The sequence below is a fragment of the Kosakonia sp. S42 genome (genome assembly GCF_016624785.1).
GTDB classification, from domain to species: domain Bacteria; phylum Pseudomonadota; class Gammaproteobacteria; order Enterobacterales; family Enterobacteriaceae; genus Kosakonia; species Kosakonia cowanii.
In genome coordinates this window covers 1-56,852 of record NZ_JACVTW010000024.1, presented here as the reverse complement: position 1 = coordinate 56,852, position 56,852 = coordinate 1, and the positions used below count along the sequence as shown (strand labels likewise).

The following is a 56,852-nucleotide window of genomic DNA, read 5'->3' as shown; positions in this document are numbered from 1 at the left end:
GAGGGGTAATGCTAACACAGCATCGGCTGAGAATGCACTTCATCCCTCAGGCGTGAGGGATGAAGGTACGCGGGATCAATGCCCCGGGAACGAGACCAGGCTGTAGCTAGTAACACCCTGTTTTTTCAGGCGCTCTTCGCCGCCCAGGTCGAACAGATTGATAATGAACGCCGCGTCGGTAACCTCGCCACCCAGACGGCGGATCAGTTTCACCGTCGCTTCGATGGTACCGCCGGTTGCCAGCAGATCGTCGACCACCAGCACGGTGTCGCCAGCCTGGATCGCATCAACATGGATCTCTAACTGATCGGTGCCATACTCCAGCTCATAACTCTCGCTGATAGTTTCACGCGGCAATTTACGCGGTTTACGTACCGGCACAAAGCCAACGCCGAGGCCTAACGCCACCGGCGCGCCGAACAGGAAGCCACGCGCTTCGGTACCAACAACTTTAGTGATCCCGGCGTTTTTGTAACGCTCAACCAGCAGTTCAATGCTGAGGGCGTACGCCTTCGGGTCTTCCAGCAAACTGGTGACATCACGGAACAGGATGCCCGGCTTCGGGTAATCCTGAATGCTTTTGATGCTGTTTTTGAGAAATTCAAGCTGCTGCGCAGTCGCTGTCATGGATATTTGCCTGATAGAAACGGTATTACTCACGGGACGTATGATAAAGGCTCAATTGGCCTCTGGTTAAGCTTTAACCAGTCGACCCCGTGCTCGAAAACGCTCGAATTTACTGGCAGTGAGCGAGAATTGCAACTGCCATCGCAGCGCATTAGGTTTTTTGTTGCTTTGCATCAACCACCGGTATCCGCCAGAGAAAAATCAGCAGACACGCGAGGATGATCAGCAGCAAAACGCGCACCCACATCATCTTCACAAAATAGAGCGAGACCGCGAAGGTCAGAAGCGTAATAACAATCGCGCGCGGCTTTGCGCCGGGCGGCATGGCGCGATACTGCTGCCAGTGCCGCAGATAGCCGCCAAACCAGGAGCGGTAGAGCAGCCAGTGATGAAAACGCGGCGACGAGCGGGCAAAACACCAGGCGGCCAGCAGGATAAAAGGTGTGGTCGGTAAAACGGGCAGAACGACACCCAGGGTGCCGAGCACTACCGCCAGCCAGCCAATGATGATTAAAATAGTGCGTTGCATAGTGCTAATCGTTGCCGGAATAAGCGGCTAATGTACCATAATCGCCGTGAAAAAGAGGGAATGAGAGATGAAAAGCGACGCGCTTTTAGAGAGGCTGGAGCAGCAACTTGCCCGGTTACGCCAGCAGGCCGCGCCGCTGGCGGATCACTTCACCGTCAGCGCCCGTTTTGATCGCCATCTTTTTCAGACAAAAGATACGCGCATGCGTGCTTATCTTAATGAGACCGATAAAAACCTGGCGGCGCTGCGCGAGACCGTGGCACGCAACCATTTGCCGCAGGCGCTCTGGCTGGCGGAGCATTTAACCGCACAAATCGCCGCGCTGACGCGGGAGAGCGCCGTCTGGCCACTGCGCCAGTGGGATCACGCCTCGCCCGGCATTACGCGCTGGCAGCGGCGGCGCTTGCAGCATCAGGAGTATGAGCGCCGCCTGCAGGCGATGAAAAACGAGCGTAACGTACGTTTAGCGTCGGTTACTACACTTGCCGAGCAGCAGAAACTGCATAAAGAAGTGGAAGCATTAGATGTCCGGCTCGGCCGCTGTCGCAAAGCGCTGGAGAATATTGAGCGCGTGCTGGCGCGTTTAACCCGTTAACCAAGGAGAGAAGATGTCGCTGGAAAATGCCCCGGATGAGGTCAAGCTGGCGGTCGATCTGATTATGCTGCTTGAACAGCATGAGATCGCCCCCGATCTGGTGTTAAAAGCGCTGGAGATCGTCAAACGGGATTTTGAACAGAAGCAGTTACAGCCGGCAGCCCCCCTTCCCTGAGGAAGAGGGGCTAACCATTACGGCGCTTCAGGGGTCGGATCGTCGCCCTTTATCTCGCGCTTCACTTCCGTTAACTCATCACCCTTCTCATTGCGCAGGTGCACTTCGAGCTGGTTGAAGGCGATATTGATGTCGTTTTCCCGGCACATGCGATCGATGGTGCGGTTAAGCTCATCCACCGTATAGCTGCGATCGCGAAGTTCACGCACATAGAGACGCAGCTCGTGATCCAGCGTGCTCGGCCCGAAGGTGGTAAAGAAGACCGCCGGTTCCGGGTCGTGCATCACTTTCGGGTGATCCATCGCCGCCTTCAGCAGCACCTTCTTCACTTTCTCCAGATCGGAGCCATAGGCCACACCGATACGGATCACCACGCGGGTGATGGTATCGGAGAGCGACCAGTTGATCAGCCGCTCGGTCACAAAGGCCTTGTTCGGGATAATCACCTCTTTGCGATCGAAGTCGGTGATGGTTGTCGCACGAATACGGATCTTGCTGACCGTGCCGGAGAAGGTGCCGATGGTGACGGTATCGCCGATACGGACCGGGCGCTCAAACAGGATAATCAGGCCGGAGACAAAGTTACCGAAGATCTCCTGCAACCCGAAGCCGAGACCGACTGACAACGCCGCCGCCAGCCACTGCAACTTATCCCACGAGACACCGAGCGATCCGAAGACTGTTAACGCCCCGACCGCAATAATGACGTAGTTCAGAATAGTGGTGACGGCGTAGGAGGAGCCCTGGCGCATATTGAGACGCGACAGGACTAACACTTCAAGCAGACCCGGCAAGTTGCGGATCAGTGCCCAGGCCACCACAAAGGCGATAATCGCAAACAGCAGGCTGCCGAGAGTAACGCTCTTGGTCACCGCCGCCCCCGCTTCGGTGCCGTTGTAGTGCCACAGCGTAATGCTGTCGAGGTAGGCAAACACGGTGATCAAGTCTGACCAAATCGCCCAGAAGACCACGCCAAACAGCGCCACCATCACCAGCATGGTGATGCGCAGTGTCTGCTGGTTAACCTGCTCCAGCGCAATAGTTGGCTCTTCCGGCGGCTCGGCGCCTTCCGCGCCCTCTTTCACCATATTCTGGCGACGCGCCAGCGCACGGCGATAGGCAATACGCCGCGCCGCTACGCTCAAACCGCGCAGCACCGTCTGGTAGAGCAAGTTCCAGATAATCACCAGGTAGACGGTTTCAATCCAGCGCCCGGCAAGGCGCAGCGTGGTGTAGAAGTAACCGGTCGCGGTCAGCACCATTAAGGCAATCGGCACAATCGCCAGCACCGTAACGGTGACCAGGCGCAGCGCATGGGACTCTTTATCGTGCCAGCTTTCGCGGAACATCGGCCACACCAGCGCGGTGATCACCAACAGGTTCAGCAGAATGACAAACTGCCCGAGCACATCATCCATCAGATGCAGCGGCGACAGCTCAGAGACCACCGACCAGAAGTGGAGCGGCAGCAGCGCGAGGCTGATGCGCACAATCTGCCGCCGCCAGTGGCTGGTCAGCTGCGCTGGCATGCCAAAGTGGTTAACGGCAACGCCCTCTTTCTCCAGCACTTTCCAGCACAGGCCAAAGACCAGCCAGAAGAGCGCCAGCTTCTTACTGAATGCCCACAGCAGTTCGCTGATATTGAGCTGCATGGTAAGCAGAATCAGCCCCACCGCCAGAATAAGCAGGCAGACCGGCAAGGCGCGGATCAGATCGATGAGGATCGCTTTTGGCGTATGCAGCTGGCTGTCGCTGCGAAGCTGCCCAACCTGCTCCGCCAGCTTTGCCTGATACTTTTTCAGCCAGCGCAAACGCCAGCGGATAAGCCCGGCAATCAGCAGCAGCGGCAGCCCGGCGAGAAACGCGATCGCCACCGCCGGCAGCGCTTTTTCCCAGTTGACGGTAATGTGGGTGCCTTTGATCTCATCGCGCAGGGTCTGCGGGAAGGCTTTGATCCACTCCCAGTCCATCGGCTTGTTGCTGTTTACCCAGAAGATTTGCTGAGTCAGGATCTCCTGCAGGCTTTTTGACACGCTCATCAACTGCTGCTGATTGACCTGCAGGTTAATGGCCATCATCAGCTGGTTGCCGAGCTGCTTGTTCAGTTGATCGAGCAACTCACGGCGCATATCGACCACCTGCAACAGCGCGTCGTGTACTTCGTCGTTGACTTCGCTCTGGTGGCCCTCTTCCAGTTTGGCGACGAAGTTCTCGTTCTGGAACAGCGCGTCACGCTTCTGGTTGATGTCGAACTGCTCCAGACGCAGATCCGCAATGCGGTTGGTCATATCCTCAAGCTCATCGGCTGAGGGCAGCGTCTGCTGTTGCTGATAGAGGATGCGCGACAGCAGCAGGCTCCCCTTCAGCACCGAAATTTGTTCTTTAATATTGCGCTCGGATTGCAGGGCGCGGTCGAGCCAGTTCTTCACTTTGATATTCTGCTGCACCAGCGCGTTGCCGCTTTCGGTGGCTTCAATCAGCTTCTGGCTCAGCTGGTGGTTAATCTCCAGCTCCTGGCTCACCAGCGGGTTCGCCTGAATGCGCGCGGTATCATCCGGCGTCACCGCCTCCTGCGCCGTCTTCTCCGTCAGCGTCAGACGTTTGCTGTTGACTGCTTCCTGCAATAACTGAAGCTGGTGTTCGAGGCGGTTACTGTTTGCGGTGACATAATCCCGCTGCTTCTGCAGCGTATCCTGCAAAGTGGTATTGCCTTCGAGGCTTTTGCGCAGCTGTTCAATCTGCGCATTGAGCAGGGTTTGCTGAGCCTGTAACAGCGTTTGCTGCGTCGGGCGTAGGGCGCCTTCGCCGGCAACCGTGCCGTTCAGACGGTTGCGGATCTCCTGCAACTGCTGTGAGGCGCTGTACATCGCATTCTGTACGCGCTCCGGCTGCGTCTGCAGCGACACCAGCTGGCTGTTGTAGTTGGAGAGATCGTTCTGCGCGGTTTGCAGATCTTCAAGCAGTTGCGAAACGCGCGACTCCAGTTGACGAAGCGAGAGCGTGGCAAGGGTTTTGCGCGTCTCCTCATCGCTGTCTTTATCATTCAGCGCGTTGAGAGCATCGGTAGCCTGACGCAGCTGTTCCGGCGCCTGCGCCACTTTCTGCTTCAGCAGCGCGGTCTCCTGCTTGACGCGGTCGATTTTATCCAGCGTATCAAGAGTCTCATTGAGATCCTGAATAACCAGCTTCTCCTGCGCGGAGTGATCTTTTTGTTTATTGAGTGCGTCGAGCTGATTCTGCACTTCGCTGCGCGAAGGCAAATCACTTCCGCTCTGTGCGGACGCCGCCAGGCTTGAGAAGCTGATAAAAATAAGAAACAGTGCGGCGGCAAATGCTGCGAACGGGTTAGGTGTGCGATTGGTATGCAACATAATTTGAGCGATCGTTGTCTGTTCGGGAAAGCGGCCGGAGTGGCCACGCGCGAAGAATATCACGCGTGCAGACAACTACCTAGAAGAGTGAGCGGCCTCCAGGAGAAATCCTGGCGGCCTGCTTATGCCTTGAGAGCCGGCGTGTCGTCGCGCAGCGTCGGGCAGAACTGGCACATCTCCAGCAGGATGGCGACGTAAGCGCGCGCCTCTTTTTTCAGATCGAAAGATTGCGGCGCAAAGAGCCAGTTTTCCATAATTCCGGAGACATAGGCGCGCATCAGCACCGCGACACGGCGGGTTAAAAGATTAGCGGGCAATAATTTCGCCTGAATACATTCAGTGAGTGTATTTTCAATGCGATCGTAACTTTCCAGACATAAATCGCGCTGCGCCTCCTGCACTACCGCCATTTCGCCGACAAACTCGCATTTATGGAAGATAATTTCCATCATCAGCCGACGCCGCTCTTCGACAACGGTGGCTTCAAGGATATAAACCAATATTTCTCTTAATACTGAGAGTGGATCACCAGGGAATTTTGCCCGATACTCAGTTTCAAGATCTCCAATACTGGACTCCGACAGTTCCCAAATTTCACTAAACAAATCTGACTTGTTTTTGAAATGCCAGTAAATCGCGCCGCGAGTTACTCCTGCCGCCTGCGCAATTTCAGCCAGCGAAGTTGATGAAACGCCCTGCCGGGAAAACAGCCGCATGGCGACATCAAGAATGTGTTGTCGCGTCTCAAGCGCCTGTTGTTTGGTTTTTCGTGCCATATGTCGGTGAATTTACAGGAGTCAGATTTACATACATTTGTGAATGTTTGTACCATAGCACGACCATAATATAAACGCAGCAATGGGTTTTTGGGCCTTTGATCCATTGATCAATTTGAAATCGGACACTCGAGGTTTACTTATGAACATAAACAGAGGGCTAACGCCTCTGGCGGTCGTTCTGATGCTTTCGGGCAGCTTAGCGCTTACAGGATGTGACGATAAACCTGCGCAGCAGCAGCAGGGAGCCGGCCAGGCGCCGGAAGTCGGCGTGGTAACGGTGAAAGCGGCACCTCTGCAGATCACCACCGAGCTGCCGGGTCGCACCACTGCATATCGCATTGCTGAAGTCCGTCCGCAGGTTAGCGGCATTATTTTGAAGCGCAACTTTACCGAAGGCAGTGACGTCGAAGCGGGTGTCTCGCTCTATCAGATTGATCCAGCGACCTATCAGGCCGCCTACGACAGTGCAAAAGGCGATTTAGCCAAAGCGCAGGCAGCGGCGAATATCGCGCAGATGACCCTGAACCGTTATAAGAAACTGTTGGGCACCAAATACATCAGCCAACAGGATTATGATACGGCGCAGGCAGACGCGCAGCAGGCAAACGCCACGGTTATCGCCGCAAAAGCTGCGGTCGAGAACGCGCGCATCAACCTGGCTTACACCAAAGTCACCTCCCCAATTAGCGGCCGCACCGGTACCTCTACCGTTACCGAAGGTGCGCTGGTGCAGAGCGGGCAGACCACTGCGCTGACCACCGTGCAGCAGCTTGATCCGATCTACGTCGATGTCACCCAGTCCAGCAACGATTTCCTGCGCCTCAAGCAGGAGATGGCTAACGGTTCGCTGAAGCAGGATAACGGCAAAGCGAAAGTGGAGCTGGTGACCAACGACGGCATGAAATATGACCAGTCCGGTACCCTTGAGTTCTCTGGCGTAACCGTCGATCAGACCACCGGTTCAATCACCCTGCGCGCCGTGTTCCCTAACCCGGACCACACGCTGCTGCCGGGTATGTTCGTGCGCGCCAAGCTGGAAGAAGGGGTTAACCCGAACGCCCTGCTGGTTCCGCAACAGGGTGTGACCCGTACGCCGCGCGGTGACGCAACGGCGATGGTGGTAGGTGAAGGCGACAAAGTTGAAATCCGCAATATCACCGCGACCCAGGCCATTGGCGACAAGTGGCTGGTTACCGATGGCCTGAAAAGCGGCGATCGCGTGATCATCGAAGGGTTACAAAAAGTCAAACCTGGCGTGCAGGTCAAGGCCCAGGAAGTGACATCTGACAAGAAAGAGCAAGCCCAGGCCAACGGCCAGTCAGAGCAACCGAAGTCTTAACTTAAACAGGAGCCGTTAAGACATGGCTAAGTTTTTTATCGATCGCCCCATATTTGCGTGGGTTATCGCGATTATCATCATGCTGGCGGGGGCGCTATCGATCCTCAAATTGCCGGTGGCGCAGTATCCAACGATTGCGCCACCTGCGGTTCAGATCACCGCTTCTTACCCGGGTGCTGATGCGAAAACGGTGCAGGACACCGTAACGCAGGTTATCGAACAGAACATGAACGGTATCGATAACCTCCTTTATATGTCCTCCACCAGTGACTCCTCTGGTACGGTCCAGATCACCATCACCTTTGATTCCGGTACTGATGCGGATATCGCGCAGGTTCAGGTGCAGAACAAACTGCAGCTGGCGATGCCGCTTCTGCCGCAGGAAGTGCAGCAACAGGGCGTGAGCGTTGAGAAATCCTCCAGTAGCTTCCTGATGGTGCTCGGTATGATCAGTACCGACGGCTCAATGAAGCAGGAAGATATTGCCGACTATGTGGGCGCGACCATTAAAGATCCGGTCAGCCGTACCAAAGGCGTGGGTGACGTTCAGCTGTTCGGCGCGCAGTATGCGATGCGTATCTGGATGGACCCGAACAAGCTCAATAACTTCCAGCTGACGCCAGTCGACGTGATCACGGCTATTAAAGCGCAGAACGCCCAGGTCGCGGCCGGGCAGTTGGGCGGTACGCCGCCGGTGAAAGGGCAGCAGCTGAACGCCTCGATCATCGCGCAGACCCGTCTCACCTCGACCGACGAGTTTGGCAAAATTCTGCTGAAAGTGAACAGCGATGGTTCGCAGGTTCGCCTTCGCGACGTGGCGAAGATTGAACTGGGCGGCGAAAGCTACGACGTTGTCGCACGCTACAACGGCCAACCGGCGGCGGGTCTGGGTATCAAACTGGCGACCGGTGCTAACGCACTGGATACCGCAGAAGCGGTACGCGCGACCATTGCCGGTCTCGAACCTTTCTTCCCGCACGGCCTGAAAGTGGTTTACCCGTACGACACCACCCCGTTCGTTAAGATCTCCATTAACGAAGTGGTTAAAACGCTGGTTGAAGCGATCGTACTGGTCTTCCTGGTCATGTATCTGTTCCTGCAGAACTTCCGCGCGACGCTGATCCCGACCATTGCGGTGCCGGTGGTGCTGCTGGGTACCTTCGCCATTCTTAACGCCTTCGGCTACTCGATAAACACCCTCACCATGTTCGGTATGGTGCTGGCGATAGGCCTGTTGGTGGATGATGCCATCGTGGTGGTGGAGAACGTCGAACGTGTGATGATGGAAGAGGGTCTGCCGCCAAAAGAGGCAACCCGGCGTTCGATGGATCAGATTCAGGGCGCGCTGGTCGGTATTGCGCTGGTGCTGTCGGCGGTATTTATTCCGATGGCCTTCTTCGGCGGCTCTACCGGCGCAATCTATCGTCAGTTCTCCATTACCATTGTTTCCGCGATGGTGCTGTCGGTGATTGTAGCGCTGATCCTGACGCCGGCACTCTGTGCCACCATGCTGAAACCGGTCGCCAAAGGCGATCACGGCGAGCATAAAAAAGGCTTCTTCGGCTGGTTTAACCGCATGTTCGATAAGAGCACGCACCACTACACCGACAGCGTGGGCAATATCCTGCGTAGCACCGGTCGTTATCTGCTGCTCTATATTGTTATCGTTGCGGGCATGGCGGTGCTGTTTGTCCGTCTGCCGAGTTCGTTCCTGCCTGATGAAGACCAGGGCGTGTTTCTGACCATGGCCCAGCTGCCTGCCGGCGCGACGCAAGAGCGTACGCAGAAGGTGCTGGACGAAGTGACGAAATACTACCTGGAGAATGAGAAAGCCAACGTTAACTCGGTCTTTACCGTTAACGGCTTCGGCTTCTCGGGCCGCGGGCAGAACACCGGTCTGGCGTTCGTTTCGCTGAAAAACTGGGATGAGCGTGCGGGTGAGGAGAACAAAGTTCCGGCAATTGCAGGTCGTGCCAGCGCGCACTTCTCGCAGATTAAAGATGCGATGGTCTTCGCCTTTAACCTGCCGGCAATTGTTGAACTGGGTACCGCAACCGGCTTCGACTTCCAGCTGATTGACCAGGCTAACCTCGGTCACGATAAGTTAACGCAGGCGCGTAACCAGCTGTTTGGCGAAATTGCGCAGCATCCGGATCTGCTGGTGGGTGTGCGTCCGAACGGTCTGGAAGATACGCCGCAGTTCAAGATCGATATCGATCAGGAGAAAGCGCAGGCGCTGGGCGTGTCGATTAGCGACATCAACACCACGCTGGGCGCAGCCTGGGGCGGCAGCTACGTGAACGACTTTATCGACCGTGGTCGTGTGAAGAAGGTTTACGTTATGTCGCAGGCGAAATACCGCATGCTGCCAAACGATATTGGCAACTGGTATGTGCGCGCAACGGACGGTCAGATGGTGCCCTTCTCCGCGTTCTCCACTACGCACTGGGAGTATGGCTCACCGCGTCTGGAGCGTTACAACGGTCTGCCGTCAATGGAACTGTTGGGCCAGGCTGCACCGGGCCGCAGTACCGGTGAAGCGATGGATCTGATGGAGCAGCTGGCAAGTAAATTGCCAACCGGTATCGGTTTTGACTGGACAGGCATGTCCTATCAGGAACGCCTCTCCGGCAACCAGGCACCGGCGCTGTACGCCATTTCGCTTATCGTCGTCTTCCTCTGTCTGGCGGCGCTCTATGAGAGCTGGTCGATTCCGTTCTCGGTGATGCTGGTGGTTCCGCTTGGCGTTATCGGTGCCCTGCTCGCGGCGACGTTCCGCGGTCTTGGCAACGACGTTTACTTCCAGGTGGGCCTGCTGACAACCATTGGCTTGTCGGCGAAGAACGCGATACTTATCGTCGAATTCGCCAAAGATCTGATGGATAAAGAGGGCAAAGGGCTGATTGAAGCGACGCTTGAGGCAGTCCGTATGCGTCTGCGTCCGATTCTGATGACCTCGCTGGCGTTTATCCTTGGGGTACTGCCGCTGGTTATCAGTTCTGGTGCGGGCTCCGGCGCGCAGAACGCCGTCGGTACTGGCGTAATGGGCGGGATGATCACCGCGACCGTGCTGGCCATCTTCTTTGTTCCGGTATTCTTTGTGGTGGTTCGCCGCCGCTTCAGCCGCCGCAGTGAAGATGTTGAACACAGCCACAAGGTTGAACAGCACTGATCCTCTTTGCTGATATAAGAAAAGGCCGCTCATAGCGGCCTTTTTCTTTTTTACACTGTTGTGCCTTCCAACTCATCGGATCATTAAATACGTTATTGTTTAACTGATTAATTTATGCGTTGGCATTAAGGCATATAATCACTGTGTATTTGCGAATGTGCTATATTTTCCAGTAATAATCTTAATTTCTCTTAATATTACTTTAAGTCAGAAAAATCCTGGCAGAAAAATATTCTTATAAGCGGAATAATCGTACTCATGCTAACTTAATGAAATGTAAGGCAGTCCGCTGACTTACTTAGCCGTATGAGACGATTCGCATCGCTACTTTTCGCTGTGCCGCGCCGCTTTTCCCGCAGGAAGAGATATTATTTGTAATTTTTCGTGATAGCTCAATGAAATCCTATTCATAGTGGCTTATAGTTATATCAACGAACATAAATCAGCATATGTCTCTGGTCAGAGCAGAAGTTCCCATCCTGAATCAGCCTTTGGTTAGTAAAAAAATTACCACTCAGAAGGGGATGCGTTATGGACGAATACTCGCCGAAAAGGCATGATATTGCGCAGCTTAAATTTCTCTGCGAATCGTTGCACCAGGAGTGCCTCGCCAATCTGGAAGAGAGCCATCATGGATGGGTTAACGATCCCACATCAGCCATCAACCTGCAGTTAAATGAGCTGATTGAGCATATTGCAACCTTCGCGCTGAATTATAAAATTAAGCACGACAAAGATAATAAGCTGATTGAATTGATCGACGAATACCTTGATGACACGTTTATGTTGTTTAGCAGTTACGGTATTAATACACACGACTTACAGAAATGGCGTAAAACAGGCAGCAAGCTGTTTCGCAGTTTCGTCAATGTAAGCAAGGCTAATCCAGTAAGTCACTCTTGTTAATTTTTCAACACTAAGGTAAAGATATGTCCGAAAAACCATTAACAAAAATTGATTATTTGATGCGTTTAAGGCGCTGCCAATCAATTGATACGCTTGAACGCGTTATTGAAAAAAATAAATACGAACTGACCGATGATGAGCTTACGGTGTTTTATTCAGCGGCCGATCATCGTCTGGCTGAACTGACTATGAATAAGCTTTATGACAAAATCCCCTCGTCGGTGTGGAAATTTGTTCGCTAATTCTTCTCAATGTTAAGAGATGTTATTTCTGCCACAGTCAATCGTTCAACCTCCGTACCAGGTACACTCTAAAAAATGAATGATGAAAAACAGAAAATGATCGCCGGTCTTCCCTACCGGGCGGGCGACGACACTCTGCGCGCCGATCGGCTGCGCGCACGGCAGCTGCTGCACCGTTACAACCACTCCAGCCCGGATGAAAAAGCAGAACGTAAAGCGATTCTTGCCGATCTGCTCGGGCAGAGCGAAGGGGCGTATATCGAGCCCACTTTCCGCTGCGACTACGGTTACAATATTTTCCTTGGCGAAAGCTTTTACGCTAATTTCGATTGCGTAATGCTCGATGTCTGCCCGATTCATATTGGCGATAACTGTATGCTGGCTCCGGGCGTTCATATATATACGGCGACGCACCCGCTTGATCCTGTCGAGCGAAACAGCGGCGTGGAATATGGTAAGCCGGTCACGATTGGTCACAATGTGTGGATTGGCGGACGCGCGGTGATTAATCCAGGCGTTACCATCGGCGATAATGCAGTGATTGCCTCCGGCGCGGTGGTGGTGAAAGATGTGCCTGCCAATGTGGTCGTCGGCGGCAACCCGGCTCGTATTATCAAACATCTGACCGAAGCAACCGTTTAGTAACTGTTATCTTTTTTTGTGGCAAAACTGTTACTTTTTTCACACTGGACGGCAACTTAAAATAGCGTGTCCACCTGCAAATCAGTATCAATAAAGGCCCAAGATGACAGAAATACAGCGGCTGCTCACCGAAACGATTGAAGAGATCAACCAGCGCGAGAAACGGGACAACCGACCGCGCTTCAGCATCAGTTTTATTCGCAACCATCCGGGTCTGTTTATCGGCATGTATCTGGCATTCTTTGCGACCCTGGCGGTGATGCTGCTGTCCGACACCCTTATCGGCTCCGTCTGGCTGCTGGTGGTGCTTTTCATCGTCCTGAACGGTTTCTTCTTCTTTGATGTTTACCCGCGTTATCGCTTTGAGGATATCGACGTGCTCGACTTCCGCGTCTGCTACAACGGCGAGTGGTATAACACCCGCTTTGTGCCGCAAAGCCTGATCGACGCGATTATGCAGTCGCCGAAAGTCAGCGCTGAAGAGAAAGCACAGCTGGAAAAGATGATTACGCGTAAGGGCGATCTGTCGTTTTACGACGTTTATACCCTCACCCGCCCGGCCTCTGCGCAACCCACCGCGCCTGTGGCTCAGCGCTCTGCCGGTTAAGCCGGCATGCTGCCGCGCGTAACAGCGCGGCACGCTCCTCCCTCTTTTCAGGAATATCTCTCCTTTGCGATTTGTGGTCTGATAAAAACCGACCGCCACCCGCCTTCTCAAGGAGAAACGATGACTCAGCTGAATCAATATCAACAACCTGTCGGCGAGGCCCTGCCCGACTGGCAGCCCCGCCCCTTTCCGCAACGTCTCACTTTTGAAGGCCATTTCTGCCGACTCGAACCGCTCAGCATCGATCATGCTGCCGAACTGTTTCAGGCGCACCAGCAGGCGCCGGATAACCGAAGCTGGACCTGGCTCACCCGCGAGCCGGAACAAAACGAAGCGGAGTATCGTCACTGGGTTGAGAGCAACTGTGCGCTGCGCGATCCCATCCATTTTGCGGTGATCGATCTGCGCACCGGTAAACCGGTCGGCAGCCTGGCGCTGATGCGTATTGATAGCGAGAATGGGGTGATGGAGGTAGGGCACGTGCATTTTTCGCCGCTGCTCAGCCGCACGCCTGCGTCGACGGAAGCGCACTGGCTGTTAATGCGTTATGCCTTTAGCACGCTCGGCTATCGCCGCTATGAGTGGAAGTGCCACAGCCTGAATGAACCGTCGCGCCAGGCGGCACTGCGGTTAGGTTTTCAGTTTGAGGGGCGCTTTCGCCAGGCGATGGTGCGTAAAGGGCATAACCGCGATACGGACTGGTTTTCGATTATTGATGGCGAGTGGCCCGCCGTTGACCAGGCGCTGCAACGCTGGCTTGCCGCCGATAACTTTACCGCCGACGGCAAGCAGCGCGCTGCGCTGGCATCGCTTCGCGCTTAGCGTCTCTTCTTCTTACCCTGCACCGCTTTAAAGCGCGGGTTCGATTTGCAAATCACATAGATACGCCCCTTGCGCCGGACAATCTGGCAGTCAGGGTGGCGTTGCTTTGCGCTGCGCAATGAATTGAGTACCTGCATGGTTTACGCCTTCTTATCGTTAAAGAACCGGCCATAGCGCTGCTGGAACCGCGCCGCGCTGCCTTCACTGGAGATCACTTTCTGCTTACCGGTGTAGTAAGGGTGCGACGCAGACGAGACCTCAATGGTGATATAGGGATATTTCACCCCATCCAGTTCAATTTCCCGATCCGTTCGGATGGTCGAACCCACTTTGAAGTATTCGTTGGCGCTGGTGTCGTGAAACACCACGGTACGGTAATGGGGATGGATATCAGGTCGCATAATTCACTCATCTGTTTTGTTATAACATAACAAAAGTCTATCGGAGATGTGTCGCCATTTCAAGCAGCGCGCGTTATGCGTTTTTCGCAAAAGCACATGATCCTGCGCGGTCATAAATTAGAAAAGAAGGTTATTGGTTCAATTTTCTCGCCTGAGGCAAGCTGAGTTAAACCCGCTAACAGGAGAAGATCATGCGTTGTTGTTGCCGCCCAATCCCGAACCTGACACATCCCTCTTTATCGACTATTTGCGGAGAAAACAGTGAACGCAGCCACCTTACCGGTTCTCGATCTCGCCCGTTACACCAGCAGCGCTGAACGCGATGCCTTCCTCGCCGACCTGCGCCACGCCGCGCGCGACATCGGCTTTTTCTACCTGATTAACCACGGCGTCGACGACGCTTTACAGAATGCCGTGCAGCGGGAAGCGCGCCGCTTTTTCGCCCTCACCGAGGTGCAAAAAGAGCAGGTAGCGATGATCCACTCTCCCCACTTTCGCGGCTACAACCGCGCCGCATCGGAGATCACCCGCGGCCAACCGGACTGGCGTGAACAGTTCGATATCGGCGCCGAGCGCCCGGCGCTGTTACTGAGCGACAGCGATCCGCGCTGGCGACGGTTACAGGGGCCAAATTTATGGCCAGAGGCCCTACCGACGCTGAAGCCCGCCCTGCTCGACTGGCAGCGCGCCATGACATCGATGGCGCTGCGCCTGCTGCGCGCCTTTGCCGAAGCGCTGCAACTTCCCGCCGATGCGTTCGACGCGCTGTATGGCAGCAAGCCTAACGAGCACATCAAACTGATCCGCTATCCCGGCCAGCACGCCACGCAGAGCGCGCAGGGCGTCGGGGCGCATAAAGATTCTGGTTTCCTCAGCTTCCTGTTGCAGGATGAGCAAAAAGGATTACAGGTCGAGGTCGCACCCGATCGCTGGATCGACGCCGCGCCGCGGGCTGGCAGCTTCGTGGTCAATATCGGCGAACTGCTGGAGCTGGCGACCAACGGCTATCTGCGCGCCACGGTGCACCGGGTGGTTTCCCCGCCAGCGGATCGCGAGCGCCTCTCCATCGCCTTTTTCCTCGGCGCACAGCTGGAAGCCAATGTGCCGCTCTACACCCTTCCCCCTCATCTGGCAGAGGAGGCGCGCGGGCCGGAGAGCGATCCGCTCAACCCGCTTCTGCGTGATGTGGGCTGGAACTACCTGAAAGGCCGCCTGCGATCCCACCCGGACGTGGCGGAACGCTACTACCGCGATGTGCTGCGCAGCCGCACAGAACAGCTGATCGCCTGACGCTAACTACAAGGAAAAGACCATGAAATATGTCGCATTGACGCTGGCAGGTGCCGCGCTGTCTCTCTCGCTGGCGGGCTTCGCCGCCCAGGCCACGCCCTTACGTGTCGCCGCCGACCCGGTACCGCACGCCGAGATCCTTAACTACATCAAAACCCTCGATCCGAAACTCGATCTGCAAGTGGTGGAGCTGAGCAACGGCGCGAATGCCAACGAACTGCTGGCAAATGGCGACGTCGACGCCAACTACTTCCAGCACCTGCCCTACCTGAAAGATCAGGAGAAGGTACTTGGCAAGCCGTTTGCCGTGGCGGCAACGGTGCATATTGAGCCGCTGGGCATCTACTCGCGCAAATACAAAAACTTTACCTCGCTGCCGGATAACGCCACCGTTGCCGTGCCCAATAACCCCACCAACCTCAGCCGTGCGCTGTTTCTGCTGCAAAGCCAGGGGTTGATAAAACTCGACGCTAAATTTACCGATCCGGCCACCACCCAGGCGACGCCGAAAAACATCGCTGAAAACCCGAAACACCTGAAGATCCTTGAGATCGAATCCCCGCAGATCCCGCGCTCGCTGGATGATGTCGATTTGGCAGTGATCAACGGCAACTATGCACTGGAAGCGGGGCTAACACCGGCAAAAGATGCGCTGGGGCTGGAGAGCGCGGAGCATAACCCCTACGCCAATATTCTGGTCACCACGCCACAGCTTGCCAACGATCCGCGCATCAAAGCGCTGGCTAAAGATCTCACCTCACCGCAGGTGGCCGAGTTTATTCGCAAGCGTTATCACGGTTCGGTGATCCCGGTCGCGCCGCAGTCATGATTGCCATCGAAGGGCTGAGTAAAATCTATGCCGGAACAGGCCGACCGGCATTAAAGGATCTCTCGCTGCACGTACCGAAGGGGGCGATCTACGGCATTCTTGGGCGCAGCGGTGCGGGAAAAAGCACGCTGATCCGCTGCCTTAATCTGCTGGAGCGGCCCACGGCGGGCCGCATTATCGTCGACGGCTGCGACATCACCCGGCTTGATAACGCCGGGCTGCGCGCGCACCGCCTGCGTACCGGCATGATTTTCCAGCACTTCAATCTTCTTCATGCCCGCACGGTGGCGCAAAATATCGCCGTGCCGCTGGAGATTGCCGGCGTGCCGAAAGCGCAGCGCCAGTCACGCATTGAGGAACTGCTGTGGCTGGTGGGGTTGAGTGATAAAGCCCACGCTTTCCCCTCGCAGCTTTCCGGCGGGCAGAAGCAGCGCGTCGGCATCGCCCGCGCGCTGGCTACCCGGCCTCAGGTGCTGCTGTGCGATGAAGCGACCAGCGCCCTCGATCCGCAAACTACCGCCTCGGTGCTGTCGCTGCTGGCAGATATCAACCAGAAGCTGAACCTGACGATTGTGCTGATCACCCATGAGCTGGAGGTGGTGAAAACCCTCTGCGATCACGCGGCGCTGCTGGAGGATGGCGAGCTGATTGAGCATGGCAAAATCGCCGATCTGCTGATGACGCCGCGATCAAAACTGCGCCAGTCGCTGTTACACGATCCGCAAAGCGAGCAGGCGTTTCTCGCCCGCCATGGTTTTAACGGGAGGCCATTATGCGTGGTGGCATGAGCTGGGACGAACTCTGGCCGCTGCTGGTGAACGGCACGCTGGAGACGTTCTATATGGTCGGGCTGGCGGCGCTCTTTACCGTGCTGATTGGCCTGCCGCTTGGCGTGCTGTTATTTATCTCGCGCCGCAATGGCCTGGCACCGATGCCGACGCTGAATGCCGTACTCGGCAGCATCGTCAATGTCGGCCGCTCCCTGCCCTTTATTGTGCTGTTGATTGCGCTAATCCCCTTCACCCGCCTGTTGATCGGCACCACGCTGGGCAGCACGGCGGCGATTGTGCCGATCACCATCGGTGCCTTTCCCTTCTTTGCGCGCTTAACGGAAAACGCCCTTGATGAGGTTGAATATGGTCGTATTGAAGCGATCCTCTCGATGGGCGGCAACCTGTGGCATGTGATTGGCAAAGCGCTGCTGCCCGAAGCGCTCCCCTCGCTGCTGGCGAGCATTACGCTGACGGTGGTGATGCTGATTGGTTTCTCGTCGATGGCGGGAGTCATTGGCGGCGGCGGGCTGGGCGATCTTGCCATCCGCTATGGTTATCAACGCTTTAACGACCAGGTGATGGTCGGGACGGTGGTGATTCTGGTGGTGCTGGTGCAGGGCGTGCAGATGGCAGGAGAGAGGCTGGTGCGCCGCCTGGCGCACCGACGTTAAGCTACTGTTTCGCCTCTTTCGCCAGCAGCAGCGTGGTGAGTGCAAAGGAGAGCACCAGCGCAATCGCCACACCGGAGAGCGCAAAGATAAAGTAGGGGCCAATGTAGGCTGGCAGGCTGAAGATGCTCGACAAAATATAGCCGTAGAGCCGCACGCCGAAGAAGGCGATAAAGGCCGAGGCCAGCGAGCTGGCAACGGTCGCGGCAATAAAGGCTTTTTTGTAGCGCGTTAAGACACCAAACAGCGCCGGTTCGGTAATGCCGAGCAGCGCTGAAATGGCTGCCGACAAGCTGACGCTCTTCTCCTGGCGATCTTTACTCAAGCGCCAGATGGCAAAGGTTGAACCCGCAATCGCCATATTGGCCATAAACATCATCGGCATCAGCATGTCATACCCGCGATCGCTGAAGTTTTGCAGCGCAATCGGCGTCATGGCGTGGTGCATGCCGGTGAGGATCGCCACCGGGCGAATCGCCCCCACCACCAGCCCGGCGAAGCTTGCCGAAATACTGAACAGCCCTTCAATAAACAGCGCCAGCCCTTTGCCGAGCCAGATGCCGATGGGGCCAATCACCACCAGCGCTGCCAGCGCACCGAGGAACAGCGTCAATGTTGGCGTAAAGACGGTCTTCAGCACCTCCGGCATAATGCTGTCCACCCAGCGATGGATATAGCTGAGCGCCAGCACCGAGAAGATCACCGGGATCACGCTTGCCGAGTAGTTAAAGACGGAAACGGGGATGGCGTTAAGCAGCCAGAAGGCGCTGACTGCCCCCTCCTGATGCGCCGCCAGCGCTTTTGCCGCCTCGATAAGCGAGGGGTACATCAGGCAGGCCGCGACCGCTGCCGCCAGATATTCATTGGTCTTGAATATTTTTGCCGCCGAGACCGCGAGGAAAAAGGGCAGGAAGTAGAAGACGCCGCTGGCAATCAGATCGATGACGATCACCGTATCGCTTTTCGCCGAGATGACGTTGAGGGCAATCAGCCCGGCCAGCAGCCCTTTGATCATCCCCGCCCCGGCAATGGCAGGCACAATCGGCCCAAAGACGCCGGAGACCGTATCCATAAACAGCGACACCAGGCTTTTGCGCCCCTTCTCTTTCGCGGCCGGAGCTGTCGGCGCGTTGCCGAGGGCGGCGAGAAGCTGTTCGTACCAGCTGTTAACCTGCGGGCCAATCACAATCTGGAACTGATCGCTTTGCAGCTGCGCGCCCAGCACGCCGGGCACTTTTTTAATCTCCGCCTGCTCTACTTTATTGTCATCCACCAGCGAGAAGCGCAGGCGCGTCATACAGTGCCAGACGTTATGAATATTATCCCGCCCGCCCACCAGGCGAATAATATTGGTGATGGCTTCTTGCGTGCCCATAAAAACTCCTGCCGGATGCGTTGTTGTTTTAGTCATTGCTACCAAGGGTAGAGAAATGCAGGAAGCAAAACAAACCAATAAAATATGAAATCCGTCACACTTTGCTGCCATCACGCATTCATTAACGCAACAAAGCGCAAATTGGTCTGGTTTTTAATTACATTAACAGGTGAAATCTGACCAAAATATTTATTCGAAAAAAGCGTTTACCTCGCGGCGAAATTAGGGCGAAGATAGTGGCCATTCCCCGCTTATATTTCGCTGTAAAGGAGTTCCCGTGACGCCAACGCTTATCCAGAATATCGACTGTTTTATTACCCGCCCCGACAGGCATAACCTGGTCGTCGTGCGGGTAACAACCGATAAAGGTGTCATCGGCCACGGCTGTGCGACCTTTCAGCAGCGCCCGCTGGCGGTCAAAACGGTGGTGGATGAGTACCTGAAGCCGCTGCTGATTGGTCGCGATGCCAATAATATTGAAGATCTGTGGCAGATGATGAGCGTCAACGCCTACTGGCGTAACGGCCCGATCCTTAATAACGCCATCTCCGGTGTTGATATGGCACTGTGGGATATCAAAGGCCAGCTCGCCGGAATGCCGCTCTATCAGCTGTTGGGCGGGAAGTCCCGCGATGCCATCGCCGCCTACAGCCACGCCAGCGGTGAAACCCTCGACGAACTCTTCGACTCGGTCGATAAGCTTGTGGCACAGGGGTATCGCCATGTGCGCTGCCAGCTTGGTTTTTACGGCGGTACGCCTTCGCAGCTGCAAACGCCGGACAACCCGACGCCGGGCGCCTATTTCGACCAGCAGGAGTATATGCGCAACACCGTCGCCATGTTTAAAGCGCTGCGCGAGAAGTATGGCGACAGCCTGCATATCCTGCATGACGTGCATGAGCGCCTCTTCCCGCAGCAGGCGGTGCAGCTGGCGAAGCAGCTTGAGCCTTATCAGCCCTACTTTATTGAAGATATTCTGCCGCCCGCGCAGAGCGGCTGGCTCGATCAGGTGCGCCAGCACAGCAGCGCGCCGCTGGCGATGGGTGAGCTGTTTAACAACCCGGCGGAGTGGCACGATCTGATTGTGAACCGCCGTATCGACTTTATCCGCTGCCATATTTCGCAGCTTGGCGGCATCACCCCGGCGCTGAAGCTGGCGGTGCTCTGTCAGGCCTTCGGCGTGCGCCTGGCCTGGCACGGCCCGGGCGATATGACGCCCATCGCCGTGGCGGTCAATACCCATCTCAATATCCATCTGCATAACGCCGCGATTCAGGAGTATATCCCGCGCTCCGCCACCACGGATGCGGTCTTCCCCGGCGCGCCGCAGGTGAAAGCAGGTTTTGTCTATGCGCCGGAAAAACCGGGCATCGGCGTTGGGTTTAATGAAGAGGAGGCGCGCGCCTGGCCCGTCACCTACCGCCCCCATGAGTGGACGCAGAGCCGCCTCACCGACGGCACCATGCACACGCCGTAATTCAGCCGCCGCCCTGGCGGAAGGTCAGGTTTTCGCGGTTATGGGGGATGACATAGGTACAGCTGTAGTTGATATCGATGATGTCGCTGATCTCGTAGACCTGGCCGCCCTCAAGAATGCCGCGGTTGCTGATGTGCATCGCCGGGCTGCCCTTTTTACAGCCGAGCAGCGCGGCCTGTTCGCGGCTGACGTTCACCACCCGGTAGGTGGTGAGCAGATGGGAAATTTGATACCCCTTGCTTAATACATACTGCTGAAGTGAGCGCTCAATCACCTGCTGATTGAGATCGGCAAAACCCTCCACCGGCATACGTGAAATCTCAATCTGCACCGCCTGCTCATCAACAAAGCGCAGGCGGCAAAACTGCCAGATAAAGCTCTCATCGCTCAGGCCAAAGATCTGCTGCTCATCGCGGTTCGGCCGCTTCTTATGCAGGCTTACCATGCGAAAGCGGATCTGATCGAAGCGCTTCTCGGTGATTGAGTTGTAGACCAGCGGGTTGTTGCGCGCCTGTTCATTAATCCAGATGCCGGATCCCTGCACAATGCGCACCACGCCAATGCTGGCAAGCTTCTCCAGCGCCTGGCGGATGGTGAAGCGCGACACGCCATACTCCTGCGCCAGCTGCCGCTCCGGGGGGAGTTTGCGCGGGCCTGGCGCGCTGTTCTGGTAAATTTTGCTGAGCAGATCCTGCGTGACGAACTCTTTTTTCTTCATCCACCCCTTCCCAACGCGAACCGCCACCGGCGCATGTTATAGCCTCAGACCGGTAAAGATACCCGATGTCATGCGGGAACAACATGCCCGGTGCGGAACCGGCGTCTACGCCTGCTGCCAGCGCAAGCGGTAACGCACCCGCTCCTGCTGCAAAATAAACTCCGGCGAGACGCTCGGGCTCCAGGAGTCATCCCCGCCGACGCCCATATGGAAGGCGTCGAGGTGCAGCCAGCAGCCCGCCTCTTCGCGCAGCAGATGGTGGTGCGTCGTCTCCCGCAGTTGAGTGTCGCTGTAGCAGCCAAGGGAGAAGTGGAACTGCCCCTCCAGCTGATGCCCGCCACACTGCAACAGCCGGGTATCGCAGCGCAGGCCATTTTCGCCGGGGAAGATATAGGGCGTATGCAGCGCCGCCAGCGGCTGCGTCCAGCGCCCCTGGCAGGCCGCGAGTTTACGGTCAGGGTAGTTTTCATGAGGGCCAAGACCGAGCCAGCTCACCTCTGCCGGGCGCTCAGCCAACTGGCACACCAGCCCGATGCGCGCAGGCGGCGGAATATCATTTGCCACCACCACCTCAATATCGGCCTGCAACCCGCCGGTCCTGTCAATCCGCCACGTTTTCTCGCTGATAAAGGCGCTTTTCCCGGCACCGCTCCAGCGGTGAATCGTGCGCAGCGTCACCTGTTGTGCGCTCTCCTGCACCTCGAAGCTCAACAGCTCGGCGCGCAGATCGTACATCCCCGCCGCTTTCCAGCGCTCCACCCAGGCATTGGGATCGATGCGCGTCACTTCACTGACGCCGATATCGTTATCGAGCGGTGCGCGGGCAAAGCAGTCGGTTACTGGTGTCAGCAGCGTCTCCTGTCCGTCGCGCCACCACTGCACCAGATCTCCGCGTTGGCGGCAGAAGGCCCAGCGCTGGTTGCCCTGGGTAACGGTGTAGGTTTCATCACTGACCTCAAGCGTCGGTCGCTCGCCCTGTTCATCAGGCGCCTCAAAATAGAGCGGTGCCGGTAAGCGCCACTGATCCCAGGCGCAACGATGCCAGGCCGCAGACCACGCCGTCGCCTCGCGCTGGTAAACCTCAACGTTAAGCCACAATTCGCCCGGCGCAGCGGTCAGCTCCGGCAGATCCAGCGCGATCTGCACCTTGCCCTGCGGTGCAATCACCAGCGCGGTTTCGCCCTGCGCCAGCACCTCGCCGTCGCGCTCAACGCGCCAGCGCAGCACTTCGTTATCGCTGGTGCGGAACAGGTATTCGCTGGTCACTTCCATGATCAGCGGTGAAGCGCTGAGCAGAGAAAACTGGAAAAACTGCTGCGCGCGCTGCGCTTCGAACAGCGCCGGGTGCGGGGTGCGATCCGGGAAAACCAGCCCGTTCATGCAGAACTGCCTGTCATTTGGCGTATCGCCAAAATCACCGCCGTAGGCCCAGAAGGGCTGCCCGTCTGCGCCAATTTTTGTCAGTGCCTGGTCAACCCAGTCCCAGACAAAACCGCCCTGCAAACGCGGCGCGGCGCGAAACGCCTGCCAATATTTGGCGAAACCGCCAAAGCTGTTGCCCATCGCATGGGCATATTCACAGAGGATCAGCGGCCGGGTCTCCTCCGGCAGGCCAATCCACTTTTTGATCGACCACTTCGGCACTTCAGGAAAAGGTTGATCCTGGTCGACGCGGGCATACATCGGGCAGATGATATCCGTCGCTGCGGTGTTCGCCCCGCCCCCCTCGTACTGTACCGGGCGCGTTGGATCGGTGCTCTTCAGCCAGCGGTAAAGCGCATCGTGATTCGCGCCATGCCCGGACTCATTACCCAAAGACCAGATGATGATCGACGGATGGTTGCGGTCACGCTGCACCATACGCGTCACGCGCTCGCTCATCGCGGGCAGCCAGCGCGGGTCATCCGCCAGGCGGCTCATCGGCACCATGCCATGCGTTTCAATGTTGGCCTCATCCACCACATAGAGACCGTAGCGATCGCAGAGGCGATACCAGAGCGGGTGGTTAGGATAGTGGGAGCAGCGCACGGTGTTGAAGTTATGCTGCTTCATCAGCTCGATATCGCGCCGCATGGTCGCTTCATCGACCGCCTGGCCGTGCTCCGGGTGGTGCTCGTGGCGGTTAACGCCGCGGATCAGCAGCGGTTGGCCGTTCAGTTTCAATAAGCCCTGATGGATCTCAACGTGGCGGAAGCCGACATCGCAGGCTTCAACTTCCACGCAGTTGCCCTCTTCATCGCAAAGCGTCAGCGTCAGGCGATAGAGGTTCGGCGTCTCCGCGCTCCACAGCAGCGGCGACTCGACCGGCAGCGTCAGGCTCAGGCGCTCCGCCCAGCTGCCGCGCTCATCGACCACCGCGCTGCCGGGCGTCTGTTCGCCAGAGGCGATCTTTTCGCCATTGCGCCACAGCACCGCCGTTACGCGCGATCCGGCAAACTCGCCTGCCAGCTCCACCGCCACCTGCACGCTTGCACGGGTAAACTCCGCGTTGAGCACGGTGGTGTAGTGGTAGTCAGCAATGTGCAGCGCCGGTTTATGTTGCAGCGAGACGTCGCGGAAGATGCCGCTCATGCGCCACATATCCTGATCTTCGAGATAGCTGCCGTCGCACCAGCGCAGCACCATCACCGCCAGGCGGTTTTCGCCTGCGCGCAGCACCGCGCTGAGATCGAACTCCGCTGGCAGGCGGCTATCCTGCGAGTAGCCGACCCACTGACCGTTGCACCAGAGGTGGAAAGCAGAGTTCACGCCGTCAAACACAATCCGCGTCTGCCCCCCGGCAATTGCCTCAGCGTCCACCTCAAATGTGAGCGAGTAACAACCGGTTGGGTTTTGCTGCGGAACGAACGGCGGGTTAACGGGGATCGGATAGGTCACATTGGTATAGATGGGCGTATCGAAGCCCTGCATCTGCCAGTTGGAGGGCACCGGCATTGCCACAGCGTCGGCGCAATCCTGCTCGATCCACTGCTCAGGTACCGCTTCCGGCGAGGCGAAAAAACTAAATTGCCACAGGCCGTTCAACGAGCGATGCGAGGGTGACTCCGCTTCATCGCGCGCGGCGGTTTCATCGCGCCAGCTGCGCATTGGGGCATGCGCCGCCAGGCGATGCCACTGGGTGACAACCGGGTTTTCCCAGTCGCGTCTGGAGAGTAATGAAGCAAGGGTAGATGACATAACAACCTCTTTTGCGAAGCGCTCACAATTTTTAGCACAATGACGCAAAGCGGGCCGCAGGTAAAGGTGCAGAGCGGCTGAAAGCGAAGAGGATCACAAAAGCTTAGCGGCGATTGAGTAAAGCCACCTGCTCTGCCAGCTGTTGCAGACGCCGGGCCAGCGCTTCACCGCTCTCTTTTTGCTGCGACAGCGGTGCGCTGGAGTAGCGCCCGACCAGAGTGACCGGCAGGCGTATCTGGCAAAAGCCGTCGCCCTGCGCCTGGTTATCCAGCAGCCAGTCAACGCTACGCGCGCCCGCCTCTTTGAACGCCTGGCGCACGGTGGTGAGCGGTGGCGAAAACCAGGCGCTGTCGTCGGTATCGTCATACCCGACCACCGAGATCTGCTCCGGGACGGCAATGCCTTTTGCCGCGCAAGCGCGCAGTACGCCAAGCGCCATCTGATCGTTTGCCACCAGCACCGCCTGCGGCAGCTGCGGCCCGGCGAGTAAGCGCTGCGCTTTTTCAAACCCGGAGGCCGCGCTCCAGTCACCGTGCGCGCAGGCGAAGGGAGACAGCTTTGCTTCCTCCAGCGCCGCCAGCCAGCCGCTAAAGCGGGCGCGTGCCGAAACCGAGCTCTCCGGCCCGCCGAGCAGCGCAATGCGCTGGTGCCCCAATGCCCGCAGGTGCTCAACCCCGAGGCGCGCGCCCTGAGCGGCATCAAACACCAGGCTGTTGACCGACGCCGTGTCGCTGACATCGAGAAACAGCACCGGCACCGGTGCGGCCTGCGTCGCCAGCTGCTGTGCCAGCGCATCGTCGAGCGGGACGTTAATCAGCACGCCCTCCACCCTCTGCGCCAGCAGCTCCTGCAACGCCGCCGCGCAGCTCTGCTCATCGTGCTGTTCAACCATCGAAATCATCACGCTGGCTCCCGCCTGCCCGGCGCGGCTCTTTACCGCCGAGGCAATTTGCGACGGTGCATGCAGCGCCAGATCGGTGGTCACTAAGCCAAGGGTTTTGCTGCGTTTGCCCGCCAGCTGCTGCGCGCCGCGGTTGGGCACATAGTGCAGCGCCGCCATCGCCGCCTGCACCTTTTCACGGGTGCGTGCAGAGACATGGGCCGCATCGTTGATCACGCGGGAGACGGTCTGGTAAGAGACGCCGGCATGGCGGGCGACATCATAGAGAGTGATGGTTTTCATAAGCTTCCGGGCGACTGCAAATTTTATGCAGTATACCCGCTTCATCGCCCGTTGCCTGCGCGCGGTTACGGCAAGCCAAAAGAAATAACGACGAGCCACGAACGGCTCGCCGTAAACATCATCCTTAATGCTTTATTGAGATGGTTGCTGTTATTATTTGAACCATCATCACACTTTTATTTGCAATTAAAATGATGGTTTCATGACAAGTGTGTTACTGCTGGCGGGGAATGGGGAATCCTTTCAGTGAAATAATAAAGCTGTTCCCTTCTTTTTTAATTTTGGCACCAGCGTCACACCAGTCCGATGCAATGCGAAAGAACTCATCTGTGCCAATATTCCAGTCCAGACGAACTTGTTTGACGAACCCTGAGCGCAGCAGCTCGCACGCTTCACGGTAACTGTGGGCGATTGAAAGCAGTTGTTGGTTCATTTTCTCTTCTTCAGAAGTTTGCGTAGTGCTTTGATTTCTTTGGTTGTAAGTGGCGTTGCGCTCTCTTCTTCCGTGTGCTGGCTGTCGACCTCTTCCTCTGATACGCTCTCCTCTTCCACTGCCTCAAACGCCAGCAGGAGAAGCTTTTGCGTTGCCGAGCCTAAATTCTCATTATTGACTTCGGCATAATGGCGAAGTTTCTCTTTTAACGCTTCATCAATTCTTACGTTTAATACAGCGCTGGTCATGATTATCCCTTCTGGTGTGAATAAACACGCTAATTAATACACGAACTTAGGTAACCGATCCACAAATATATTTCAAAAATATAACAAGCCGAAATACCCCATAAATAATTTGCACGAGAAAGATGACATAAATATTAAATTAATATTTCATTATTATGACAATTTTAATATATGGGTGAGAAAGTACTTAGAAGAGATAAATAAATGACAGCCCGAAAGGGCTGTCGGCGCGGGCATCAGCCGTAGAGGCGGTTCCAGTCATCGCGGGTGATCTCCCACAACTCGGTCTCTAACTCGCCCGCCACATAGTGGCCCGGCTGGCGGCGAACCAGCCGCATACCGCTGCTGTGCGAGATCTTTCTCGACCGCTCGTTAGCCACCGCTTTCGGTGCGCGCAGCACCTCGCGCTTCAGGCCATTGAACCAGTAATCGGTCACCGCGTGGCACGCTTCGCGCATATAGCCCTGCCCCTGCCACTCCGGCGCCAGCCAGAAACCACGGTTGTTATCCGGCGTGTTCATCAGGCAGATAACGCCCATTAACTCACGCTCATCCTCTTTACGACGCAGCGTCCAGAACCAGCCTTCACCGGCGCGGCTCGCCGCCAGCGCGACGTTATCAACATAGTGCTGGGCGGCACCGTCCGGGTAGGGCCACGGCACGCTGGCAATCAGGTAACGCACGATCTCCCAGCGCGGAAAAATGCGCTGGATCTGCTCAGCATCGGCAGATACCAGCGGTAGCAGGCGTAATCTTTCGGTCTCCAGAATGGGGGTGGTCATAGGCTCTCTCCCTTCAGGCCGAAAGCGTCGGCCTGTGATAACTCAGCATCCCTTAACTTCATCTGCCTGTAAACCTGACAAAAATGGCTAAGCGGCCGGTTTTACTTCTGCGACGGGAACGGGACGCGGTGCGAAGCGAAACCACGGCAGGCAGAGCTGGATCAGCGGGCCAATAGTCAGCGCATAGAGCACCGTGCCGACGCCGAGCGTGCCGCCCAGCAGCCAGCCAATCAGCAGCACCGACAGCTCAATCACGGTACGGATGCTGCGCACCGACCAGCCAGTGCGCGCATGCACGCCGGTCATCAACCCGTCGCGCGGGCCGGAGCCAAACCCGGCACCGATATACATCGCCGTGGCAATCGCATTGACCAGGATAGCACTGGCGAGCAGCGCGCTGCGCGGCAGCAGTTGATCCAGCGTTGGGATCATCGCCAGCGCGGCATCGGCCGCCAGCCCTATCGCCACTACATTACTGATGGTGCCAAGCCCCGGGCGCTGGCGCAGTGGGATCCACAGCAGCAGCACCAGTGCGCCGGTAGCGATCATTACCGTGCCGATATCCAGCGCCAGCAGTTTCGCCACGCCAAGGTGAAAGACATTCCACGGATCGGCACCGAGATCGGCGCGCACAAACATGGCGGTAGAGAGGCCGTAAAGGGATAACCCGAAATAGAGTTGCAGTAATCGACGCAGCATAGATCTTCTCCGTTTGGACAGGCTTCCATCTTCCCCGTAAATGGACTTATGATTAATGTCCAGTTTTCAGATAGTGGACTGCTTATGTCATCCCGTCGCTTTGGTAGCCAGTCGTTGCTGCGCCTGTTAGGCCACTGGCAACAATCCTCGTCCCGCTCCCCACTCTGGCGTCAGCTTGCCGATGCGCTGCGCTTGTTGATCCTCGACGGCAGGCTGGCGCTGGATACCCGTCTGCCCGGCGAGCGGGAGCTGGCAACCACGCTCTCGGTGAGCCGCACGACGATTGCCAGCGCGCTGGCGCACCTGCGCGAGGAGGGCTATCTGGAGAGCCGCCACGGCAGCGGATCGCGGGTGATCCTGCCCGATAACCGCGCCATACCGACGCGCAGCACCGCTGGCGCGGCGCTCGATCTCTCCACTGCCGCGCTCAGCGCCGGGCCGGAGATTCACCAGGCCTACAGCCACGCCTTAACGGCGATCGCTCCCTATCTTTCGCGTACCGGGTATGGTCAGCTCGGCGTGCTGGCGCTGCGCGAAGCAATTGCCGCACGCTATACCGCGCGCGGTTTACCGACCCATGTTGATGAAGTGATGGTCGTTAATGGCGCACTGAGCGGGCTGGCACTGGTGTTGCGTATGCTGACCGGGCCTGGCGATCGCGTGGTGGTCGATCACCCTACCTACCCGCTGGCGATTGCGGCGATTCAGGGGGCGTCGTGCAGGCCGGTTGGCGTCTCGCTGCCGCAGCGCGGCTGGGACAGCGACGGTTTTGCCGCCACGCTAGCGCAGACCGCGCCGCGCCTTGCCTACCTGATGCCCGATTATCACAATCCGACCGGGCGCTGCATGGATAGCGCGACGCGGGAAGCCATCGCCGCTATTGCCGCCCGTACGCGCACCACGCTGGTAGTGGATGAGACGATGGTCGATCTCTGGTACGAAAACGCCCCACCGCCGCCGCTTGCCGCGTTTGATAAAAGCGATACGGTTATTACGCTCGGCTCGGCGGGGAAAACCTTCTGGGGCGGTTTACGGCTGGGGTGGGTACGCGCCTCTGCGCGCACCATCGCCCACCTGGCGCAGACGCGCGACTCGCTGGAGCTGGGCTCACCGCTGCTGGAACAGCTGGCAACGCAGTGGCTGATGGCGAATGAAAACGACTTTCTGCCAGCGCGCAGGGCGATGCTGCAAGCGCGCCGCGACCGCTGCGGCGAACTCATGGCGGATCTCTTCCCCGCGTGGCATTTTCAGCCGCCGGAGGGCGGGTTGTCTTACTGGGTCGAGCTACCCGACCGGCTGGCGACGGCTTTTGCCGCGCGCGCGGAAACCGAGGGCATTCATCTCGGTGCCGGTACGCGTTTCGGCCTCGACGGCGCGTTTGAGCGTAATCTGCGCATCCCCTTCGCGCTGGAGTCAACGGTGCTTGAGGATGCGCTACTGCGCATAAAACCGCTGTGGCACGCGCTCAATCCGGCGGCCCCGTCGTTTAAGCGCAGCGTAGTGTAAGCATCAGGAAGCGGGCGGCGTCAGCGGGGCGAGCGCCTCGCTTTTCACCCAACCAGTGGTGCTTTTGCCCTCATCGCTGAGATACTCAACCTGCGTCCACTCCCCCTGGGTTTTCAGCACGCCGACCACATCATCCTGCACGATAAAGGCTTTGCGCCGCGTCTTCTCTTCAGGTTGACGATAGAAGTAGAGCCGCTCGGCGTGCACCTGTGCCATCGACTGCCAGTCGGTATTGCGAGTTTTGCTCAGTTCCAGCCCGTCATTAATCAATGGCGGCATCACATTGCTGCAACCATCATGAGTCTGTCCGTCGGGCACGCTAAGCGTCACGCCGTCGGCTGTTGCCGCAAGGTGCCCCGGCAGCACGGCTGTGGACCAGGAGGTGATCGTTGCATCGCCTTTTGCCGACACCTCCCCCACCAGCGAAAAGGCGCAGGTGCGTGTTACGCCGACACCGAGGGTTTCGCTGTAGTAACCGCTGATCTTGCCCTGCGGCGAGACCGCAAGCTGCAGCTCTTCATAAATGCCGGAATGCAGCGTGGCAGCCATACCGGATGTGGAAACAAGGAGTGTTAGTAAAATTAGAGAGTTACGCATAGTGCTGAGCCTCAGGGCGATAAGTGCAGCGATTCTACACGCTTGCGCGCCCCTCCCGGTATCCCCAAAAAAGGCTATGGTTGAGAGTATCGTTCCAGGCTGGAGAAGTGAGATGAGTGAAAAAAAACGGGCGCAGTGCCACTGCGGTGCGGTGGTGTTTAACGTGACGCTGCTCGACGGCTTTAACAACGCGCGGCGCTGCAACTGCTCCTACTGCCGGATGCGCGGCGCGGTAGCAGTCACCGCGCCGCTGTCAGGCATTGATATTCTTCAGGGCAGAGAGAAGCTTACCGAGTACCGCTTTAACACAGGGGTCGCCATCCACTTCTTCTGCTCGGTGTGTGGCATCTACACCTTCCATCAGCGCCGCTCTAACCCCGATCAATATGGCGTTAACGCGGCCTGCATTGAAGGCGTATCGCCGTTCGATTTCGCCGAAATCCCGGTCTCCGAAGGGGTCAATCACCCATCGGATGGGGGCGGTAACAGCGGCGTTGCCGGGTATCTGCGCTACACCCCCGCCGGGAAGTGAAACGGCTAACCTACTCCCGCATCCACCAGCCGCACTCATAAGGTCTGAGCGTGCCGGTGACGGGCAGCTGCGCGCCATCCGCGTAGTTGCCGTAGAGCAGACGCCAGCCCGCCTCATTGGGCAGACACACTTCGCTCAGCGCCAGCGGCTCGCCGCTGAGGTTGGCAATCACCCGCAGGGTTTGCTCCTCATCTTGCCGCTGATAACACCAGCAGGCGGGCGAATCGGGGTCGAGATCCTGATAGTCGCCAAAGGTGAGCACCGGCAGATTTTTGCGCAGCGCGATCAGTTGCCGATAGGTGTGCAGCACTGAATCATTATCCGCCATCTCACTGACCACGTTGATCTGCCGGTAGTTATCCGCCACGTCAATCCAGCTTTCGCCGTCGGTAAAACCGGCGTTCTCGCTGTCATCCCACTGCACCGGCGTTCTGCCGTTATCGCGGGATTTGTGCGCCAGTACTGCCAGCACATCTTTTTCATCCTGATGCAGGCGCAGGATTTTGAACATATTCAGGCTTTCGACATCGCGGTATTGATCGATGCGGCTGAAGTGCGGATTGGTCATGCCAATCTCTTCTCCCTGGAAGATATAGGGCGTGCCCTGCATACCGTGCAGCACCATCGCCAGCATTTTCGCCGAGACGGTGCGCAGCGCCCCATCATCCCCCAGCCGGGAAACGATGCGCGGCTGATCGTGGTTACACCAGAAGAGCGCGTTCCACGCCAGCTTGTGCATCCCGCGCTGCCATTCGGCGAAAATCCGCTTTAGTGCCACCCGATCCGGCGGCGCAAGCCGCCACTTCTCACCCTGCGGATAGTCGATTTTCAGGTGGTGAAAGTTAAAGGTCATCGACAGCTCTTTGCCATCCAGCCGCGCATAGCGCTGGCAGTGCTCAAGCCGGGTGGATGACATTTCGCCCACCGTCATCAACCCGCGCGGCTGAAAGACATCGCGGCTCATCTCTTCGAGAAAGTCGTGAATCGCCGGGCCGTCGGTGTAGAAACGGCGGCCGTCACCCTCATCATCATCCGGCAAATCGGGGTGCTTGGAGACCAGGTTGATGACATCCAGCCGCAGCCCGTCCACGCCCTTATCCGCCCAGAAGTGGCAGACCGCTTTCAGGGCGTTGCGCACTTCCGGGTTCTCCCAGTTGAGATCCGCCTGCTGGGCAGAGAAGGAGTGCAGATAGTACTGCTGCGTCTCCTCGTGCCAGCACCAGGCGCTGCCGCCAAACTTGGAGTGCCAGTTATTGGGCAGCCGCCCCTCTTTGCCGTCGCGCCAGATATAGAAGTTGCGCCACGGGCTGTTACGGTCGCTGGCAGCGGCTTTGAACCACGCATGCTCCGTGGAGGTATGGTTAAACACCATATCCATCACCACTTTGATGCCGCGCTGATGGGCGGCGTCAACCAGCGCCTCAAAATCCGCCATGGTGCCAAACAGCGGATCGATGGCGTAGTAATCCGCCACGTCATAGCCGTTATCCACCTGCGGCGAGAGGTAAACCGGCGTCAGCCAGATGGCGCTTACGCCGAGCCACTGGAGATAATCAAGGCGGCGCACAATGCCCTGAAGATCGCCGAGGCCATTGCCGGTACTGTCCTGAAAACTGCGCGGGTAGATCTGGTAAATCACGCCGTTTTGCCACCACGGAACATTACGTTTGCTCATTGCGTCGATCCCTTTTTCACACCACCAGCAGCTTGCCCGCTGCCTGCTTACGTTTATAGATAACCGTGGTCAGCACGAGCGGGATCACAATCGCCACCAGCATCGCCAGACCATAAATCGACCAGTATTGGGTTTTCACCGAGAGGATGGCCGGTAAGCCGCCGACGCCAATGCCGTTCGCCATCACGCCGGTTAGCCCGCAAATCAGCCCGGCGCAGGCACCGCCGACCATGCCGCAGAGCATCGGGAAGCGATACTTCATGTTGATGCCGTACATCGCCGGTTCCGTCACGCCGAGATAGGCCGAGATGGCGGCGGGCACCGAGATCTCCCGTTCATTAACCTTCTTGCTCACGAGGATGATGCCGACGACTGCGGAACCCTGCGCAATGTTGGAGAGCGCGATAATCGGCCAGACCGGCGTGCCGCCAAGGTTCTGGATCAGTTGCAGGTCGACCGCCAGCGTAGTCTGGTGCACACCGGTGATCACCAGCGGCGCATAGAGGAAGCCAAACAGCGCGGAGCCAATCGGCGCAAACGGCCCGGTCATCAGATGGCTGACGCCCCAGGCGATGCCGTTACCGACCACACGGCCGAACGGCCCGATGATGGTATGCGCGAGGAACACCGCAATCAGCAGCGAGAGCACCGGCACCACCACCAGCGTCAGGTAATCCGGCACGATGCGTTTCAGCTTCAGCTCAATCCACGCCAGCGTCAGGCCAGCCAGAATCGACGGAATAACCTGCGACTGGTAGCCCACTTTATCGATGGAGAACCAGCCAAAGTTCCACACTTCCGGCGTCTGCTGCCCGAGCAGATAAGCGTTCATCAGCTGCGGAGAGACCAGCGTAATCCCCAGCACGATGCCGAGGATCGGCGTGCCGCCCATCTTCTTCACCACCGACCAGCAGATACCGACCGGAATGTAGAAGAAGATCGCCTCGCCAATCAGCCATAAGAAGTCGTAGATGCTTTTCCAGACCGGCGACGCTTCGGTGAGCGGCGCGTCGTTAAACAGCGGCAGATCGCCAATCAGGTTGCGGAAACCGAGGATCAGACCGCCGCTGATCAGCGCCGGCAGCAGCGGAAAGAAGATCTCCGCGAAGTGGGAGATGAGGCTCTCATGCCACTTCATATTTTGCCGCGCCACGCGCTTGGCGCTCTCTTTGTCAGTGCCGCTCACCTGCGTATGTTGCAACAGCAGTTGATACCAGTCGCCGACATCGGTGCCAATCACCACCTGAAACTGCCCGGCGTTGGTAAAGCAGCCCTTCACCATCGGCAGTTTTTCAATCTCGGCGGGGTTGGCTTTTTTCGGAGCGTTAAGCACAAAACGTAAACGGGTAATACAGTGACTGACGGTAGCGACGTTCTCTCTGCCGCCAACCAATTCAATAAGTTTATCAATATCCTGGGGGTTACTTTTTATCGCCATCTTTTCTCTTCCAGCAGGTTTTGATGAGTGAGCTGTTGTTATTACAGCTTTTCGCAAAAACTCTTACTCTAAACCGAGCGATAAAGACCATAGCGGCAACCCACCCATCCGCCTAGTTGGAACGTTCCAATTTTAGCAGGCGATCACAAAATAAATGGTGAGGCGCAGCGGCACGGAGAGGTGCCTTAGGGGATTCATTAATGCTAGTATCGCCGGGTCCGATCTTCAGGAGGCCCGTGCGGGAATGAGTGATAAAAAGCTAACGTTAAACGACATCGCCAAACTGTGCGGCGTCGGAAAGTCCACGGTCTCGCTGGTGATCAACAACAGCGATAAAGTGAAGAAAGCGACCCGTGAACGCGTTGAAGCGATTATCAAAGAGCAGGGTTACACGCCATCGAAAGCCGCCCAGGCGCTGCGCTCGCAGCGGGAAAAGATCATCGGCGTGATCGTCACGCGTCTCGATTCCGCCTCGGAAAATCAGGCCATTCGCGCCATTCTTCCGCAGATCTATCAGCATGAGTACGATGCGATTTTAATGGAGAGCCTGCTCGATCCCACCCTGCTTGCCGCGCACCTTAACGTGCTGGCGCAGCGCAATGTCGAAGGGGTGATTCTGTTCGGTTTTTCCGGCGTCGATAAGAGCCTGGTAAAAGCGTGGAAAGATAAGCTGGTGCTCATCTCAAGCGCCCTGCCGGAGGTGGCGTCGGTGGTCTACGACAACGTCGGCGCGGTCAATGTGCTGATGGAGAAGATGCGCGACGCGGGCCATCGCAGCGTGGCTTATATCGGTGTCACCACTAACGATCCCACTACCGGGAATATCCGTTACCAAACCTACCTTGAGCGGTGTGAAGCGTTTGGCATGACGCCGCATGCGGCGCTCGGCGATCTGAGCTATCAGAGCGGTTACGACCTGGCGAAAGGGCTGCTAACCGCCGAGAGCGGCGCGCTGATTTGCGCCTCTGATACCATCGCCATGGGCGCGATTAAATACATTCAGCAGCAGGGGTGGAAGATTAAAGTCGGCAGCATTGGCAGCACGCCGCTGATGACCTTCCTGCAACCCGATGTGCTGAGCGTCAAAATGGGCTATCAGCAGGCGGGGCTGAAAGCCTCGCAGCTGCTGCTGGAGATGCTGCACGGAACGCGTACGCAAGAGCATATTGTTATCCCCTGCACCTTCCAGTAACGCCCAACGGAAAATGACGCCTTCGTCAGACGAAAGCGTCACTCGCCTGGCCTTAACGGTAGACCAGCCCGCCATCAATCAGGATCGCCTGACCGGTTACGTAGTCCGAATCCGGCCCGGCGAGATAGGCCACCAGCCCGGCCACATCTTCCGGCGTCTCCGCACGACCCAGCGCAATACCCTCAACATATTTCTTGTAGGTTTCACCCAGCGGCGCGCCGGTGATATCGGAGAAGCGGCGGTCAATCTCCTCCCACATGCCGGTGCCGACAATGCCCGGGCAGTAAGCGTTAACGGTAATGCCACGGCTGGCATACTCTTTTGCCGCCGTCTGGGTTAAGGCGCGAACGGCGAATTTGGTCGCCGAGTAGACGCCCAGCAGCGCGAAACCATCATGCCCGGCAATCGAACAGGCGTTGATGATCTTCCCCTTCTGCTGACGGTCGATAAACTTCTTCGCCGCCGCCTGGATGCCCCACAATGTCCCCTGCACGTTGATGCGCATAATGCGATCCACCTCTTCCGGGGTGACATCAGCCAGCGGCTGCACCTGCGCGATACCAGCGTTATTGACGATAATGTCAAAGCCGCCCAGTGCCTCTTCTGCGTGATCGATCGCCGCATAAACCTGATCGCGCTGCGAAATATCGGCGACAAAGGTCGCCACTTTACGACCCAGCGCCTGCACCTCTTTCGCCACTGCCTCAAGGTTGGCGGCGTTCATATCCACCAGCATCAGCGAAGCCCCCTCTTTCGCAAGGCGAAGCGCAATCCCACGTCCAATTCCCTGGCCTGCGCCGGTTACCAGCGCCACTTTATTATCAATAGTCATGCTTTCTCTCTTATGGTTTGAGTTACAACTGCGCCGCAACAGGCTGTCGCGGCAAACTTCACTACCTATTTATTGGTGCAGCGCGCGCCCGTCGGCAGTGAGGATCGCCTCATGCATCGCTTCAGAAAGGGTTGGATGGGCAAAGATCACCTGGTGCAGGCTCTCCTCCGTCGCCTCCAGCGTATGGGCAATGCCAAACCCCTGAATCTGCTCCGTCACGTCGCTGCCCACCATATGCGCGCCGAGCAGCTCGCCGCTCTGCGCATCAAACAGGGTTTTGACAAAGCCCTGCGGTTCGCCAAGGGCCAGCGCTTTGCCGTTGGCCTGGTAGGGGAAAACGCCGACGCGGATTTCCCGCCCGCTGGCACGCGCGCGTGCTTCGGTTAAACCGAGGCTGGCCACCTGCGGCCGGGTGTAGGTGCAGCGGGGAATAAAATCAGGGCTGACGGGTGCCGCGACGGGCAGCCCGGCGAGCGCCTCGACGCAGCGCACACCCTCATAACTCGCTTTGTGCGCAAGGCACGGTGCGCCCGCGACATCACCGATGGCGTAAAGGCCGAAGACGTTGGTGCGACCGCGATCGTCGACCTGAATAAAGCCGCGCGCCATCTCAACGCTGAGCGCCTCAAGGCCAAGGTTTTCGATATTCGGCTGAATACCGGCGGCGCAGAGCACGCGATCCACCTCCAGCGTCTGCTCGCCGTCGGCAGTTTTCAGCAGGCAACTGACGCGATCGCCGTTGACCGTCGCCGAGCGGATCTGCGCCCCGGTGAAGATCTGCATTCCACGCTTCGCAAACTGCTGCTGCACCTGGGCTGAGACATCGCGATCCTCGAGCGGCAGGATCTGATCCGCCAGCTCCACCAGCGTCACCTCACAGCCGAGATCGTTATAGAGACTGGCGAACTCCGCGCCGATGGCACCGGAGCCGATCACCAGCAGCGAACGCGGCAGCGCGGCGGGGTTGAGCGCTTCGAAGTAGGTCCAGATATGGCTTTTATCCGCTTCAATCCCCGGTAGCGCACGCGGACGTGCCCCGGTCGCCAGAATGGTGTGATCGGCGCGGAACTCCTGCTCGCCGCCGTCGATACCGCGCACAGCCACCCGCCCCTTCTCCAGCAGGCGGCCTTCGCCGTTGATCACCGTGACGTTGTGCTTTTTCAGCAGGAAGGCGACGCCGTCGGTAAGCCGCTGCGACACCGAGCGGCTGTACTCCACCAGACGGCGGATCTCAAAAGCGATCTCGCCGACGCTAAACCCCAGCTGATCGGCATGGCGCATGGCATGCCCGACCTCAGCGCCGTGCAGCATCGCTTTGGTCGGAATGCAGCCCCAGTTAAGGCAGATACCGCCAAGGTGCGTCTTCTCCACCAGCGCGGTGCGCAAGCCTAACTGCCCGGCGCGGATGGCGGCGACGTAGCCGCCCGGCCCGCCGCCGATAATCAGCACATCAAAGCTGTTATTCACTGCGCGCCTCCTCAACCAGCATCAGAGAAGGCGTTTCGATAGCGCGTTGCAGATGCTGCATAAAGGTCGCGCCGACCGCGCCATCAATCACCCGGTGATCGCACGACAGCGACAGCGTCAGCCGCTCGCGCGCCACGATCTGCCCTTCATGCACCACCGCGCGGGATTCCGCAGCCCCCACCGCCAGAATCGCGCACTGCGGCGGGTTGATAATGGCGTCGAACTGCCGAATGCCGAACATGCCGAGATTGGAGATGCAGAAGGTGCCGCCCTGAAAATCCTCCGCTTTCAGCGTGCCCGCTTTGGTGCGCGTCACCAGCTCATGGAGTTGCCGGGAGATGGCACCGACCGTTTTGCGGTTCGCTTCGCGCAGAATTGGCGTATAGAGCCCACCGGGCAGCGCCACGGCGATGGCGATATCAGCGGTGTGAAAACGGCGAATGGTCTGCGAGGCCTCGTCATACTGCACGTTCATCTCCGGCACGCTCATCAGCGCCTGGGCGCAGGCTTTCACCAGCAGATCGTTGAGCGTCACTTTGAGCGACGGCAGCGCGCTGTTCACTTCCCGGCGCAGCGCCTGAATACGCGTCAGATCGACCTCGCTGACGAGGCGAAAATGGGGCGCGTTGCGTTTGGACTCCTGCAAACGGCTGGCGATAGTGCGCCGCATCGCCGAGAGCGTCTGGCTGTCGTAGGCCGCGCGCTCCTCAACCGCTTCTGCTGTTCGTGCAACGCTCTTCTCACCGCTGCCACGCAGCGCGGCTAACGCCTCCACATCGGCGCGGCTGACGCGCCCGGCCGATCCTGAGCGGCGGCAGTCATGGAGGTTAATCCCCAACTGGCTTGCCAGACGGCGCGCGATGGGTGTTGCCGGGATCTGGCTATCATCCTGGGTGGCGTGGCGCGGTTTTGCTTTTACCGCCGCGCGCGGCTGCAACTCGGCGCTGCCGCCGCCTGCGGTAATCGCTGCCTGCAAATCGGCGACGGAGATACGCCCGTCGCGACCAGAGCCGCTCACCTTACTCAGGTCGATGCACTGCTTTTTCGCCAGACGCAGGGCATGCGATGTGGCATTCACCTGCGTCTCATCGGTTTCGCCGCGCAGCGCTGCCGGAATCCCATCCTGCGCGGCGGGTTTTGCTGGCGCTGAAGGTTCAGGCGAGGTTGTCACTGCTGGCGACGGCGCGGTTTCTGCCGCAGGCTGCGGCGCACCGCTGTTAAGCGTGGCGGCAAAGGCGTCGAGTTCGCTGTCGCTTACCTGCTCATCGGCCACCAGCGCCAGCACCGCGCCAACCGGCAGCGTATCGCCCGGCTGGGCCAGTACCCGGCGCAGTACGCCGTCCCACGGCGCTTCCAGCACGTTGGTTATCTTGCTGGTTTCAATTTCACAAATATCCTGCCCCTGGCTGAAGGCGCTCCCCTCTTTAATCAGCCACTGAGCCAGCGTTCCCTCTTCCATTGAGAGCCCCCATTTGGGGATCTCCAGCGTGCGGATTGTGCTCATGGTTACGCCTCCATCAGTTGTCGAACGGCGGCCTCAATGCGATCCACATCAGGGATCCAGAGTTTTTCCAGCGCGGGCGAGAAGGGAACCGGGGTGTGCGGCGGGGTAATTAACACGATCGGCGCTTTCAGGAAGTGGAACGCCTGCGAGGCGATCAGCGCCGCCACGTCATGGGCGAAGCCGAAGCGCGCGGCGGACTCATCGACAATCACCACCCGCCCGGTAGAAGCAACGGATTCGAGAATGCCCTCCTCGTCCAGCGGCGAGACGGTGCGCGGATCGACCACCTCAACGGAGATACCCTCTTTCAGCAGTTTGTCCGCCACCTGGTTGGCTTTGTGCACCATCGCCGAGAGGGCAATAATGGTGACATCCTCCCCTTCGCGGGTGTAGTTGGCCTGGCCCAGCGGCACGGTATAGCTCTCGTCCGGCACCTCGCCTTTCATGTCGTAGAGCATCTTGTGTTCGCAGAAGACCACCGGATCGTCATCGCGAATCGACTGGATCAGCAGCCCTTTGGCGTCATAGGGCGATGAGGGCACCACTACTTTCAGCCCCGGCGTGGTGGCGAAAATGTTGTAGGGGGACTGGGAATGCTGGGCGGCAGCCGAAAAACCAGCCCCGATCATGCCGCGCACCACCAGCGGCGCTTTCGCCTTGCCGCCGAACATATAGCGGAATTTCGCCGCCTGGTTGTAGAGCGCATCGTGGCTGACGCCGAAGAAATCCATAAACATCAACTCCGCCACCGGGCGTAAGCCGGTGACCGCCGCGCCAGCAGCCATGCCGATAATCGCTGATTCAGTGATTGGCGTATCAATCACCCGTGCCGAGCCGAACTGGGTCCACAGCCCTTTGGTAACGCCGAGTACGCCACCAAAGGCCTCCACTTTCGCCTCTTCCGGCGCGTTGCCGCCGTGGCCGCCACGCAGATCTTCACCGATCAGCACCACGCTTTCATCGCGCGCCATCTCTTGTGCCAGCGCGTCGCGGATCGCTTCGCGGTAAGTTTTGATTGTCATGACGGGCTCCTCAGTAAGAGACGTAAACGTCGGTCAGCAGGCTTTCCGCCACCGGGTAGCCAGCGGCGCGGGCTTTGATCACCGCATCGTCGACCTGCGCTTTCACGTCGGCGTCGATCGCCTCCAGCGCCTCGCGCGTGAGCTTTTCTGCCGTTTTGCTGGTGAAGATTTTCAGCGGATCGTGATCGGCGCGCAGGCGCTCGATCTCCCCTTCCCCACGATAAAGCCCCGGATCGCCCTCAAAGTGACCGTGCCAGCGGAACGCTTTCGCCTCAATCACGCTCGGCCCGCCGCCTTCACGGGCGCGCTTCACGGCTTCAGCCGTTGCTTCGTAAACAGCAAAGAAATCGGTGCCGTCTACAGTGACGGCAGGCAGGCCAAACCCGGCGGCACGCCCGGCGATATCACGGCCACCGACGGCATAGTTATGCCCGGTCGCTTCACCGTAACCGTTGTTTTCAAAGACGAAGATAGCGGGCAGTTGCAGCACCACCGCCATGTTGATGGCTTCAAACACCAGCCCCTGATTGGAGCCGCCATCGCCGGTAAATGAGACGGCAACGCCGCCGTTATTGCGGGTTTTCGCGGTCAGCGCCGCGCCAATCACCAGCGGCGGCGCGCCGCCGACAATGGCGTTCGCGCCGAGCATCCCTTTCGAGAGATCGGCAATGTGCATCGAGCCGCCCTTGCCACGGCAGAGACCGGCGTCTTTGCCGAAAATCTCCGCCATCATCGCGTGGATATCGCACCCTTTGGCGATGCAGTGGCCGTGCCCGCGGTGGGTGGAGCCGATGTAATCCGTCTGCTGTAGGTTCTCGCAGACACCGACGGCGATAGCCTCTTCGCCGGTATACAGGTGGATGAATCCGGGAATGTCACCGCTGGTGTTTTCAGTGTGCAGGCGCTCCTCGAATTCACGTATTTCACGCATTTTGCGATAAGCCTTTAACAGCTGTTGTGTGTTCAGCTCCATAGCTCCGTCCTCAGGTTGTATACCCGCGAGCGCCAGCACGGCGACCGGCAGGGGTTGCGGAAGTGGGGTTACTCTATAAGCGGGTCTTAAGGGGGGATAACCCCCCAATTGGGGGGGAGAGCGGGACTAAAAGAGATAAATGCGATAAGGGTCAAGTTCTGGCAGGTTACAGGCGGGTGTCAGTTACTTACACTTAGCAGCGACTTTCGTGAACAGGGGCAGGCTCGTATGAAATCGTTGACCTCAACAGACTCTCTGCTTGCGGCCAGCTATCGCGAGGAACCTTTCCGCTTCACGCGCCGGCTGCCGCTGATCCTCACCAAATTAACCCCACCCCGCTCGCCGGGCGTGCTGCTTGAGCGTGACCGCCTGCTGGCAAGGCTGGATGAGGCCGCCGACGGCGCACTGACGCTTATCTGCGCCGCAGCAGGCTCCGGGAAAACAACGTTGCTGGCGCAGTGGTATCGCCAACGCCGGGAGCAAGGTGACGCCATCGGCTGGCTAAGCCTGGAAGAGGATGAGAACGATCCGGCGCAGTTTGTCCGCTACCTGGTCACCGCCCTGAAGCCGCTCTACAGCGGCTGGGGCGAGGCGCTCGAACCCTTTTTGCAGGGCGATATGACGCCGGATCTCTCGGTGCTGCTGGCGGAGCTGACCAACCAGCTGCACCACTGCCCGCACCCGGTGTGGCTGATCCTTGATGATTACCACGCCCTGACCCACCCCGCGCTGCACGAAGGCATAAGCTGGCTTATCAACCACGCGCCGGATTCGCTGCACCTGATTATTGGCAGCCGTTTTCGCCCGCCGCTGGCGCTGAGCCGCCTGGCGCTACAGGATGCGCTCAACGAACTGCATGACGAGGATCTGCGTTTCACCCTCGCCGAAGCGCAGGACTACCTCAGCGACGCCGCGCGTACGGCGATCCCCGGCGCGCAGGATGTTCAGCGGCTGATGCTGGCCACAGAGGGCTGGGTGGCCGGGATCAAGATCGCCGCGCTGGCACCGGACTGGCACCACGATCCGCAGCGCTTTCTGGCACGTATTCCCTCCGGCTCGCGCACGCTGGCGCGCTATCTCGACGAGGTGATCTTTACCCCGCTGCCGGAGGCGGTAGTCGAGTTTCTGCTGCAAACCGCCATTCTCAACCGCCTCACCCCGGCGCTGTGCGATGCGCTGACCGGGCGCGAGGACGGCGAAGCGATGCTCGGCTGGATCCAGCAGCATAATCTCTTTATCACCGCGCTGGATGAGCACGGCGGCTGGTTTCGCTACCACCATCTGATGCGCGACGCGCTGCTGGCCCGTTTGCAGCAGAGCGAACCGGCGCGCGTGCGGCAGCTGCATGAGCGCGCCAGCAACTGGTTTGCCGGGCAGCAACTCTGGGCCGAGGCGGTGCGCCACGCGCTGGCGGCAGGGAAAAGCGGCGCGCGGCATGCCGAAGCCAGCGCCCAGTCCCTCGCCGAAGAGGGGGATATCGACACGCTGGTGCGCTGGATGCACTTTCTGCCGCTGACGCCCGATCCGTCGCGCATTGATTTGCAGCTTAATCTCGCCTGGGCGCTGGCGCACCACTTCCGCCTCCAGGCTTCGCGCGAACTCCTCGACGGTATTGAAGCGATGGCGCATGACGCCGCGCTGTCGCATAGCGTGCGGGTCAAGCTGCGGGTGGTGCGGGCGATTTGTGAAGCCTTTGCCGAGAATATTGAGCTGAGCGTGGCGCTGGTGGAGCCGTTACTGGCAGAGATCCCCTGCGGTGACCGCTGGGTGGATGGGCTGGTGTGCAACATTCTCAGCTACTGCCACCTCGTTAATGCCCGGCCGGGGCAGGCGCTGGCAGTGCAGAGCAGGTTGCCGGAGCTGAAAGTGGCAAACCGCAATCTGTTTGTTGATGTCTGGCGTGCCTTTGTCATCGCCCAGGCCCATTTACGTCAGGGCAATCTGGCTGACGCAAAACGGGTTGCTGCGCAGACGCTACAGGCCGCTGAGGCACAAACCGGCAGTAACTCCAGCAGCGGCGCGACGCTGGCACCGATTCTGGCGGAGGTCGCCTGGGAGCGCGACGAGCGGCAGGATATCGACGCCCTGCTGGCGCTGCGCCTTGAGATGATCGAGACCTTTTGCCCGCCGGAGGGGCTGAGCCGCTGCTTTATCGTGCTCTCACGCCAGGCAGCACTCAACGGCCAGCTTGCGGAGGCGAAACGGCTTCTTACCTATGGCGGCGAACTGACGCGCCAGCGCCAGTGGCTGCGCGCGCAGGCGGCGCTGCTGGCGGAAACGGTTGAACTGCATCTGCGTGATGAGGCGCTCTCCCCGGCCCTGGAGACGCTGGACGCGCTCCGGCAGTTGCACAGTGAAGATGCTGAAACTGGGGCAATCGGCTTCTATCGGCGGGTCAGCGAAAGCCGCATCGCCCTTGCTGAAGGCCATGCTCATCAAGCCGCCGCTGCCTTTGCGGCGCTGGCCGACGAACAGCAGCAGCACGGCGAAGCACTCTCTGCCCTGCGCTTACGCCTGGCGCAGGCCGCCGCCCTCTGGCATGCCGGGGCCTGTGAACAGGCGCGTATGGTTTTCACCTCGCCGCTGCAACAGGCGCTTGAGCGAGGTTTACTGCGCAGCCTGCTCGATCTCGGTTCGGTATTAGTAGGGCTGCTCGACGAGCTGCTTGCCCGCCAGGCCACGCCGGAGGCGCTCAGACGCCAGGCTGCAACCTTGCGACAGCAGGCAGTCGAACGGTTTGGTTTACCGCCGAAACGGCACGATGAGGCGGAAGAGGCGCGCTATCTCACCGAGCGCGAGCAGCAGACGCTTGAGCTTATCGCTAGCGGTCACTCGAACAAAGAGATTGCCCGCGTGCTGGGGATTTCGGCGGAGACGGTCAAATGGCACTTAAAACAGATGTATGAGAAGTTGCAGGTCAGCAGCCGGATGCAGGCGGTAAACCAGGCGCGGGAGTGGAAGTTGCTGAAAGTGGAGTAGTGCGGGGCGCTGCGTAACAGCGGCTGAAATGGGTGGGGGCCCTGCCAGCTACATCCCGGCACACACGTCCTTTGCCCTGGCTGCTTCCTTCCGGACCTGACCTGGTGAACAAAGTAGCATTGCGGGAGAACCAACAGGGCCCCCATTGAGAGCGAAGGTTGATAACCAACGCGCTGGCGCATTATCCCCATCCGGCAGGGCAATTGCAACCCATAGGCTGACGGATGCTGGTTTCTTGCGCAATCGCCCCTTCACAGGGGGTAAATCGCTGTTTATGCTGCCCCCTTCTCTGCTCAGGAGCATGTGATGGATACGCAAGACTCTTTTCCCCGCCGGGTTTGGCAAATTGTCGCCGCCATTCCGGAGGGTTATGTCACTACCTATGGTGAGGTGGCGAAACTGGCTGGCTCGCCGCGCGCGGCACGCCAGGTTGGCGGTGTGTTAAAACGCTTACCGGAGGGCAGCACGCTGCCGTGGCATCGGGTGGTCAATCGTTATGGCGTAATTTCACTGAGCGGGCCGGATCTGCAAAGGCAGCGTCAGGCACTGCTGGCCGAGGGCGTAGTGGTGTCGGGAAGTGGCGAGATTGATTTGAACAAGTATCGCTGGCGCTATGAGTAGCTCCTCCCCCGCAGGAGAGGAGCAAAACGCACGCAGATTAGTACTGGGTCGGCGCCGGAGTGGCGTTAGACGGGGTGACCTGCGTTGGTGAGGTCGACGGTACGGTGTTCGGCGTACCACCGCTCTGCTGCAGCGGAACCGCGGTCTGCTGTACCGGAACCAGCGTCAGGTCGACTTTGGTGCCGCCCTGGTTGATAACCGGCTTAACCGAGTCGGTAATAAACACCATCTTGTTATCAACGGTGATCGCCGCACTCAGCAGGATACGCGCGTTCGGCTGAATGTCGGCCGGGTTAAACGGCAGGACATAGCTGTACGGCGGCTGTTTGCCATCGGTACGTACTGCTTTCTGCGCCAGCACTTTCGACGGCGCGTTGGCCTGGGTGGCATCAGAAACGGTAACGGTTAACACCGCATCCGGCGGCAGCGCCACTTTCTGACGGATCCAGACCGTACCGGTCACGCTTGGCTGAGCAATCGCCGCTTTATTCGTGGCGGACGGCGCATTGGGATTAGGTGCCGGCGTTGGAATATCGCCGCCTTTTTGGGCGCACGCCGATAACGCGACTGCGACTGCTAAACCACTTAACATGGGCACGAGTTTCATTGATCTCTCCTTATCTTCAATGCACCTGCAGGCGCAGCGCCTGCCAGATGTGTGTGGCTAAACCTTCGTAACCTGAACAAGTGTGGCACATATACCCGATATATTCCTGTAAACACCTATTCATTCAGATTATTGCACCCATCGGACCACTCCATTTTCCAGGTTATACTCAGGCAATATATGCTACGTCAGCCGCTATTTATTTGAGGAATTGTATGAGTCAGGCGCTATCTAATCTGCTGGCATTATTGAATCTGGAAAAAATTGAAGAGGGGCTGTTCCGTGGGCAGAGCGAAGATTTAGGTCTGCGCCAGGTCTTTGGCGGCCAGGTCGTTGGGCAGGCGCTCTATGCGGCTAAAGAGACCGTTCCGGCAGACCGCCTGGTGCACTCTTTCCACAGCTACTTTTTGCGCCCCGGCGATAGCCAGAAACCGATTATTTATGATGTGGAAGTGCTGCGTGACGGCAACAGCTTTAGCGCCCGCCGCGTGGCAGCGGTGCAGAACGGCAAACCGATTTTCTATATGACTGCCTCTTTCCAGGCCCCCGAGTCGGGCTACGAGCATCAAAAAACGATGCCCGCCGCGCCCGCGCCGGACTCGCTCAAATCAGAAACGGAGATCGCCCGCGATCTCTCGCACCTGCTGCCGCCCGGCGTGAAAGAGAAGTTCCTCAGCGACAAGCCGCTGGAGATCCGCCCGGTCGAGTTCCATAACCCACTGAAGGGCCATGTGGCCGATCCGGTGCGCCAGGTGTGGATCCGCGCTAACGGCGTGCTGGATGAAGATTTCCGCATCCACCAATATCTGCTTGGCTACGCCTCAGACTTTAACTTCCTGCCGGTGGCATTGCAGCCGCACGGCGTTGGCTTCCTTGAGCGCGGTATGCAGGTGGCGACTATCGACCACTCAATGTGGTTCCACCGCCCGTTCAATATGAATGACTGGCTGCTCTACAGCGTGGAGAGCACCTCCGCCTCCAGCGCCCGCGGCTTTGTACGCGGCGAATTCTATACCCAGGACGGCGTGCTGGTGGCCTCCAGCGTGCAGGAAGGGGTGATGCGTAACCGCAACTAAGCCGGTTGCGTTCGCGCCAAAAGAAAAGCCTCCGCACGCGGAGGCTTTTTTATGCTCAGGAGATACTCAACGTATCAGGCGTTGTAGGCGTTTTCGCCGTGGCTGTTGACGTCCAGCCCTTCACGCTCTTGCTCTTCCGGTACACGCAGGCCAACCGTCATATCCGCCAGTTTGTAGCCGATAAAGGCGACTACCGCAGACCAGACAATGGTGATGCCCACGCTCTCCAACTGCACCAGCACCTGATGGCCCATGGTGACGCCGGAAGCGAAGCCCACGCCGCCGAGGGAGGTGGAGGCGAAGATACCCGTCAGGATACAGCCGATAATGCCGCACACGCCGTGAACGCCGAAGACATCACACGGGTCATCGACGCGCAGCATACGTTTCAGTGCCGTCACGCCCCAGAGACCCGCCAGACCGCACACCAGACCGACAATCAGCGCGCCGCCGACACCGACATAACCACACGCCGGGGTGATACCAACCAGGCCAGCAATCGCACCGGAGCAGGCACCGAGCAGGGAAGGCTTGCCGCGCATTGCCCACTCGCCAAAGACCCAGGAGAGGATCGCGGCGGCAGTGGCGACCACGGTGTTCACAAAGGCCAGCGCGGCGATTTCGTTGGCGCTGCTCGCCGAACCGGCGTTGAAGCCGAACCAGCCAACGTAGAGGATCGCAGTACCGATAAAGACCATCGGCAGGTTGTGCGGTTTAAACGCCTCTTTGCCGAAGCCGACGCGTTTGCCAATCAGGTACGCGCCTACCAGGCCTGCAATCGCGGCGTTGATGTGCACCACCGTACCGCCCGCAAAGTCGAGCGCGCCGTGGGTTGCCAGCAGACCACCGCCCCATACCATGTGCGCAATCGGCACATAGGAGAGCGTCATCCACACCACCACAAAGATTAGCACCGCAGAGAAGCGAATACGCTCGGCGAGCGCGCCGACGATAAGCCCCACAGTGATGCAGGCGAAGGAGCCCTGGAAGGCGACATGGATGTATTGATAGATGCTGCCCATCACGTCGGTGAGGGCAATATTTTTCAGCATCACCCAGTTGAAGCTGCCGAAGAAGCTATTGCCTTCACTGAAGGCGAGCGAGTAGCCGTAGACCACCCAGAGAATGCAGACCAGCGCGAAGGTGACCGCCACCTGGGTCAGCATTGAGAGCACGTTTTTGCCACGGATCAGGCCGCCGTAAAAGAGCGCGATGCCCGGAATGGACATAAACAGCACCAGCGCGGTGCAAATCATCATAAAACCGTTATCGGCTTTATCCGCAACGGCCGGCGCGGCAAGCGCCAGGCCCGGCAGCAAAGCCAGCGTGGCAAGGGTAGCTTTTACTGTTTTCATTCTCATTTTTCCGATCCCTATCACTGTGTGTCAGCTATTACAGCGCCGCTTCGTCGGCTTCGCCGGTACGAATACGGATCACGCGTTCGAGTTCGGCAACGAAAATTTTGCCGTCGCCAATTTTTCCGGTGTAAGCCGCTTTGCTGATGATATCGATCACCTCATCAAGCTGATCGTCGGCGATCGCCACATCGATTTTTACTTTTGGCAGGAAGTTGACGCTGTATTCCGCACCGCGGTAAAGCTCGGCATGCCCCTTCTGACGGCCAAACCCTTTTACTTCCGTCACGGTCAGCCCCTGAATACCAATCGAAGAGAGCGCTTCACGCACATCTTCAAGTTTGAATGGCTTAATCACCACGGTTACCAGCTTCATAGATTTCCCTCACTCGACATTCGCAAATGGACGCAGCCAACATGAGGAAGGTATTGCAAGGGGTGTGCCAGAAATGTGAAGGCGCGCGTTTTCGCGCAATAAAGAGACAAAGCCAGAAGCGGTGATGGGCGGCGCAAGCGCACTGATGAAGCAGAAGCGGTGGTAAAAACAAAAACGCACCATGACAGTGCATGGTGCGTTACATTTTTGCACCACCAGGCGCAGGCGCGCGGCGGGTGCTTAATTTTGGTGCATCAGGCGCTGAGCGACTCTTCCCGCGTGCTGGCCGCAAGCTCTTCACCCGCTAACTGCAGCTGGTACATCTGGTAGTAGCGCCCTTTCGCCGCCAGCAGCTGCTGATGGGTACCGCGCTCAACCGCTTGCCCGCGGTGCAGCACCAGAATGGTTTCTGCTTCGACAATGGTCGATAAGCGGTGGGCAATCACCACCAGCGTGGTCTTCTCGCGGATCGCCGCCAGCGCCTGCTGGATCGCCTGCTCGGTGCCGGAGTCAATATTCGCCGTCGCTTCATCCAGGATCAGGATCTGCGGGGCATCGACCAGCACGCGCGCCAGCGCCAGCAGCTGTTTCTGCCCGACGGAGAGATTATTCCCCTGCTCGCCAAGGCGAGTGTAGATCCCTTCGCTCAGGGTGCGCGCCAGGTCGGCAAGCTGGACGATCTCAAGCGCTTTCCAGACGCGCTCTTCGCTGATATCCCGCCCAAGGGTAACGTTGGCGAAGAAGCTGTCGGCCAGCACCACCGGATCCTGCTGCACCATCGCGACGCCTTTACGCAGCGCGCTATGGCCTAGCGTGGCAAGCGGGCGACCGTCGAGGCGGATCTCCCCTTGGGTTAACGGGTAGTAGCCCATCAGCAGGCTGGCGAGGGTACTTTTACCGCTGCCGGTATGGCCGACCAGCGCGACAAAGCTGCGCGGCTCAACGTGCAAGGAGATATCCTGCAACACCAGTTGATCTTCGCGGTAGGCGAAGGAGAGGTTTTCAATGTCGATCGCCCCGCTGTGTAGCGGCGTCTCGTCATCGCCGTAGTTCTGGCGCGGTCGGTCCATCAGTTCGAAGACGCGCTCACCAGCGACCACCGCCTGTTGCAGCATCGACTGCTGTGTCGTCAGCTCAATCAGCGGCTCGTTAAGGCGGCCAAGGTAGCTGATAAAAGCGTACAGCACCCCAACCTCCACCGTGCCAACGGTCGAGAAACCAAACAGCATCAGCAGGCCGCAGAGCACCAGCGCGGAAAAGAGGCTCAGCAGCGGACGCAGCAGGAAGCCATCGAGGCGCAGGGTTTGCATCCGCGCGAGGTAGTGCGAGCGGCTCGCTTCGCTCATGCGCTCGCCGAAGCGCGCCTGCTGGCGGAACTGCTGGATCACGCTCATGCCGTTGATGATTTCGTTAAAGCCATCGTTGATGTCGGCAAGGTAGGCGCGCATGCGCCGCACAATCGGCGTGCTGAAACGCTGATAGATCAGCATCACGATAATTACCGCCGGGAAGATGCCCATCGCCACCAGCGCCATACGCCAGTCGAGGCTAAACATCGCCACCAGCATCGCACCAATCAGCGCCGCACTGCGCAACACGGTGGCGACCACCGTTACGTAGAGATCGCGGATCACTTCGGTGTCGTTGGTCACGCGCGAAATAATCTGCCCTACCGGCTGGGTGTCGAAGGCGCTGAGCGGCTGGCGCAGCGCGGCATCCATTACATCGGTACGCAGCTGTTGCACCACGCCGACCGCCGCCTGGTTAAAGAGCAGCGCCTGGGCGTAGTGCAGCCCTGCGGCCAGCAGTTGCAGGCCGACATAGGCGGCCGCCAGCCCGGCGATCAGCGCGAGCGGCAGGTAGCTCTTCGCCACCATATTATCGATAAAGTAGCTGATCAGCGCCGGGCCGGAGACTTCGGCAATCGCCGCCACCCACAGCATCAGCACTGCTTTACTGAGCGGCTTGCGCCACGGCTTACCGTAGACCAGCAGACGTTTCAGCGTCGGCCACTGGCGAGAGAAGTTACGCATCCTCGGCCTCCTGCGGATGGTCATCAAGCGCCGCTTCCAGCTGCTGATACCGGTACATGTCGCGATACCAGCCTGGCTGGCGCGCGAGCTGCTCATGTTGGCCGCGCTGGGCGATATGGCCATGTTGCATAACGATAATCTCACTGGCTTCCGTCAGCGCTGACAGGCGATGCGCGCTGATAATCACGGTGCGCCCTTCGCCCCACTGGCGCAGGTTGTGCAAAATCTGGTGTTCGGTGCGCCCATCCACCGCAGAGAGGGCGTCATCAAGAATAAGGATTTCGGCATTCAGCAGCAGCGCACGGGCGATGGAGATACGCTGTTTCTGCCCGCCGGAGAGCATTACGCCGCGCTCGCCCACTTCGGTGTCGTAGCCCTGCGGCAGGCGCAGAATGTCGTCATGGACGCTGGCAAGCTTCGCCACATGTTCAATCTCCTCCTGCGTCGCACCGGGCCTGCCAAGGGCAATGTTATGGCCGATGGTGTCGGAGAAGAGAAACGGCGTCTGGTTGACGACAGCAAGACGGCTGCGCCAGCTGTCCAGCTTCAACTGCGTGAGCGGCATATCGTGGAAGCGAATATCGCCCGCGTCGACATCAAAATGGCGCTGAATCAACGCCAGCAGCGTACTTTTCCCCGCGCCGGTCGGGCCGCAGATGCCGAGCATCTGGCCCGGCTCCAGGGTCGCGCTTACATTTGTCAGCGCCGCACTGTCGGTTTGCGGATAGTGAAACGCTTTGATGGAGAGCGTTAAGGTGCCGCGCTCAGCGGGCACGGTTTCCGTGCCGTCATTCACCACCGGCGCTTCCGCCAGCATATCGCGGATGCGGCTATAGGCCGCGCTACCGCGCTCGACGATGTTAAACATCCACGCCAGCGCCAGCATCGGCCAGATCATCAGCCCAAGATACATGGCAAAACTGGTCAGCTCGCCGAGGGTCAGCGAACCATGCACCACCATCCAGCTGCCGCCGCCAATCGCCAGCATGTTTGCCATGCCGATGGCGATATAGATAGTGGGATCAAAGCGCGCATCGACGCGCGCCACGCGCATGTTTTTCGCGCCGGTATCCGCCGCTTCGCTGCCAAAGAGCGCCGACTGGCGATCTTCCAGACCGAAGGCTTTGATCATGCGAATACTGGTCATGCTCTCCTGGGTGCGATCGTTTAACGCAGAGAAGGCCGCCTGCGCGGCTTTAAAGCGGCTGTGCAGCTGATCGCCGTAGCGCTTGATCACCAGCGCCATAATCGGCATCGGCAATAACGACAGCAGGGTTAGCTGCCAGCTGATCTGGGTTGCCATCACGATCAGCACCACGCAGCCCATCACCAGCGAGTCGACCAGCGTTAACACCCCTTCCCCGGCGGCAAACACCACGCGATCCACGTCATTGGTGGCGCGCGCCATTAAATCGCCGGTGCGGTGGCGCAGGTAAAATTCCGGGTGCTGGCGGCTGAGCTGGCGGTAGAAATCCTCGCGCAGTTCGACGGCGAGCTGATAGGAGGCTCCGAAAAGCCAGACGCGCCAGACATAGCGCAGCAGATAGGTAACGACAGCAATCGCCACCAGCGCCGCTACCCACATCCACACCTGCTGATGGGTAAACTGCTTCTGGGTGACGCCATCCACCACAATCCCCACCACTTTTGGCGGGACCAGCTGCAAGATAGCAATAATGATAAGTAAGGCGACGGCGCCGAGGTAGCGCTGCCACTCCCGACGAAAATACCAGCCTAACTGAGCAAATAATCGCACGCGGTTACATCCTGAACGTGAATTGCCGACGGTCGGTTCACCGCCGGAAGGGTTATTCAATGGGCAAAGCCGTGGTGTATTTTATCTGTTCCATGGCGAAGCTGGAGGTGACATCCGAGAGCCCCGGCACGCTGTTGACCAGCTTCTTATAGAAGTCATCGTAGCGTTTCATATCCGCCACCTGGACGCGCAGCAGGTAATCGTACTCGCCAGCCATACGCCAAAAGCCTAGCACTTCCGGGAGCTGTGTCACTTCGCTGACGAAGCGGTTATACCAGTCGCTGCTGTGATGCTGGGTTTTGATCAGCACAAATGCCGTCAGCCCCAGTCCGAGCTTTTCCGCATCCAGCACCGCCACGCGGCGCAGTAAGATACCGTCATCTTCCAGTTTTTTCAGCCGTTTCCAGCACGGAGTGGTGGTCAGATTAACGGCATCAGCCAGCGCCTGCAAAGAGAGCGAACAATCCTGCTGCAACAGTGCGAGCAGCTTACGGTCAATTTTATCTAACATCCCCTGCTCCGTTAGAAAATTTTTCTCTAAATAGTCTATCGCAAAGGCGAAATGGCAACCTTTTTTTCTTCGCCTTTCGCTAGACTGGGCACAAAATGACAAACGGAACAGCATCATGAACAACAGCTGGGTCAAATACGCGATTAATGAAATCAATGCCGACGCGCAGCGCTCTGCGGATACCCACCTTATCCGCCTGACGCTGACGGGTTTTCCGGGTATCAACCTCTATTTAAAAGATGAAAGCACGCACCCCACCGGCAGCCTGAAGCACCGTCTTGCGCGCTCGCTGTTTCTCTACGGCTTGTGCAACGGTTGGATTAAGGAAGGCACCACGATTATTGAGGCCTCCTCCGGCTCGACCGCCATCTCAGAGGCGTGGTTTGCGCGCCTGCTCGGGCTGCCCTTTATCGCGGTGATGCCTTACTGCACGGCGAAACGCAAAGTGGAGCAGATCGAGTTTTATGGCGGCCGCTGCCACTTTGTTGATAGCGCCTGCGAGATCTACGCCGAATCAGAGCGGCTGGCGAAAGAGCTGAACGGTCACTATATGGATCAGTTCACCTTCGCCGAGCGTGCGACGGACTGGCGCGGCAATAACAACATTGCCGATAGCATTTTCCGCCAGATGAAGAACGAGCCGCATCCGGTGCCGGAAGCGATTGTGATGAGCGCCGGAACGGGCGGCACCTCGGCAACCATTGGCCGCTATATTCGCTGCCAGGGTTATGACACGCGCCTGGTGGTGGTTGACCCGGAGAACTCCGTCTTCTTTGACTACTGGCAACAGCGCGACAGCACGCTGCGCAGCCCGATCGGCAGCAAAATCGAAGGTATTGGCCGCCCGCGCGTCGAGCCGTCATTTATTGCCGATGTGGTCGACGAGATGCTGCGCGTGCCGGATGCCGCCAGCGTGGCGACCGCGCAGTGGCTGGAGACGCAGCTTGGCCGTAAAGTCGGCGCCTCTACCGGTACCAATATGTGGGGCGCGTTACAGCTTGCGGCGCAGATGCGCAACGAAGGGCGCCATGGCTCAATCGTTACCCTGCTGTGCGACAGCGGCGAGCGCTATCTTGAAACCTACTACAACCCGCAATGGGTGGCGGCGAACCTCGGCGATATCGAACCGTGGAAAGCGCAGATCGCCCTGCTTACCTCACCGCAATAGCGCGAAGACAATAGCGACGGGCAAAAAAAAACCGGGTTTTATTAGTAAAACCCGGCTCGCTGGCAATATCTTTTCATTCGGGGGAATAAGGAAGATGTGGAGTGTCCAGCCAGTGTGTCAAAAAGTGCGACACCGCCTGATTACGGCAGTGCCCGATAACCGGTAAATGCGGCAGCGCCGCGCGCAGTTGCGGCATGGCGTTGCCCATGATCATGCCGTAGCCGACGCTCTCTAACATCTCTCTGTCATTCATCGCATCGCCAAACGCCATACACTCTTGCAGCGTTAATCCTAACGAGGCGCTGAGTACTTCCAGCGCGGCGCCTTTGTTGCAGCCGACCGGCAGAACCTCCAGACAGTCCATCGCCGCAAAGCAGATATGCGCCTGCGCGCCAATCTGCTCATCAAGCTGCTGTTGCAAGCGGCAGAGATCGTCGTGATCGCCGACAAAACTGATCTTGGCAACGTCACAGGCGGGCAGGCGTTTAAGATCGGTAATCTGATAGCTAAAGTCGCTGAAGAGATGCGCCTGCAGCGCCTCCGGCATCGGCTTGTCCGTGAGCCAGCCGGAATCATTAAACACATGCAGCGACGCACCGGTCTCCCAGCGGCCATGTAGCACGCGCTCGACCACCTGCGGGGAGAGATCCTGGCGATGGAGTAGCTCGCCCTCTATGGAGTGGATGCGCGTACCGTTGCCGGTGATGAGAAAAGCATCCAGCCCGATATGCTGTACAACGCGCTGCATCTCCAGCGCGTGCCGACCGGTGGCGAAGGCCAGCGTAATCTCCCGTTCATGTAAACGTCGCAGCGCCGCCAGCGTTTGATCGCCCAAACGATGGTCGGGCATAAGCAGGGTGCCGTCCATATCAAAAGCGGCCAGACGCGCCATGATCTACTCTCCAGTTCTGATGCCGTTAGGTTGTGTTTCAGTATTGCGTGAGATATACGGAAGTAATAGTGAATAGATAGGAATTATTGTTCCGGGTTATGAGATTACTTAACCGCCTTAACCAGTTTCAGCGCCTCTGGTCACCCTCTGCCGGTGAGGATCAGGCGGTGAGCATTAGCGAGCTGGCTCAGCGCTGCTACTGCAGCGAACGCCATATGCGCACCCTGCTGCGCCAGATGCGGGCCGCCGGTTGGTTAACGTGGCAGGCGCAGTCCGGGCGCGGTAAACGCGGCGCGCTGCATTTCTGCGTGACGCCGGAGCGGCTGCGGCGCGAGATGCTGGAGCAGGCACTGACGGCCGGGCAGCAGCACAATGCGCTGGCGCTCGCTGAACTTGATCCTGCGGATCTGCGCACGCTGCTCAACCCCTATCTCGGCGGACTTTGGCAGAACGAGACGCCGACGCTGCGCATTCCTTACTACCGCCCGCTGGAGCCGCTGGCACCGGGCTTTCTCGCAGGACGTGCGGAGCAGCACCTTGCCGGGCAGATCTTTAGCGGGCTGACGCGTTTTATCAGCCGCAGCGCGTTGCCGCAGAGCGACCTGGCCCACCACTGGGAGAGCAGCGAGGATGGCCTGTGCTGGCGTTTTCACCTTCACGCTACCCTGCACTGGCACAATGGCGATACGGTCACTGCCGCGCAGTTGCATCAGCAGCTTGTCGCCCTGCTTGGGTTGCCGGCGCTACGGACGCTTTTCGCCAGCGTCGAGCGCATTACGCTTACCCATCCGTGGTGCATTACCTTTCAGCTTCATCGCCCCGATTACTGGCTGGCGCACCGGCTGGCGAGCTACGGTAGCCGCCTGGCACACCCCGCTCATCCGCAGATTGGCACCGGGCCATTTCGCCTTGTCGCCTTCAGCGATGAACTGGTGCGCCTTGAGAGCCACGACCACTACCATTTAGGCCACCCGCTGCTGAAAGCGGTGGAGTACTGGATTGCGCCGCAGCTTTTTGATGAGGATTTAGGCACCAGCTGCCGCCATCCGGTGCAGATTGCCATCGGCGAGCCGGAGGAGTTGCGCCACCTGCAACCGGTCAGTAACAGCATCAGCCTCGGTTTTTGCTATCTCGCCCTGCGCCCCGGCGCGCGGCTAAGCCCGGCGCAGGCGCGCCGTCTGGTGCAGATTATTCATCACACCTCGCTTTTGCAGACGCTGCCGCTTGATGAGGGGCTGATTACCCCAAGCCGGGAGTTACTGCCCGGCTGGCATATTCCCGGCTGGCCTGAAGAAAATGTTGCCTTACCGGCGAAACTGACGCTTATCTACCACCTGCCGGTGGAGTTGCACACCATGGCGCAGCAGCTTAAAGCCTCTCTTGCCGTGCTCGGCTGCGAGCTGACGGTAATTTTTCACGACGGTAAACGCTGGGAAGGGTGTCGCGAACTGGCGGCGGCAGATCTGGTGATGGGCGACAGGCTGATTGGCGAAGCGCCGGAGTACACCCTTGAGCAGTGGCTGCGCTGCGATCCGCTGTGGCCGAACCTGCTCGGCAGTGCGCAGTTCGCGCATCTGCAGGCAACGCTGGATGCGGTGCAGCGCCAGGCCGACGAGCAGGCGCGTATTGCGGCGTTAAAAGCGCTCTTTGACAGGTTGATGGACGAGGCGCTGCTGACGCCGCTCTTTAATTACCACTACCGCATTAGCGCGCCGCCGGGCGTGGAGGGGATCGAGGTCAATCGCCGCGGCTGGTTTGAGTTTACCGAGGCCTGGCTTCCGACCCCGTCGCCGTGAAGAAGCTGGTCGCTGCCAGGCTCACGCGCTACCATACCTTTTTTGTGTAAATGTCAGGAATAACTATGAAACGTGCCGTTGTCGTCTTCAGTGGCGGACAAGACTCCACGACCTGCCTGGTGCAGGCGTTACAGCAGTATGATGAAGTCCATTGCGTGACGTTTGATTATGGGCAGCGCCATCGCGCTGAGATCGATGTCGCGCGCGAACTGGCGCAAAAGCTGGGCGCTCGGGCGCATAAAGTGCTGGATGTGACGCTGCTTAACGAACTGGCCGTGAGCAGCCTGACGCGCGACAGCATTCCGGTGCCGGATTATGAAGAGAGCGCGGACGGCATCCCGAATACCTTTGTTCCCGGACGCAATATTCTCTTTCTGACGCTGGCGGCGGTATACGCTTACCAGGTGCAGGCAGAAGCGGTGATCACCGGCGTGTGTGAGACCGATTTTTCCGGCTACCCGGACTGCCGCGACGAGTTTGTGAAGGCGCTTAACCACGCGGTTAGCCTCGGTCTGGCGAAGGATATCCGTTTTGAAACGCCGCTGATGTGGATCGATAAAGCCCAGACCTGGGCGCTGGCGGATTACTGGGGCGCGCTCGATATGGTGCGCAGCGAAACCCTGACCTGCTACAACGGCATTAAAGGGGATGGTTGCGGACACTGCGCGGCGTGCCATTTACGCGCCAACGGGTTGCAGCAGTACCTTGCCGATAAAGCCTCAGTAATGAGCGCAATGAAAGCAAAAACCGGATTGAAATAACCCCGCACAGACCCCGTAGGCCGGATAAGCGGCCGCGCCATCCGGTATTACCTCCGCGGCACATTTGCCGGATGGCGGCTTCGCCTTATCCGGCCTACATGAATGAAGCCACTGAAACGGTGTAGGCCGGATAAGCGGTACGCGCCATCCGGCATTATCACCGCAGCACATTTGCCGGATGGCGGCTTCGCCTTATCCGGCCTACGGTAACGAAGCCGCTGGAACCGAGTAGGCCGGATAAGCGCCAGCGCCATCCGGCAATATATCAGCGATACCGTCTTTGCTTTTATCTGCAATATGAAAGCGATGGGGTTGTGTCCCCGC

Annotated in this window: 52 protein-coding genes and 1 other RNA gene; 23 read left to right on the top strand and 30 right to left on the bottom strand. The window is 58.6% G+C overall.

The genetic code is table 11. The features are described from left to right. Window positions 1-75 precede the first annotated feature (75 nt). A complete protein-coding gene (gene apt / locus IAE50_RS19910) occupies window positions 76-627 on the bottom strand; it encodes an adenine phosphoribosyltransferase (RefSeq protein WP_023478292.1) in 552 nt (183 codons plus the stop codon). 151 nt (window positions 628-778) lie between these two features. After that, window positions 779-1,156 carry a DUF454 family protein gene (locus IAE50_RS19905; protein ID WP_042717622.1) on the bottom strand — a complete coding sequence of 126 codons (378 nt, stop codon included), beginning with the start codon at window positions 1,154-1,156 and terminating at the stop codon, window positions 779-781. 67 nt (window positions 1,157-1,223) lie between these two features. Between IAE50_RS19905 and priC the strand changes: the two genes are divergently transcribed. Together priC and rsmS are read left to right on the top strand one after the other, a co-directional pair. Next, window positions 1,224-1,751, top strand: coding sequence for a primosomal replication protein N'' (gene priC, locus IAE50_RS19900; RefSeq protein ID WP_042717620.1), 528 nt, complete (start codon window positions 1,224-1,226; stop codon window positions 1,749-1,751). Window positions 1,752-1,764: 13 nt separating this feature from the next. Beyond that, on the top strand, window positions 1,765-1,926 hold the full coding sequence (gene rsmS / locus IAE50_RS19895) for a pleiotropic regulatory protein RsmS (RefSeq protein WP_023478300.1): 162 nt from the start codon (window positions 1,765-1,767) through the stop codon (window positions 1,924-1,926). Between the two features lie 17 nt (window positions 1,927-1,943). Here rsmS and mscK read toward each other — a convergent pair whose 3' ends face one another. Beyond that, window positions 1,944-5,297: a mechanosensitive channel MscK gene (gene mscK / locus IAE50_RS19890; RefSeq protein ID WP_200581038.1), complete on the bottom strand. Its 3,354-nt coding sequence runs from the start codon at window positions 5,295-5,297 to the stop codon at window positions 1,944-1,946. A gap of 122 nt (window positions 5,298-5,419) precedes the next feature. After that, window positions 5,420-6,073, bottom strand: a complete 654-nt coding sequence (acrR, locus tag IAE50_RS19885) for a multidrug efflux transporter transcriptional repressor AcrR (RefSeq protein ID WP_023478285.1) — start codon at window positions 6,071-6,073, stop codon at window positions 5,420-5,422. 142 nt (window positions 6,074-6,215) lie between these two features. Between acrR and acrA the strand changes: the two genes are divergently transcribed. The 7 genes from acrA (at window position 6,216) to IAE50_RS19850 (ending at window position 13,806) form a co-directional block, all read left to right on the top strand. After that, window positions 6,216-7,415 (top strand): multidrug efflux RND transporter periplasmic adaptor subunit AcrA, encoded by a 1,200-nt coding sequence (gene acrA, locus IAE50_RS19880; RefSeq protein WP_042714476.1) that lies wholly within the window; start codon window positions 6,216-6,218, stop codon window positions 7,413-7,415. A gap of 22 nt (window positions 7,416-7,437) precedes the next feature. Continuing rightward, a complete protein-coding gene (acrB, locus tag IAE50_RS19875) occupies window positions 7,438-10,587 on the top strand; it encodes a multidrug efflux RND transporter permease subunit AcrB (protein WP_094419552.1) in 3,150 nt (1,049 codons plus the stop codon). Window positions 10,588-11,118: 531 nt separating this feature from the next. Next, window positions 11,119-11,493: an Hha toxicity modulator TomB gene (gene tomB / locus IAE50_RS19870; protein ID WP_042714473.1), complete on the top strand. Its 375-nt coding sequence runs from the start codon at window positions 11,119-11,121 to the stop codon at window positions 11,491-11,493. Between the two features lie 23 nt (window positions 11,494-11,516). Beyond that, a complete protein-coding gene (locus IAE50_RS19865; RefSeq protein ID WP_023478287.1) occupies window positions 11,517-11,735 on the top strand; it encodes an HHA domain-containing protein in 219 nt (72 codons plus the stop codon). Between the two features lie 75 nt (window positions 11,736-11,810). Continuing rightward, window positions 11,811-12,377 (top strand): maltose O-acetyltransferase, encoded by a 567-nt coding sequence (gene maa / locus IAE50_RS19860; RefSeq protein ID WP_200581037.1) that lies wholly within the window; start codon window positions 11,811-11,813, stop codon window positions 12,375-12,377. Between the two features lie 103 nt (window positions 12,378-12,480). Continuing rightward, window positions 12,481-12,984 carry a YlaC family protein gene (locus IAE50_RS19855; RefSeq protein ID WP_200581036.1) on the top strand — a complete coding sequence of 168 codons (504 nt, stop codon included), beginning with the start codon at window positions 12,481-12,483 and terminating at the stop codon, window positions 12,982-12,984. Between the two features lie 120 nt (window positions 12,985-13,104). Beyond that, window positions 13,105-13,806: a GNAT family N-acetyltransferase gene (locus tag IAE50_RS19850; RefSeq protein ID WP_200581035.1), complete on the top strand. Its 702-nt coding sequence runs from the start codon at window positions 13,105-13,107 to the stop codon at window positions 13,804-13,806. Here the strand turns inward: IAE50_RS19850 and ykgO are convergent. Further along, complete coding sequence (gene ykgO / locus IAE50_RS19845) at window positions 13,803-13,943, bottom strand: type B 50S ribosomal protein L36 (protein WP_023478279.1); 141 nt, start codon at window positions 13,941-13,943, stop codon at window positions 13,803-13,805. The genes IAE50_RS19850 and ykgO overlap by 4 nt on opposite strands. Before the next feature lie 3 nt (window positions 13,944-13,946). Beyond that, window positions 13,947-14,207 carry a type B 50S ribosomal protein L31 gene (locus tag IAE50_RS19840; protein WP_124969359.1) on the bottom strand — a complete coding sequence of 87 codons (261 nt, stop codon included), beginning with the start codon at window positions 14,205-14,207 and terminating at the stop codon, window positions 13,947-13,949. A gap of 261 nt (window positions 14,208-14,468) precedes the next feature. Here IAE50_RS19840 and IAE50_RS19835 point away from each other — a divergent pair, with 261 nt between their 5' ends. The 4 genes from IAE50_RS19835 to IAE50_RS19820 are packed head-to-tail and all read left to right on the top strand — an operon-like array spanning window position 14,469 to window position 17,770. Further along, window positions 14,469-15,497, top strand: a complete 1,029-nt coding sequence (locus tag IAE50_RS19835; protein ID WP_200581034.1) for an isopenicillin N synthase family oxygenase — start codon at window positions 14,469-14,471, stop codon at window positions 15,495-15,497. A 22-nt stretch (window positions 15,498-15,519) separates the two neighbouring features. After that, window positions 15,520-16,326, top strand: a complete 807-nt coding sequence (locus tag IAE50_RS19830; protein ID WP_200581033.1) for a MetQ/NlpA family ABC transporter substrate-binding protein — start codon at window positions 15,520-15,522, stop codon at window positions 16,324-16,326. Beyond that, window positions 16,323-17,114, top strand: a complete 792-nt coding sequence (locus tag IAE50_RS19825; RefSeq protein ID WP_200581032.1) for a methionine ABC transporter ATP-binding protein — start codon at window positions 16,323-16,325, stop codon at window positions 17,112-17,114. Before IAE50_RS19830 ends, IAE50_RS19825 begins: the two co-directional genes overlap by 4 nt. Then, window positions 17,111-17,770, top strand: coding sequence for a methionine ABC transporter permease (locus tag IAE50_RS19820; protein WP_200581042.1), 660 nt, complete (start codon window positions 17,111-17,113; stop codon window positions 17,768-17,770). Before IAE50_RS19825 ends, IAE50_RS19820 begins: the two co-directional genes overlap by 4 nt. Window position 17,771: 1 nt before the next feature. Here the strand turns inward: IAE50_RS19820 and IAE50_RS19815 are convergent, their stop codons facing one another. Next, complete coding sequence (locus tag IAE50_RS19815; protein WP_094419543.1) at window positions 17,772-19,142, bottom strand: PTS transporter subunit EIIC; 1,371 nt, start codon at window positions 19,140-19,142, stop codon at window positions 17,772-17,774. A gap of 277 nt (window positions 19,143-19,419) precedes the next feature. On the opposite strand from IAE50_RS19815, the gene IAE50_RS19810 reads away from it, so the two are divergent. Then, window positions 19,420-20,619 (top strand): enolase C-terminal domain-like protein, encoded by a 1,200-nt coding sequence (locus IAE50_RS19810; RefSeq protein ID WP_042712881.1) that lies wholly within the window; start codon window positions 19,420-19,422, stop codon window positions 20,617-20,619. A gap of 1 nt (window position 20,620) precedes the next feature. On the opposite strand, the gene IAE50_RS19805 is transcribed toward IAE50_RS19810, so the two are convergent. From IAE50_RS19805 to IAE50_RS19775, 7 genes are all read right to left on the bottom strand, one after another. After that, window positions 20,621-21,337, bottom strand: a complete 717-nt coding sequence (locus IAE50_RS19805) for a GntR family transcriptional regulator (protein ID WP_200581031.1) — start codon at window positions 21,335-21,337, stop codon at window positions 20,621-20,623. Between the two features lie 105 nt (window positions 21,338-21,442). Then, window positions 21,443-24,514 (bottom strand): beta-galactosidase, encoded by a 3,072-nt coding sequence (locus IAE50_RS19800; protein WP_200581030.1) that lies wholly within the window; start codon window positions 24,512-24,514, stop codon window positions 21,443-21,445. Window positions 24,515-24,617: 103 nt separating this feature from the next. Beyond that, window positions 24,618-25,697: a LacI family DNA-binding transcriptional regulator gene (locus IAE50_RS19795; protein ID WP_200581029.1), complete on the bottom strand. Its 1,080-nt coding sequence runs from the start codon at window positions 25,695-25,697 to the stop codon at window positions 24,618-24,620. A gap of 214 nt (window positions 25,698-25,911) precedes the next feature. Continuing rightward, entirely contained in the window at window positions 25,912-26,130 is a 219-nt protein-coding gene (locus tag IAE50_RS19790) for a hypothetical protein (protein ID WP_023478265.1), read from the bottom strand. Continuing rightward, window positions 26,127-26,378, bottom strand: a complete 252-nt coding sequence (locus IAE50_RS19785) for a hypothetical protein (protein ID WP_023478273.1) — start codon at window positions 26,376-26,378, stop codon at window positions 26,127-26,129. The genes IAE50_RS19790 and IAE50_RS19785 overlap by 4 nt, the downstream gene beginning before the upstream one ends. Before the next feature lie 236 nt (window positions 26,379-26,614). After that, a complete protein-coding gene (locus IAE50_RS19780) occupies window positions 26,615-27,160 on the bottom strand; it encodes a GNAT family N-acetyltransferase (RefSeq protein ID WP_094419540.1) in 546 nt (181 codons plus the stop codon). Window positions 27,161-27,247: 87 nt separating this feature from the next. Continuing rightward, window positions 27,248-27,859: a YitT family protein gene (locus IAE50_RS19775; RefSeq protein WP_200581028.1), complete on the bottom strand. Its 612-nt coding sequence runs from the start codon at window positions 27,857-27,859 to the stop codon at window positions 27,248-27,250. An 84-nt stretch (window positions 27,860-27,943) separates the two neighbouring features. Between IAE50_RS19775 and IAE50_RS19770 the strand changes: the two genes are divergently transcribed. After that, window positions 27,944-29,365 carry a PLP-dependent aminotransferase family protein gene (locus tag IAE50_RS19770; protein ID WP_200581027.1) on the top strand — a complete coding sequence of 474 codons (1,422 nt, stop codon included), beginning with the start codon at window positions 27,944-27,946 and terminating at the stop codon, window positions 29,363-29,365. Window positions 29,366-29,368: 3 nt separating this feature from the next. On the opposite strand, the gene IAE50_RS19765 is transcribed toward IAE50_RS19770, so the two are convergent. Further along, a complete protein-coding gene (locus IAE50_RS19765) occupies window positions 29,369-29,962 on the bottom strand; it encodes a hypothetical protein (protein ID WP_200581026.1) in 594 nt (197 codons plus the stop codon). Between the two features lie 112 nt (window positions 29,963-30,074). Here IAE50_RS19765 and IAE50_RS19760 point away from each other — a divergent pair, with 112 nt between their 5' ends. Next, window positions 30,075-30,494: a GFA family protein gene (locus IAE50_RS19760; RefSeq protein ID WP_200581025.1), complete on the top strand. Its 420-nt coding sequence runs from the start codon at window positions 30,075-30,077 to the stop codon at window positions 30,492-30,494. Between the two features lie 10 nt (window positions 30,495-30,504). Here the strand turns inward: IAE50_RS19760 and treC are convergent, their stop codons facing one another. After that, the gene (treC, locus tag IAE50_RS19755) at window positions 30,505-32,169 is read right to left on the bottom strand and encodes an alpha,alpha-phosphotrehalase (protein WP_200581024.1); all 1,665 of its coding nucleotides are present in this window, start codon (window positions 32,167-32,169) and stop codon (window positions 30,505-30,507) included. A gap of 16 nt (window positions 32,170-32,185) precedes the next feature. Further along, entirely contained in the window at window positions 32,186-33,607 is a 1,422-nt protein-coding gene (treB, locus tag IAE50_RS19750) for a PTS trehalose transporter subunit IIBC (RefSeq protein ID WP_200581023.1), read from the bottom strand. A gap of 244 nt (window positions 33,608-33,851) precedes the next feature. Here treB and treR point away from each other — a divergent pair, with 244 nt between their 5' ends. Further along, complete coding sequence (treR, locus tag IAE50_RS19745; protein WP_200581022.1) at window positions 33,852-34,799, top strand: trehalose operon repressor TreR; 948 nt, start codon at window positions 33,852-33,854, stop codon at window positions 34,797-34,799. A 52-nt stretch (window positions 34,800-34,851) separates the two neighbouring features. Here the strand turns inward: treR and IAE50_RS19740 are convergent, their stop codons facing one another. The 5 genes from IAE50_RS19740 to IAE50_RS19720 all read right to left on the bottom strand — a co-directional run bounded on the left by IAE50_RS19740 (window position 34,852) and on the right by IAE50_RS19720 (window position 40,597). Continuing rightward, complete coding sequence (locus tag IAE50_RS19740) at window positions 34,852-35,631, bottom strand: acetoin reductase (RefSeq protein WP_042717102.1); 780 nt, start codon at window positions 35,629-35,631, stop codon at window positions 34,852-34,854. Between the two features lie 69 nt (window positions 35,632-35,700). Beyond that, a complete protein-coding gene (gene lpdA, locus IAE50_RS19735; RefSeq protein ID WP_200581021.1) occupies window positions 35,701-37,098 on the bottom strand; it encodes a dihydrolipoyl dehydrogenase in 1,398 nt (465 codons plus the stop codon). Then, window positions 37,091-38,602, bottom strand: coding sequence for a 2-oxo acid dehydrogenase subunit E2 (locus IAE50_RS19730; protein WP_200581020.1), 1,512 nt, complete (start codon window positions 38,600-38,602; stop codon window positions 37,091-37,093). The genes lpdA and IAE50_RS19730 overlap by 8 nt, the downstream gene beginning before the upstream one ends. A gap of 2 nt (window positions 38,603-38,604) precedes the next feature. Further along, window positions 38,605-39,624: an alpha-ketoacid dehydrogenase subunit beta gene (locus tag IAE50_RS19725; RefSeq protein WP_094419532.1), complete on the bottom strand. Its 1,020-nt coding sequence runs from the start codon at window positions 39,622-39,624 to the stop codon at window positions 38,605-38,607. Window positions 39,625-39,634: 10 nt separating this feature from the next. Then, window positions 39,635-40,597, bottom strand: coding sequence for a thiamine pyrophosphate-dependent dehydrogenase E1 component subunit alpha (locus tag IAE50_RS19720; protein ID WP_200581019.1), 963 nt, complete (start codon window positions 40,595-40,597; stop codon window positions 39,635-39,637). Between the two features lie 228 nt (window positions 40,598-40,825). On the opposite strand from IAE50_RS19720, the gene IAE50_RS19715 reads away from it, so the two are divergent. Further along, entirely contained in the window at window positions 40,826-43,576 is a 2,751-nt protein-coding gene (locus IAE50_RS19715) for a LuxR C-terminal-related transcriptional regulator (RefSeq protein WP_200581018.1), read from the top strand. A gap of 39 nt (window positions 43,577-43,615) precedes the next feature. On the opposite strand, the gene ffs is transcribed toward IAE50_RS19715, so the two are convergent. Further along, window positions 43,616-43,712, bottom strand: an RNA gene (gene ffs, locus IAE50_RS19710) — signal recognition particle sRNA small type. 170 nt (window positions 43,713-43,882) lie between these two features. Here ffs and IAE50_RS19705 point away from each other — a divergent pair. Further along, the gene (locus tag IAE50_RS19705) at window positions 43,883-44,197 is read left to right on the top strand and encodes an MGMT family protein (RefSeq protein ID WP_023478280.1); all 315 of its coding nucleotides are present in this window, start codon (window positions 43,883-43,885) and stop codon (window positions 44,195-44,197) included. A gap of 37 nt (window positions 44,198-44,234) precedes the next feature. Here IAE50_RS19705 and IAE50_RS19700 read toward each other — a convergent pair whose 3' ends face one another. Continuing rightward, window positions 44,235-44,804 (bottom strand): YbaY family lipoprotein, encoded by a 570-nt coding sequence (locus IAE50_RS19700; protein ID WP_023478266.1) that lies wholly within the window; start codon window positions 44,802-44,804, stop codon window positions 44,235-44,237. Between the two features lie 215 nt (window positions 44,805-45,019). Here IAE50_RS19700 and tesB point away from each other — a divergent pair, with 215 nt between their 5' ends. Then, on the top strand, window positions 45,020-45,880 hold the full coding sequence (tesB, locus tag IAE50_RS19695) for an acyl-CoA thioesterase II (RefSeq protein WP_200135432.1): 861 nt from the start codon (window positions 45,020-45,022) through the stop codon (window positions 45,878-45,880). 74 nt (window positions 45,881-45,954) lie between these two features. Here the strand turns inward: tesB and amtB are convergent, their stop codons facing one another. The 5 genes from amtB to IAE50_RS19670 all read right to left on the bottom strand — a co-directional run bounded on the left by amtB (window position 45,955) and on the right by IAE50_RS19670 (window position 51,911). Beyond that, on the bottom strand, window positions 45,955-47,241 hold the full coding sequence (amtB, locus tag IAE50_RS19690; RefSeq protein WP_200581017.1) for an ammonium transporter AmtB: 1,287 nt from the start codon (window positions 47,239-47,241) through the stop codon (window positions 45,955-45,957). Between the two features lie 31 nt (window positions 47,242-47,272). Further along, window positions 47,273-47,611, bottom strand: coding sequence for a P-II family nitrogen regulator (gene glnK, locus IAE50_RS19685; protein ID WP_023478250.1), 339 nt, complete (start codon window positions 47,609-47,611; stop codon window positions 47,273-47,275). A gap of 254 nt (window positions 47,612-47,865) precedes the next feature. Beyond that, entirely contained in the window at window positions 47,866-49,644 is a 1,779-nt protein-coding gene (locus tag IAE50_RS19680) for a SmdB family multidrug efflux ABC transporter permease/ATP-binding protein (RefSeq protein WP_200581016.1), read from the bottom strand. Beyond that, window positions 49,637-51,400, bottom strand: coding sequence for a SmdA family multidrug ABC transporter permease/ATP-binding protein (locus IAE50_RS19675; protein ID WP_042717116.1), 1,764 nt, complete (start codon window positions 51,398-51,400; stop codon window positions 49,637-49,639). Before IAE50_RS19675 ends, IAE50_RS19680 begins: the two co-directional genes overlap by 8 nt. A gap of 52 nt (window positions 51,401-51,452) precedes the next feature. After that, window positions 51,453-51,911 (bottom strand): Lrp/AsnC family transcriptional regulator, encoded by a 459-nt coding sequence (locus IAE50_RS19670; protein ID WP_023478271.1) that lies wholly within the window; start codon window positions 51,909-51,911, stop codon window positions 51,453-51,455. 115 nt (window positions 51,912-52,026) lie between these two features. Between IAE50_RS19670 and IAE50_RS19665 the strand changes: the two genes are divergently transcribed. Then, the gene (locus IAE50_RS19665) at window positions 52,027-53,079 is read left to right on the top strand and encodes a PLP-dependent cysteine synthase family protein (protein WP_076769482.1); all 1,053 of its coding nucleotides are present in this window, start codon (window positions 52,027-52,029) and stop codon (window positions 53,077-53,079) included. Window positions 53,080-53,152: 73 nt separating this feature from the next. Here the strand turns inward: IAE50_RS19665 and cof are convergent, their stop codons facing one another. Continuing rightward, entirely contained in the window at window positions 53,153-53,971 is an 819-nt protein-coding gene (gene cof / locus IAE50_RS19660) for an HMP-PP phosphatase (protein ID WP_094419527.1), read from the bottom strand. Window positions 53,972-54,069: 98 nt separating this feature from the next. Here cof and IAE50_RS19655 point away from each other — a divergent pair, with 98 nt between their 5' ends. After that, the gene (locus IAE50_RS19655) at window positions 54,070-55,767 is read left to right on the top strand and encodes an SgrR family transcriptional regulator (protein ID WP_200581015.1); all 1,698 of its coding nucleotides are present in this window, start codon (window positions 54,070-54,072) and stop codon (window positions 55,765-55,767) included. Window positions 55,768-55,832: 65 nt separating this feature from the next. Then, on the top strand, window positions 55,833-56,528 hold the full coding sequence (queC, locus tag IAE50_RS19650; RefSeq protein WP_094419525.1) for a 7-cyano-7-deazaguanine synthase QueC: 696 nt from the start codon (window positions 55,833-55,835) through the stop codon (window positions 56,526-56,528). The last annotated feature ends 324 nt before the right edge of the window (window positions 56,529-56,852 follow it).

Excerpts from the sequence above, each read along its gene's own strand:
- apt (WP_023478292.1), bottom strand. The coding sequence starts at position 627 with ATGACAGCGACTGCGCAGCAGCTTGAATTTCTCAAAAACAGCATCAAA.
- IAE50_RS19905 (WP_042717622.1), bottom strand. The coding sequence starts at position 1,156 with ATGCAACGCACTATTTTAATCATCATTGGCTGGCTGGCGGTAGTGCTC.
- priC (WP_042717620.1), top strand. The coding sequence starts at position 1,224 with ATGAAAAGCGACGCGCTTTTAGAGAGGCTGGAGCAGCAACTTGCCCGG.
- rsmS (WP_023478300.1), top strand. The coding sequence starts at position 1,765 with ATGTCGCTGGAAAATGCCCCGGATGAGGTCAAGCTGGCGGTCGATCTG.
- mscK (WP_200581038.1), bottom strand. The coding sequence starts at position 5,297 with ATGTTGCATACCAATCGCACACCTAACCCGTTCGCAGCATTTGCCGCC.
- acrR (WP_023478285.1), bottom strand. The coding sequence starts at position 6,073 with ATGGCACGAAAAACCAAACAACAGGCGCTTGAGACGCGACAACACATT.
- acrA (WP_042714476.1), top strand. The coding sequence starts at position 6,216 with ATGAACATAAACAGAGGGCTAACGCCTCTGGCGGTCGTTCTGATGCTT.
- acrB (WP_094419552.1), top strand. The coding sequence starts at position 7,438 with ATGGCTAAGTTTTTTATCGATCGCCCCATATTTGCGTGGGTTATCGCG.
- tomB (WP_042714473.1), top strand. The coding sequence starts at position 11,119 with ATGGACGAATACTCGCCGAAAAGGCATGATATTGCGCAGCTTAAATTT.
- IAE50_RS19865 (WP_023478287.1), top strand. The coding sequence starts at position 11,517 with ATGTCCGAAAAACCATTAACAAAAATTGATTATTTGATGCGTTTAAGG.
- maa (WP_200581037.1), top strand. The coding sequence starts at position 11,811 with ATGAATGATGAAAAACAGAAAATGATCGCCGGTCTTCCCTACCGGGCG.
- IAE50_RS19855 (WP_200581036.1), top strand. The coding sequence starts at position 12,481 with ATGACAGAAATACAGCGGCTGCTCACCGAAACGATTGAAGAGATCAAC.
- IAE50_RS19850 (WP_200581035.1), top strand. The coding sequence starts at position 13,105 with ATGACTCAGCTGAATCAATATCAACAACCTGTCGGCGAGGCCCTGCCC.
- ykgO (WP_023478279.1), bottom strand. The coding sequence starts at position 13,943 with ATGCAGGTACTCAATTCATTGCGCAGCGCAAAGCAACGCCACCCTGAC.
- IAE50_RS19840 (WP_124969359.1), bottom strand. The coding sequence starts at position 14,207 with ATGCGACCTGATATCCATCCCCATTACCGTACCGTGGTGTTTCACGAC.
- IAE50_RS19830 (WP_200581033.1), top strand. The coding sequence starts at position 15,520 with ATGAAATATGTCGCATTGACGCTGGCAGGTGCCGCGCTGTCTCTCTCG.
- IAE50_RS19825 (WP_200581032.1), top strand. The coding sequence starts at position 16,323 with ATGATTGCCATCGAAGGGCTGAGTAAAATCTATGCCGGAACAGGCCGA.
- IAE50_RS19820 (WP_200581042.1), top strand. The coding sequence starts at position 17,111 with ATGAGCTGGGACGAACTCTGGCCGCTGCTGGTGAACGGCACGCTGGAG.
- IAE50_RS19815 (WP_094419543.1), bottom strand. The coding sequence starts at position 19,142 with ATGGGCACGCAAGAAGCCATCACCAATATTATTCGCCTGGTGGGCGGG.
- IAE50_RS19805 (WP_200581031.1), bottom strand. The coding sequence starts at position 21,337 with ATGAAGAAAAAAGAGTTCGTCACGCAGGATCTGCTCAGCAAAATTTAC.
- IAE50_RS19800 (WP_200581030.1), bottom strand. The coding sequence starts at position 24,514 with ATGTCATCTACCCTTGCTTCATTACTCTCCAGACGCGACTGGGAAAAC.
- IAE50_RS19795 (WP_200581029.1), bottom strand. The coding sequence starts at position 25,697 with ATGAAAACCATCACTCTCTATGATGTCGCCCGCCATGCCGGCGTCTCT.
- IAE50_RS19790 (WP_023478265.1), bottom strand. The coding sequence starts at position 26,130 with ATGAACCAACAACTGCTTTCAATCGCCCACAGTTACCGTGAAGCGTGC.
- IAE50_RS19785 (WP_023478273.1), bottom strand. The coding sequence starts at position 26,378 with ATGACCAGCGCTGTATTAAACGTAAGAATTGATGAAGCGTTAAAAGAG.
- IAE50_RS19780 (WP_094419540.1), bottom strand. The coding sequence starts at position 27,160 with ATGACCACCCCCATTCTGGAGACCGAAAGATTACGCCTGCTACCGCTG.
- IAE50_RS19775 (WP_200581028.1), bottom strand. The coding sequence starts at position 27,859 with ATGCTGCGTCGATTACTGCAACTCTATTTCGGGTTATCCCTTTACGGC.
- IAE50_RS19770 (WP_200581027.1), top strand. The coding sequence starts at position 27,944 with ATGTCATCCCGTCGCTTTGGTAGCCAGTCGTTGCTGCGCCTGTTAGGC.
- IAE50_RS19765 (WP_200581026.1), bottom strand. The coding sequence starts at position 29,962 with ATGCGTAACTCTCTAATTTTACTAACACTCCTTGTTTCCACATCCGGT.
- IAE50_RS19760 (WP_200581025.1), top strand. The coding sequence starts at position 30,075 with ATGAGTGAAAAAAAACGGGCGCAGTGCCACTGCGGTGCGGTGGTGTTT.
- treC (WP_200581024.1), bottom strand. The coding sequence starts at position 32,169 with ATGAGCAAACGTAATGTTCCGTGGTGGCAAAACGGCGTGATTTACCAG.
- treB (WP_200581023.1), bottom strand. The coding sequence starts at position 33,607 with ATGGCGATAAAAAGTAACCCCCAGGATATTGATAAACTTATTGAATTG.
- treR (WP_200581022.1), top strand. The coding sequence starts at position 33,852 with ATGAGTGATAAAAAGCTAACGTTAAACGACATCGCCAAACTGTGCGGC.
- IAE50_RS19740 (WP_042717102.1), bottom strand. The coding sequence starts at position 35,631 with ATGACTATTGATAATAAAGTGGCGCTGGTAACCGGCGCAGGCCAGGGA.
- IAE50_RS19730 (WP_200581020.1), bottom strand. The coding sequence starts at position 38,602 with ATGAGCACAATCCGCACGCTGGAGATCCCCAAATGGGGGCTCTCAATG.
- IAE50_RS19725 (WP_094419532.1), bottom strand. The coding sequence starts at position 39,624 with ATGACAATCAAAACTTACCGCGAAGCGATCCGCGACGCGCTGGCACAA.
- IAE50_RS19720 (WP_200581019.1), bottom strand. The coding sequence starts at position 40,597 with ATGGAGCTGAACACACAACAGCTGTTAAAGGCTTATCGCAAAATGCGT.
- IAE50_RS19715 (WP_200581018.1), top strand. The coding sequence starts at position 40,826 with ATGAAATCGTTGACCTCAACAGACTCTCTGCTTGCGGCCAGCTATCGC.
- IAE50_RS19705 (WP_023478280.1), top strand. The coding sequence starts at position 43,883 with ATGGATACGCAAGACTCTTTTCCCCGCCGGGTTTGGCAAATTGTCGCC.
- IAE50_RS19700 (WP_023478266.1), bottom strand. The coding sequence starts at position 44,804 with ATGAAACTCGTGCCCATGTTAAGTGGTTTAGCAGTCGCAGTCGCGTTA.
- tesB (WP_200135432.1), top strand. The coding sequence starts at position 45,020 with ATGAGTCAGGCGCTATCTAATCTGCTGGCATTATTGAATCTGGAAAAA.
- amtB (WP_200581017.1), bottom strand. The coding sequence starts at position 47,241 with ATGAGAATGAAAACAGTAAAAGCTACCCTTGCCACGCTGGCTTTGCTG.
- glnK (WP_023478250.1), bottom strand. The coding sequence starts at position 47,611 with ATGAAGCTGGTAACCGTGGTGATTAAGCCATTCAAACTTGAAGATGTG.
- IAE50_RS19680 (WP_200581016.1), bottom strand. The coding sequence starts at position 49,644 with ATGCGTAACTTCTCTCGCCAGTGGCCGACGCTGAAACGTCTGCTGGTC.
- IAE50_RS19670 (WP_023478271.1), bottom strand. The coding sequence starts at position 51,911 with ATGTTAGATAAAATTGACCGTAAGCTGCTCGCACTGTTGCAGCAGGAT.
- IAE50_RS19665 (WP_076769482.1), top strand. The coding sequence starts at position 52,027 with ATGAACAACAGCTGGGTCAAATACGCGATTAATGAAATCAATGCCGAC.
- cof (WP_094419527.1), bottom strand. The coding sequence starts at position 53,971 with ATGGCGCGTCTGGCCGCTTTTGATATGGACGGCACCCTGCTTATGCCC.
- IAE50_RS19655 (WP_200581015.1), top strand. The coding sequence starts at position 54,070 with ATGAGATTACTTAACCGCCTTAACCAGTTTCAGCGCCTCTGGTCACCC.
- queC (WP_094419525.1), top strand. The coding sequence starts at position 55,833 with ATGAAACGTGCCGTTGTCGTCTTCAGTGGCGGACAAGACTCCACGACC.